The sequence below is a fragment of the Brevibacterium sp. 1718 genome (genome assembly GCF_051131255.1).
GTDB classification, from domain to species: domain Bacteria; phylum Actinomycetota; class Actinomycetes; order Actinomycetales; family Brevibacteriaceae; genus Brevibacterium; species Brevibacterium sediminis.
Genome location: NZ_CP186550.1, coordinates 3317330 through 3370983, shown reverse-complemented (window position 1 = coordinate 3370983; position 53654 = coordinate 3317330). Strand labels below are relative to the sequence as shown.

The following is a 53654-nucleotide window of genomic DNA, read 5'->3' as shown; positions in this document are numbered from 1 at the left end:
ACGACCGGGACAGTGAAGTGCGCGAGGCTCTGCACCCGTGTCCGGACTGCGGTGGGGAGGATGGTCTCGAGCTTCGCCAGTGCCAGTGCCGAAGTCTCTTCCATTCCGCCGATGATGCAGCTCAGCCCCGAGTGGAGGCCGACGGCGACCGCCACCGCTTCATCGGCGTCGAACATGAGCGGCGGGATGCCCACGCCGTTGGAGGAGAGACGATATCCGCCCTCGTTTCCGCGTGTGCCGTCGATCGAATAGCCGATATCGCGGAGCGTGCCGATATCGTTCCGGATGGTCCGCGGGCTCACTCCCAGGCGATCTGCCAATTCGGTTCCCGACCAGGTTCGGGGCACCATCAACAGTGACAATAACCCGAGCAGCCGTGCTGCAGTCTGTGACATCTCTGCGTCTTCTGTCGTTTAGGAAGACCTCCTGCCTGAACTCAGAATAGCATTATGCAAATCGTTCCGGGGCAGAGCGAAAACAAAGAAGTGGCTTCCCCGAATTCGGAGGAACTAACAAAATTGATGCACGATCAGCAGAATATTCAGAGCATTCCTTCCACAGAGACAACTGAAGCAGAATTCGACGTCGATGACTATCTCGAGTTGTATTCGTCGGCACGGAAGAAGGACAAAGGGTGGATCCTCGACGAGGTCATGATCCTCACCGGTTGGTCACGTGACCATGCGCGGCGCCGCCTGGCGGCCTTCCGCATCGGAGAAGATGATGCCTACGACGATCCGCCCGCCGACCAGCCGTCGTCGAGGTGCTGCAAATACTCACCCGAATCGCGAGCACTCCTCGTCCGGATCTGGGAGTGGTCGGGGTTCCAGAGTGGAAAGTACCTGGCCGCTGTGATGCCGCAGCTGCTCGATGCGGCCGAGCGACACGGCGCCCTGGTGCCCGACCGCGATGGTTACAGCCTCAAGGTCCGGTCCGAGCTGCTCGCCGTCAGTCCGGCGTCGATCGACCGGTATCTGCGCACCGCGCGAGCCGAGGACTTCCGAGATCGTCGAGTGTCGACGAAACGATTCACCAGTCCCAGCGAAGACTTCCTCGACTTCGCTTCGGGGCCGAACGAGCACGAACCCGGATACTTCCTCGTCGACACCATCGCCCACGCAGGACCGACCCGAGCCTCGAACTGTGTGTTCACGATCAGCGCCTCCTGCCTGCACACCGGTTGGGTCTTCACCCACAGCCTCGCCGACAACGCTCCGGACACCATGGTGGACGTGCTGCAGTGGTCGCTCGATGAGGTGCAGGGGATTCCCTTCTGGGTCAATGCCATCGAGCTGAGCAATGCCGATGACACCGTCCACGAGGCGACCGACCGGTGGGCGCGGGGACTGGATATCCATTTCAGTCCGGTGCTCAAAGATCTCCGCCGCGATCGGCTTCCGGAAGCCTCGCGGCATCAGCATCTCGTCCATGAGTACGGCAATATCCGCCGCTATGACACCGAAGAGGCCCGGTCTGCACTCAACGGACTTTGGCGCGCGGTCGATGACCGGCTCAACTACTTCACTCCCACGCGCAAACCGGCTGGCTGGGCCGATGACGGTGACGGCGACCAGCGGCGAATCTACGACGAACCGCGCACACCGTTCGAACGTCTGCGCGCAGCGGGAGTCATGTCACCGACGCAGGAGGACGAGCTCACCCAGTATGCGGATGGTCTCGACCCGGCCCGACTGACCGAGGAGATCGTGTTCTGGCAGAGGCGTCTGCAGGAGCTGGCCGCCTGAGAGAGTTCCGTTCCCACGCCGCCGGCAGAGCATCGTGTCCGCTGGCTGTCGGCAGATCCGCCCCGTGGGGGTGAAGACTTAGTCTCGTTCCTGCCGCGAATAGGCGATGAGCGCCCGGTACAGGTCGATCGGGGCGCAGTTGGCGCCCTTGGCCAGGGACTTCATGAGTTTGCGGTAGGTCTGATAGTCCATCTGCGCCGGATTGTCCGTGGGCACGAGAGCGAAATCGTGCAGAACGGTCAGCGCCCGGGAATCCATGATGGAGAACTTCTTGGGATTGACCACGGTGAGCAGGGTGCTGGCCATCGGAATTCCCACTCCGGGCAGCATCTGCAGCAAAGGCAGACGGAAGCGGTTGGGTGTGTCATCGTCGAGCGCGACGCCGGTGACGAAGTCGATGTCATCGGACGAGATCTCCTCGAGGCTCGGCAGAACTCCGATGGCCTTCCACTCGGCGACCTTGAGGAAATGCTTGCGTTTGAACGATTCGCGGACCTTCGTCTTCGGGCCGATATCACTGAAGATCTCCGACTCGAGGTCCGTGAGGGCATAGAGCGGTTCGAATTTGAGGACGAATGCGGTGTCGATGGTGCCACTGGGAGCGTCGCGTTTGAGGTCCGAGCCGAGTTCCGATGAGTTCATGGACCGATGGTAGGCGATCATTCTGACGTGGAGGTGAACACTTCTGCACCAGATGGACGGCAGATGGTGCGGGCACGGCAGATGCAGTGCCGATGTCGTAACCTCGGACTATGGACCCCGAACATCCGTCTCAGGCGACGTACACCCCGGCTCTGTTGGGTCTGGTGTGGACGGCGATGTTCGGGTTCTCCGCCTTCTTCTTCAGCTATTCGACGATGGTGACGATTGCGGCGACGGACGGACTGTCGACCGTCACCGGCGGGTCCGTGCTGACGACGATGATGATCGGTGTCATCGTCGCCCAGCCCTTCGCCCCGTGGGCCGGTCGCGTCTTCGGTTTCAAGGCCTCGCTCATGCTGGCTCTAGTCCTGCAGTTCCTCGGCCAGCTCCTCGGACTCTTCGTCACCCCGCCCCTGTTGGCACTCGTCCTCGCCGGACTCTGCGGAGGCGTCGGGTTCGGGCTCTTCGTCGTCCTCGCCAATGCCGCGGTCCCAGGAACGACCGCGCCGGGACGGACCGGCAAGGCGCTGGGCTTCTTCGGTGGGATCACTTCCCTGGCCGCGGCCGTCGGAGCTCCGCTGGGGCTGTGGTTGGTTGAGACGATCCCGATCTGGACCTTCCGCATCATCGTCTGCGCCTGTCTCCTCCTGGCCATTCCCACTGTGCTCAAATACGTACCCGGTCGGCCGCCTCGGCGTGGGAATGACGATTCGGGAGCATCGCCGAGCGGCAACGAGACGGTCGGGGTTCGGTCCGGACGCAACGAGAAGCGGAGCCTCCGAAAAGCAGGACGCTGGGCGGGGGAAGCGCTCGGGCTCGTCCTCATGCTCTCTCCGTTCCTCGTCGGCATGATCGTCTTCGGGATCATCGTCGGCTTCGGTCCGGGCGAGGACGTCGCCGTAGCGGCACTGTTCATCGCCGGGATGCAGATCTCGGCGGTCATCGGACGCTTCGTCGTCGGGGCCGTTTCGGACAGCTTCCCGCCGTTCGTCCTCAACATCTTGGGCCTCGTCCTGACGGCGATCGGGCTGGTCTGCGCTGTCGTCTCCTACGGTGGGACGCTGTTCGCCTCGATGCTCGTCATCGGACTGGGATTGGGCGCCATGCAGTCGGCAAGTCTCGTCATGGCCTTCGCCGCGGTCAGTTCGCCGAGCCGGGCCAGCGTCGCATGGAATATGAACTTCGACATCGGGCTGGCCGTCGCAGGTGTGGTCGGCGGGCTCGGTTTCACCTATCTCGGGTCGTCGTCGACCTTCTTGGTGTGTGCTCTGCTTCTGCTGTTCACCGGTGCCCTGTCGTGGATCGCGCGGACTCTGCAGAGGCGGAACAACGGGCACGGCTGAGCTGTCAGTGCGGGCACGGCTGAGCTGTCAGTGCGGGCGCTGCTGACCCGGAGACTGCGGGGTGCGACTGAGCCTGTGGTTGAAGGGCAGGGCTGGATCGTCAGTGCGGGGACTCCTCATCGAGCTGCGCGAGCAGTCCGACGGCCGCACGTGTGTACTCACCGATCCAGCGATCATGGATCCGTTTGATCGGGAGCGGTGCCAGAGCCAGCAGTCGGGTGCGTCCTTCCTTGCGGCCGGTGACCAGCTCAGCGCCCTCGAGCACTCGAATATGCTGCAGCACAGTCGTGCGATCGAGGTCGGGAAACGCCTCGCAGACCTCACCGGTCGTCCGCGGTCGAGTCCGCAGCAGGTCGAGGACGCGTCGGCGGTTGGGGTTGGCCAGGGCCTTGAAGACCGCATCGTCGGATTCATCCGAGCCTGTTCCCAACTCCCGTGACATGTGGTAAAAATATCACATGACAGATGAGCAGAGCACCCAGAACACACCCGTCGAGCAGAACGATCAGTCCCGTCCATTGGAGGAGCTGTCCTTCACGGTCACCGGCTACATCTCGAAGACTCCTCATGAGACCTATGAGGCGGTCGCTGATCCCGAGCAGCTCTCGCATTACTTCACGACCGGCGGCGCCCGCGGCCGTTTGGAGGCCGGGGCCGACGTGACATGGGACTTCGCTGACTTCCCGGGTCGATTCCCAGTCGAAGTCGTCGAGAACTTCCAGGACGAGAAGATCGTCATCCGCTGGGAGGGTTCCGACGATTCCGTGGAGAGTGACACGACAACGACCTTCGAGTTCACTCCCGTCGATGACGGTGCGCGGACGCTCGTGACGATCACGGAGAAGTCCTGGAAGCTCACCGAGGGCGGAGCTCAGGGCGCCTTCGGCAACTGCATGGGCTGGACCGGAATGCTCTCGGCTCTCAAGGTTTGGATCGAGCACGGAATCAACCTCCGCGAGGGCTACTACAAATAAGCCCGGGACGTCAGCGCCCGGACGGTCCCGCCGCAGAGTCCGATGTCGTCACAGTGCCCGACGTGCGCTGCCTTCGTGCTCCCCGTTGTGCCCGGATCTCCGGAATGAGCACTGCGAGGACCGCGGCAAGGAAGACGGCCTGCATTACTGTGCGCGGCACCAGCTGATCGTCCCACGGCAGATTCTCGCCGGTCAGCGCCAGATGCACATTCGCCGGGAACATGAGGATGAGCATCAGCCCCAGCCCGCCGGCCGCCCACGGGCGAGTCGGGCGCAGCAGCAGGCCGAAGGCTCCGAGCAGTTCGAGCACCCCGGTCACGGTGACGAGCGCAGCTGGTGCTGGAAGCCATGGCGGCACCATGTCGATGAGAGCCTCGCGCATGCCGACGAAATGTGAGATGCCGGTGACGATGAACATCACGGCCAGCCCGAACCGGATTGCCACCGGCCATGTACCAAGGCCATGTTCGGCCGCCGCCGAGTTGAAGCGTCCGACGGCGTAGACGGCGAGAGTGGTGATGAGGAGAAAGAGCAAGGGTGCCATGAGAGGCTCCTTCGATGAGCGAGGCCTTGCGGCCGCGACGAATCTTTACAGTGAAAAGATAGATCGCCGACAAGCATCTTGTCAATGAAAAGTTTGCTCCGGTACGATCGGACTGTGACTTATCATCATGGGGATCTGCGTCGAACCCTGTTGGCGGAGACCGCCTCGGCGATTGCCGAAGACGGCGTGGCCAAACTGAGCATGCGTGCGCTGGCGAAGCGGGCCGGCGTCTCCAACGCCGCTCCGACGTATCATTTCGGTGACAAATCCGGTCTGCTCACGGCGCTGGCGACAGAAGGATACGACCGCCTGGCGGAGGCGATGTCCGGAGTCGACGAAGGCGGCGGACTCATCGACCGCGGAGTCGCGTACGTCGAATTCGCGCTCGCCTGCCCATCCCACTTTACGGTGATGTTCCAACCCCGGCTGCTCCACGATGACGACGGCGAACTGACTGCGGCCCGTCAGCGGGCGTGGGCGGCGCTCTCGGTCGGAGTGGCGACGACCAGATCGGGGCCGGACTCCGACTTCGGGGTGGCGGCATGGTCGCTCGTCCACGGATACGCCACTCTGGTGCTCAGCGGAGCAGTGGAGCCCGAAGACGCACTCAGACAGGCGCGCATCGTGGCGGGCCACCTCGTCGAGGGCGCCGACAGGAGCCGCTGAGGGGCTGGGCCGCTGAGGGGCTGGGCCGGATCTGTTTATATGGCGGTGAGGCACCTGCGGTGCCCCGGAATCACTTGCCGGCGACCTTCTTCTGCCCCGGTTCGAGTCCGTGGGAGTTCTTGATGAAGAACGCACCGATGACGCCGAGGATGCCGACGCAGGCGGCGACGAAGAACGCGACGTTCGCGCCGTGGACCAGGCCCGCCATGCCGTAGGTCTCCGGGTTCCGCGCGGCCGAGACCATGATCGTCACGAGCGCCGCGGTGCCGACCGACGCCGCGATCTGGCGCAGCGTGTTGTTCAGGGCAGTGCCATGGGGGATGAGGTGCGAGGGCAGCTGGTTGAGCGCGGCCGTGGTCACCGGCATCATCACCATGGCGACACCGAACATGCGGACCGTGTTGACGACGGCGAGGTAGACGAACGAGGTGTCCGGTTCCAGCCGAGCGAAGAGGAACGTGGTTCCGGTGAGCAGGACGAAGCCGGCGATGGCGAGCCATTTGGCGCCTATGGCGTCGAACACGCGACCGGTCACCGGCGACATCAGTCCCATCACCGCGGCGCCGGGAAGCAGGACCAGGCCCGACTCCATGGCCGAGAAGTCATTCATGTTCTGCATGTACAGCGGCAGGACCATCATGCCGCCGACCATGACGATGAACACGCACATGCCCAGCAGGGTGTTGAGCGTGAACATTCGGTAGCGGAGGATGCGGAACTCGAGGATCGGCTGTTCGAGTTTGAACTGACGGGTGATGAAGAATGTCAGCGAGATCGCGCCGATGACCAGCGGGATGAGCACCTCGGCGCTGAGCCAGCCGGCGTCACCGGCGGTGCCGAAGCCGAACAGCAGTCCGCCGAAGCCGAGGGTGGAGAGGATGATCGAGAGGACGTCGAGTCGGGGGAAGGTGCGTTCGGTGACGTTCTTGAGCAGGAAATAGGCGACGATGAGATCGATGATCGCGATCGGCAGCATCATGTAGAACAGCGTCTGCCACGGAAGGTGGTCGACGATCCAACCGGAGAGGCTGGGGCCGATGGCCGGTGCGAAGGCGATGACGAGGCCGAAGGTGCCCATGGCTGATCCGCGCTTCTCGACGGGGAAGATCGCGAAGAGAATCGTCTGCATGAGCGGCATGATGATTCCGCCGGCCGAGGCTTGGATGACGCGGCCGATGAGCATCACCGGATAGACCGGAGCGATCGCGCAGACGATGGTGCCGATGATGAACAGACCCATGGCGGTGAAGAACAGGCCCCTCGTCGTGAACTTCTCGATGAGGAACGCGGTCACCGGAATCATGATGCCGTTGACGAGCATGAAACTCGTCGTCACCCACTGTGCGGCGCCGGAGGTGATGTCGAAGTAGTGCATGAATGCCGGCAGGGCGGTGTTGAGCAGCGTCTGGTTGAGGATGATGACGAACGCGCCTGAGACGAGAACCGCAAGCACGAGGTTCCGGTTGACCGGGGTGCCTTCTGACGGGTCCTTCTGAAAGTCGTCTCCGTTCGCCAATGGCATCCCCTCACCTGTTCGTCGTCTGTGTCTCTTCTTGTCTTCCAGCAACAGCCCGCCCGCGGAGGTGCGCTGAATCGGCCCCTCTTTGCGCCCGGAAATAAATTCCTTGGTTATATAACCGTTTCATGCAGTTTAACCCACCACCCTCGCCGAGGCGGCCCCGGGTCGGTGTGAGATTCGTCGAGTTCATCTCCCGGTTGGGTGACGGACACCCGTCACCGCGGAGCTTTTGTCGCCGGTGAGGAAGATTCCGACCGCGGCCCCACCAAGGGACCGCGGTCGGAATCAAGACGGTCGGCCGCCTCGGTGAGGGATCAGGTCAGGCGGGTGGACGGCGACTGGGTCTTGTTGGGGTCGGTCTCCGGCAGATCGCCGAGGATGTCGTCGATGCGAGTGAGGACGTCCGCGTCGAGGGCGACCCCGGCGGCCTCGGCGTTCGAGGCGATCTGCTCGGGGCGGGAGGCACCGACGAGGGCAGTGGCGACATTGTCGCTGGCGAGCACCCAGGCGATCGCGAGCTGCGCCATCGTGATTCCGAGCTCGTCGGCGATCGGTTCGAGCTTCGCCACGGCCGTGAGCTTGTCGTCGTGAAGATAGCGGCTCCTGATCGATTCAGCGCCGCCGCCGTCCTCATCGGTTGCCCGGGATCCGGCGGGGACCGGCTGGCCGGGCTTGTATTTGCCGGTCAGCGCGCCCTGCGCGATCGGGGACCAGACGATCTGCGAGATGCCGAGTTCCCTCGACGTCGGGACGACCCGTTCCTCGATGACGCGCCAGAGCATGTTGTACTGCGGTTGGTTCGACACGAGCTGGATGCCGAGGTCCTTGGCCAGGTGGTGGGCGGCGCGCAGCTGGTCGGCGTTCCATTCGCTCACGCCGATGTAGAGTGCTTTGCCGGAGCGGACGATGTCGGCGAAGGCCTGCATCGTCTCTTCCAGTGGGGTTTCGTAGTCGTAGCGGTGGGCTTGGTAGAGGTCGACGTAGTCGGTGCCGAGTCGGCGCAGCGAGCCGTTGATCGACTCCATCATGTGCTTGCGCGACAGGCCTGTGTCGTTGTGTCCCTTGGGTCCGGTGGGGAAGTAGACCTTAGTGAAGACTTCGAGCGATTCGCGCCTTTGGCCCTTGAGCGCGTCGCCGAGGACCTGTTCGGCGACGGTGTTCGCATAGACGTCGGCGGTGTCGAAGGTGGAGATGCCCGCGTCGAGGGCGGCGTGCACGCACTTCGTGGCGGTGTCGTTCTCCACCTGCGAGCCGTGCGTGAGCCAGTTGCCGTAGGTGATCTCGGAGATCTTGAGTCCGCTGTTTCCCAGATATCTGTGCTCCATGACCTCAGCCTACGACTGGGCGCGGGAGTGGGGAACCCCTCGCCGAGGCGGGACTCAGTCCACCGGTGAGTGCGCAGCGAGCGCGAGCGGCCGGCCCGTGCGGTCGCGGCCCAGTTCGAGGTGGATAGCCCATGTTCAAACATGGGCTGCTCAACTCAGACTGTGCCGTTACGAGGAGACGTCGAGTCGAATCGCCACAGGGGCCCGGTGCATCCGTCCGTCAGTGCGCCGGGCCGGCGTTCTCCGCGATGTGGCCCTGCAGAGTCGCCGCGAATGCCGCGGAATCGCCGGAGCGCAGATGTGCGACAAGGGCCTCGTGTTCGGCGATGAGTTCGTCCGACCGATCGAGCAGGTGTCGGCTGTTCATGAAAAGGGTGAATCGGTGCCGGTCGGAGAGCAGCGAATACATCTCGAGCATCACCCGGTTGTCCCCTGCCTCGACGAAGCCGCGGTGGAACTCCAGGGTGAGCTCGATGAATCGGGCGACGTCCCCCTCTGCGAAAGCGGCTCGATGCTGCGTGATGAGAGCGCCGAGTTTCTCCGCCAACCGTTTCCGCATGGGTTCGGATGCCCGCTCGACAGCGGTCGTCTCGAGCACATAACGGGCATCGGCGAGCTCGGAGACCGTGCGTTCGTCGATGCCTTGGACGATCGCCCCGCGCTTGGGATAGATGTGGATCCACCCCTCGTCCTGCAATCGGGCCAGAGCCACGCGCACCGGGGTGCGGCTGACGCCGATCTCGGTGGCCAGTGCCGCCTCGCCGAGCATCGTCCCGGGCACGTGAGAGCCGTTGAGGATCTGCCCGCGGATGACCGAATAGGCGCGTTCGGCCGCGCTCATCGATTCCGTCGCCGTTCTCGAGGATCGTGTATTCGTGCTCATTTCCCTGCCCCATCCTGTCTCGTGGCGGCAGCGGGCGGGTCGGCCGCCTCGGCGAGGCCGGCAGTGCGGCGTCCGGGCCAGCTCATCAGCGGGATCGCGCGGATCGAGAATCCGACGGCGATGAGCAGGACGAACGTGGCCATGAGGTTGATCCACAGGAATCCGCCGGCGCCGAGTACAGTCCCGGCCATCGCCGCCATGAGCGCCCCTCCGAGGTTCATCGCCGAATCCGAGGCGCCCTGCAGCGGCACCTTCGCATGTGCCGGCACCGAGGCGGTGAGTAGGGACGAGCCGCCGATGAGGAACATGGACCATCCGATTCCGAGCAGCGACAGCGCGGTCGACAGCAGCACCATCGACGACTCCGGGGCCACCGCATCGATGACGCCGAGGACGATCGTGAGAACGAAGATACCGGCCCCACCTGCGATGACGCCGCCCGAACCCCACCGGTCGGCCATCCAGCCGAATACAGGGGACAGGGCGTACATGCCGGCGATGTGGATGCTCACGACGATGCCGATGGCGCCGAGGCTGAACTCCTGGTGATCCATGTGCACCGGGGTCATGACCATGACGTTGGTCATCATCATCTGCCCCGCGATGATTGTGATCATCGCGAACAGCGGCACCGGGCGGGCCAGGGCGAAGCGCAGCGCTTCGCCGAGTTTCATCGGGGGAGGGGCGGTCGCCTCAGTGGTGGTGGACTTGTCGGTCGGGGCGGATTCCTTCGCCGAGGCGGCGCTGTCGTTGACCTCGGCCGTGCCCTCACCGTCGTGGCCGGGATCGTCGACCCTGGGTTCGCTGGGGTGGTCGGTTCCGGCGGCCACCGACTTCGTCAGCGTCGAGGCCGACAGCGTCGCCAGGGCGAACGCCACCATGGAGATGAGGTAGGGCCCGGCCAATCCGTTCATGCCCAGTGTTTCGCCGAGGTGGGCTCCGGGAGCGGTGAAGCTGGGGCCGAGGACGGAGCCGACGGTCGTCGCCCACACCACCAGGGACATCGCTCGGCCTGCGGCGGCCGGGTCGGCAAGGTCGACGGCGGCGTAACGAGCCTGCAGGCCGGAGGCGGTCGAGGATCCGCACATCATCATCCCGAGCATGAACAAGGGCAGGAACTGCAGGGCGACGCCGATGAGGACGACCACGGCGCCGAGCGTGCCGATGCCGAAGCCCAAGGTCAGCGCCTTACGACGACCGGAACGACCGGCGAGCACGGCGAGAGGATAGGCGATGAGGCCGGCGCCGAGAATGACGCTCATCTGCGCGAAACCGGCCATCGAGGTCTGCCCGGTGATCTCCTCGGCGAGCAGTCCGCCGACGGCATACCCGGAGGCGATGCCGGCTCCCGAGAGGAGCTGGGCGGTGATGAGTTTGGCCTGTTCGCGGATGTGGCTGGTCATGGTGGTCTCACGTCGTCGTGGTGGTCAGGACTCACTCACATTAACTTGCATCCATCTTGGATACAAGAGTGAGTCTGGCCGCAGGTGGGACAGACAGGGACGACCGAGGTGGTGGCCGGCCGATGCCCTTCGCCTGACCGCGCGAACCTCAGACTCTTGCGACGGTGAAGTGCCGGTCGCCCTCTGGTGATTCGAGTTCGTCGATGACGGCAGCGGCGAGGTCCCCGGCGCTGATGCGCGCCTGGCCGTCCGCCCCGATGAGCAGGGCTGTCGTTCCGCGCTGGTACTCGCCGAGGCGGTTGCCGGGTTCGAGCACCGCCGGCGGGCTGAGGTAGGTCCAGTGGTCTCCGCCCTGGTTGCGGCAGACGTCGAGCTGGGCGACGCTGGCGGCAGCGAGCTCCTTCCACTCGGCGGCGACGAACTCCGGATCGTCGACTACGAGGATGTCGGCCCGGTTCGGGGAGCGCAGCGGCCCGGCACCGCCGACGATGAGCAGCGGCACCCTTGCGTGAGCGGTCGCTTGCAGCACTTCCTCCGTGATGGAGAGGAACTGCTGTGTCTGACCGGGTGTCGCGCGCACAGTGAGAACGGCTGCGTCGGCACCGCGCAGGGCACGGTCGAGGTCCTGCGAACGACTGGCGTCAATCGCCAGCGGATGCACCTCGGGGCGAGGTGTGTGTTCGGGGTGGCGGGAGGCGGCGATGATGCCATGGCCGCGGTCGGCCGCCTCGGCGACGATGCGGGAGCCGACCATTCCGGTGGTTCCGATGACGGTGATCTTCATACTGCGGGTTCCTTCTCTGTGCGGTTTGATGTGCGTGCACGGTTGAGTGCGGTCGGGGAGAGCTGTCCGCAGGCTAGTGCTGCCAGAGCGAGGACGAATCCGGCGATCTGCGCGAGGTTGAGGCTCTCACCGGCGAAGACGATGCCGAGTCCGGCAGCCACGAGCGGGGAGAGCAGTCCGAGCAGGGCGGTCGCGGTGACCGGCAGGCGTCCGAGGCCGCGAAACCACAGGGTGTAGGCGAGCAGTCCGCCGACGCCGCCCAGCCACAGATAGCCGGCGATGCCCGGGGCGTCGACCTGTGCGGGGACGCCTTCGATGAGCAGGGTGGGCAGGAGGAGGACGAGTCCGCCGGCACTCAGCTGCCAGCTCGCGAACCCGACCGGTCCGATGCCCGGCGGCAGTCCCCATTTCTTGGCGAGGATGACGCCGGTTCCCATCGAGGCGGCACCGAGGATGCCCGCTGCGATGCCGACTGGATCGAAACCGGCGCCGGGGCCGAGCACGACGAGACCGACTCCGGCAACGCCGACGAACCCCCAGCCCAATCGCCACACCGACAGACGCTCACCGAGGACGATGACTGCGAGGACGGTGACGAGGATCGGCTGCGCGGCTCCCAGGGTCGCAGCGACCCCGCCGGGCAGGCGAGCGGCTGCGACGAACAGGAGCGGAAAGAAGATCCCGATGTTGAGCGTGCCGAGCACCACTGCTTTCCACCACCAGGACCCGGCGGGCAGGCGGCGGGCGATGAGGAGACCGATGAGGCCCGCGGGCAGGGCGCGCATGAGCGCGGCGAAGAGCGGGTGGCCCGTCGGCAGGAATTCCGTGGTCACAAGGTACGTCGTGCCCCACACTGCAGGGGCGAGGGCGGTGAGGACGGTGGTGCCGACCCGGGAGCTCGCCGGAGTCGGGGTGGATGGGGTGAGTGTGGTCGTCGTTGTCATGACTCCAGCGTCTGCCTGAATCGTGCCATGAGTCCAACACATAGTTTTCATCGAATCCATGAACTGTCATCATGTATGAATGGAGTTGCAGCAGCTGCGCTATGCCCTCGCCGTCGCCGAGGAGCGGAATTTCACCCGAGCGGCCCAGAAAACCCATGTCGTGCAATCGGCACTCAGCCATCAGATCAAGGCTCTCGAACGCGAGCTCGGTGTCCAACTCTTCGCTCGGACCAGCCGACGGGTCGAACTCACCGAAGCCGGGCACGCCTTCGTCGCCGGTGCCCGGGCGACTCTCGACGCCGCGGATCGGACTGTCACCGAGGCGGTCGCGGCGACAGGGCAGATGCGTGGAAATCTGACGGTCGGGGCGATCCCGACGGTGACCCGACTCGACCTCGTCGCCGTGCTCGGACGGTTTCATCGGACGTATCCGCAGGTGAGCGTCGGATTGAGTGTGGGCGGCAGCGTCGATTTCATCGAGCGGATCCGTGCCGGGTCCCTCGACGCGGCAGTCCTCGGATTGCCGGAGGCGGCGGTGCCGACCGGGGTGGCAAGTCAGGTGCTGGCTCGGGAGAGGCTCGTGGCCGTGCTCGGTCCCGGGCACCGGTTCGCGCGGCGCAAGCGCCTGCGGTTGGCCGATCTCGCCGACGAGGCATTCGTCGACTTCCCCGCCGACAGCCCCGGTCGAGCTCAGTCGGATCGGGCCTTCGACGAGGCGGGGCTGACCCGAACGGTTGCGTTCGAATCGATGCTCGTGGACATGATGCTCGACCTCGTCGCACACGACCTCGGCATCGCGTTGCTTGCCCCGGCAGTTGTGCCGGAGGGGCGAGGACTGATCACCGTGCCCGTGGTCGACGGGCCGAAGCGCGTCGAATACCTCGCCTGGAGCGAATTCAATCCGAGCCCGGCGGCGTCGGCCTTTGTTGAGTCGGCGTTGGCGAGCCTTGGGGCGGAACAAGGTTGAGGAAGCGACACACTCACAGGCAGGAGCCCGCATGATCAGGCAAGACCGCACCGACGACATTCTTACCGTCACCATCGACAATCCGGGGCAGGCGAATGCGCTCACCGAGGACATGCTCGGACAGCTCATCGACGCCTTCACCGAGGCGGGTGCTCACGAGAGCCTGCGCGCGGTCCTGCTTACCTCGGCCGGCGGACGCGGATTCTCAGCCGGAATGGACACCGCACAATTCGCGCACACGAGTGCGTCGCGGGCGTACGCGACGATCAGCCGCCTCGGCGAGGTGTGCGAAGCGATCAAGGACTGCGCCCTTCCTGTCGCCGCCGCCATCGACGGCTACTGCATCGGCGGGGCCGCCGAGATCGCCGCAGCCGCGGACTTCCGCATCGGCAGCCAGGACTCCTGGTATTCGATGCCCGAGGTGCGCATCGGCATCCCCTCGGTGCTCGAATCGGTCAACCTCCACCGCCTGATGGGCTGGACGAAGGCGACAGAGTTCGTGCTCACCGGCAACTGTTTCTCCGCCGCTGACATGCTCGCCTGCGGCTTCCTCAACGACTCCGTCGACGGGTCGGTCGAGGAGCGCGCACTCGAGCTGCTGCGCGACACCACACGCGCCGATCGGGCCGTCATCGCGCAGCAGAAGCGACTGCTGCGGACGTGGAAGAACACCTTCGAGGCGCAGGCGATTGCCGATAGCAAGAAGGAGTTCGCGCTCGCCTTCGCCGCGAAGAACGAGACTGCCGACCCCGGCTCGGGCGACTCAGACCCCGAGGGCAAAGTCTGAGGTCGGGCAGAATGGTGGAAACGCTCAACGACTGAGGAAATTGCATGACAGACAACGAGGTCAGCCCGCTTCCCGAGGCCTTCTACCTTCCGCGCGGCGAGGACGAATTCGACTCCACACGTGCGACGACGAGCCCGTGGGATGAGGTGATGCAGCACGGCGGCCCGCCCGCCGCGCTGCTCGCCCGTGCCGTCGAACGAGTCCGTGAGGACGACGCGATGAGCATCGGCCGGCTGACGATCGACATGCTCGGCCCCATCCCGCAGGGTCGCATACGCACCGAGGCGACCATCGTGCGTCCGGGCAAGCGCATCGAACTCGTCGAGGCGAAGCTCTGGGCCGAGGACCGCCTCGCCGTGACCGCGACAGCGTGGAGGATGCGGTCCACCCCGGAATCCAGCGCCGAGGTGGCCTCGACCTTCGACACGTCCGCTGTGCCGGGCCCGCAGGAACAGAAGTACTTCCCCGGTATCAGCCCCGACTGGGGGTATGGCCGTGCCATCGAGTGGCGCTTCGTCTCCGGCGGTCTCCAGGAACTCGGGGCGGCCGACGTCTGGGTGCGACCGCGCATCCCGCTCGTCGCTGGTGAGGAGACGAGCCCGATCCAACGCTTCGTCATCGCTGCGGACTCGGCGAACGGCGTCTCGGCGGCGGTTCCGTTCGGCGAGTGGACGTTCATTCCGCCGTCACTGTCGCTGACCTTCGCTCGCGAACAGCGGTCGGAGTGGCTGAACATGAATGCCCGCACCCACGTCGGCCCTGATGGGCGCGGTGTCACGGACGGTGGTCTGGCCGACGAGCACGGATATGTCGGATCGGTGACCCAGCCGTTGCTCATCGCCCGGCTCTGAGGTTTCCCGCCAGTCATGGAATTCCTCGGACTCGTCCTCATCGGTTGCCTCGTCGGCCTGACCACCGTGCTCTTCGGGTTCGGCGGCGGCTTCGTCACGGTCCCGATCATCACCCTCGCCGATGCGGATCTCGGACATGACACGGCACGGGTGGCGGCGGCCACCTCGGCGCTGGTGATGCTCGTCAACGCGATCGTCGCGACGGTGTCGACGAAGCGATCCACACTCGCCCACCTGAAAGGGCGATGGTGGCTGCTCGGGCTGCTCGCGCTGGGCGGGGGATTGGGTGCGTTCGCAGGACGATTCGCACCGGACGCGCTGCTGCAGTGGGGGTTCGTCGCGTACATTGCGGCCACTGCCATCGATCTGCTCGCCCGGCCCGGATTCTTCCGACGCAAGGCCGCGGTCGTCGATGACGTTGGCGAAGTCAGCGAGGGAGGCCGAGGAATCGCCGCTGTCTGGGGTGTGCCGATCGGTGGGCTGGCTTCGTTCCTCGGTGTCGGAGGGTCGGTGATGACGGTGCCGATGATGCGCCGGTCCGGGGCGACGATGACCGTGGCCACGACCCTGGCTAACCCGCTGACCTTGGTGATCATGAGCCCGGCCGTGCTCGTGACGATCCTGACCCCGGCGGCGATCGATGCCCCGGGCATCGTGGGATCACTCGACCTGGTGGCGGCCGCGGCGCTGCTCATCGGCGGACTGCCGATCATCGTGTTCCTGCGCCGTCGGGTGCCGAAGATCCCCGAGATCCTCCACGCCTGGGGCTACTTCGTGCTGCTCGTGGCGGCCGGAGTGGTCGTCGCCGCGGCGTGAGGAAGCAGGTGCAGTCAGGCGTCTGCTGACGCCCTGCGATACCGGCTGGGGCGGATCCCGTACTCGCGATAGAAGGCAGTGCTGAGTGAGTATCCGCTGGAGTAGCCGACTTCGAGCGCCACGGATTCGACTGTCGAGTCGCTCTGTTCAAGGAGGTCGGCGGCCAAGCACAGACGCCAGCTCGTCAGGTATGTCAGAGGGGGCTCTCCCAGCAGTCCGGTGAAACGTCTCGCCAGCGTCGCTCGGGAGACGTTGGACTGTTCGGCCAGAGTCGCGATGGTCCATGGGTGCTGCGGGGAATCATGGATGGCGCTGAGCGCGGCGCCCACGGTCGGGTCGGAGCTCGCGCGGTACCAGCCTGGGGCCTGAACTTCGGGCATTGCGAACCAGTCCCGCAGCGCCGCAGCCAGCACGACGTCGAGCAGTCGATCGAGGATGACCTGTTGTCCGGGCTCTTCGCGCATGATCTCCGTCTCAAGAAGACCCAGCGTCTTCGTGCGCTGTGACTCGTGCGGCACGACGAATACCCGAGGGAGTGTCGTCAGCAGGCGGTCGGCTACGCGACCGTTCACAGTGAATGATCCGGTCAGCATAGTGTCATCGGCATCCAACTGTGTGCCGCAGGTCCGGGTCCCCAGCGCAATGCTGTCGGCCACACCTCCGTCTGCGGCAAGGCAGACTCCCGACTCCGTCTGGACGTACATGGGATCAGGAGACATTCCGGGGTCACTGGTGACCTCGAAAGGGGCTGTCCGACGACAACGGCGATGTCATGGGGCTTGAGTCGGTGAGACTGTCCGCCATCGACGATCCAGGCATCACCCCGGATCATGGCGACGAGCGTAAGAGAGGACTTCTCCGCGAACACTGCAGACCATGGCGGATTCGCCAAAGTCCTACCCAGCAGCGCGCCGGACGACCGGATATGTGTGAGCACATTTGTCAGAGCATCCACGTTGCCATTTTAGACGGTGGAGCATCTATCTGATCGTGTCACCTATTCTCCGTCTCGTGCGCCTCGTATGTAATTGAGTCATGAACTCATTTCATGAACCGATCTCCGGTCGCGCCCACTGGGTCTACACACATCCGCAAGCAGATTCGCTCAACAGGCACCTGCTCCAAGTCGGTCGATCCGCGCTGGCCGAAAAGTACGAGCTCACAGTGTCGGATCTCTACGCCGATCGCTTCAACCCGACGCTCGGTGAGCATGATCTCGGAAGTCTGTCCGGCGCCTGTGGGAACCTGGCGGAACTGACCGGCGAAGCATATGCCCGGGGTGAGGTCGAGTCGGAGGTGAGACGCGAACAGGAGCGGCTGGCGGCGTCCGAACTTCTGGTTCTCCAGTTTCCGCTGTGGTGGTACGGGCCTCCCGCGATGCTCAAAGGATGGATCGACCGCGTGCTGCAGACCGGTTTCGCGCAAGGCGACGTCGATGACTCCACCGGGCTGCCGAGACGCTACGGCGACGGTCGGCTCATGGGCAGGAAAGCACTGATCATCGTCACAGCAGGAGACGACAGTCGAACACTGGGCCCACGCGGAATCAGCGGCGACCTCGAATCACTGCTCTTTCCGCTGACACACGGTGCACTGTGGTACGTCGGGATCGAAACCCTCGACCTCCACGTAGTCTATGACGCGGATGGGCTCGGTGCCGACGGCAGAGAACGGGAGGCCACGCGACTGACCGCTCGGATCGCGGGACTGCGCGAGGAACGTGCGCGTCCCTACCGTCGAATGCTGGGCGGAGACTATGACCGGTCCACTCGGGCGCTGGTCGACAGCGTCCATCCCGGACGCACGGACCTGACGATCCACCGGGCCGGTTGACCGAGGCTGTTCGACCGCTCGCCTCAGCCATGTTCCTGGCCAAAGACCGCTCGCATGAGCGCCGAGCGCTCGCCTCAATCCGCAATGCGTGTGCGCTAGAGGCTAACTCGAGCGGTCGACGAGGGTGGGTCAGAGAATGTGCTCAGTTGTCCCAGCGGCGCCTGCGCAGAATAGGTGGCAGGCCGAAGTAGATCGGCGGGCGGGCTGAGGCCGGACGCGCAGTTTCCGAAGAAACAGCCAGTGGTGACAGTTCTGTCGTGAAAGCGTTTCCCGCGACAGTCGCACCTTCCGTGCCGCTTCCGGAATCACTCTCATCGCTTCCGCTCGTGCCCAGCGCCCACGCGCTTTCCCAGCTGATGAGTTCGCCGGCGTGGCAGACGGGGTCGCCTCCGCTTGACGGCGGCTCGGCCCACGTCCACAGGTTGATCCCGTACTCCATGAGGACGAGCTTGTCGGAAGCCTCCCGAGACGAGTTCTCCTTGACCAAAGCCGCCCGCAGCGTCGCCGAGGCGTCTTCAAGATCCGTCCACCCGTCCTGCCGATGTGGCAGGAACACCCACGTCCCAGCGGGGACGTGATCCGGCGTGACCTCGTCGACGACTGCGATCTCAATCGAGTCCCCGAACTCATCGAGCATTTCCCCGAAGCACGCACGGGCCACTTCGGGGGAGGGCGCGACGATGAGGAGGTATGCCGCCTCGGCGCGCACCTCATCCAGTGAAAGACGCGTGAACGGATTCGCACGCATCGACCCGAGCACCTGCGTCCAGTGCCCCGGCACCGTCCCATCGGCAAGGAACCCGCTGGTGCGCGGACGCTCCTCATCGTGTCGCATCGAAAATCCTCCTCGCCGAGGCCGCCCACCCTTCCCTCCCATCATGCATCCACCCGCCGGTGGAGTCAGATGGGATGGTCAGCGGGAGGTCTGCTGGCACGTTTCCGCGTATCTAACGAATGGGATACGTTCCGGCCGACCGTGTACCATCGGCGCGCCGCCGGACCTACACTGATCGGAGTGGATCGAGCAGCGGCATTCATGTCGGCTCGGTCCACGACCACGTCTGAACCATCTCGCGCCACCAGCGAGCCTGCACGCCCGAAAGTCCATGCCCTTGCTCTCTTCCTCACGCCGCACACTCGCGGCACTCGCAGCAGTTCTGTCCTTCGGTCTCCTGGCCGGATGCGCCGAGGATGCCCAACCGGCCGTTGATACCTCCTCATCCAGCGCCGCCGACCCCACACCCACACGTGAGGCCCCGACGCCGAGCGCCGACCCTTCGACATCGACGACAAGCGATGACACCGGCGAAGCCAGCGAAGAGGACGAAGGCCGCGCGGGCAGCGCGGCGACGGGGACCGCCTCGGCGATGTTGGACGACCTCACGGTCAAGGGCCGGGCACCGAAGACCGGCTACGACGGTGACCTGTTCAAATGGCGTGCGGACACCGACCACAACGGCTGCGACACCCGCAACGACGTACTCCGCCGAGACCTCACGACCATCACCCTCAAGGCCGGAACTCAAGGATGCATCGTGCTGGCCGGGACGCTCGACGACCTCTATGCCGGCGACACCTACGACTTCGACCGGGGCGCGAACGCCGTCGACATCGACCATGTCGTCGCCCGATCGAACGCCTGGCAGACCGGGGCCTTCAAGTTCGACGAGGAGACGCTGAAGGAGTTCGGCAACGACCCGCTCAACCTGCTCGCCGTCAGCTCAAGCCTCAACCGGCAGAAAGGCGACGGCGACGCCGCGACCTGGCTGCCGCCGAACAAGAGCTTTCGCTGCGAATACGTCGCCCGACAGATCGCGGTGAAGCACAAATACGAGTTGTGGGTGGTTCCCGCCGAGAAGGCCGCCATGGAACGTGTGCTTGTGAAGTGCGACGACCAGCCCGCCTTCGCCGAGGATGTCGACTGGCCCGGTCCCGGCGACGGTGACAACGTCACCACGAAGGAAGAGACCCGCCCGGCGAAGCAGAAATCCTCGAGCTCAGGATCGTCGAGTTCATCGAGCCCGGGATCGTCGTCGAGCGGAACCACGAGTGGATCGTCCAGCAGCTCCGGCTCGTCGTCCTACTTCGAGAACTGCACGGCCGCCCGCGAAGCCGGTGCCGCACCCGTTCGCCGAGGCGACCCCGGATACGGGTCCCACCTCGACCGCGACGGCGACGGAGTCGGCTGCGAATAGCGGAGGCGTCACGCTCACATTCGTATGGAGCCGAAGCGCGGACAGGAAACGGTCGCGATGCCGGCCGTCCGCCTCGGCGAGGGATGGTGTGCACGGGTCACAGTTGCTCGGTAATCTGAAGTCGAACACCGTCGCAGCTATTACTGCCGACGGCTGCCACGATCATCGACGATGAGGAGATCCCCATGTCCGGGCTGGATACCGCCCTGACTCCGCTGCGCTTCCTCGAGCGCTCGCTCGAGGCACACCCGGACCGGGAGGCGATCGTCGACGGGCCCCGCCGCTTCACCTACCGGCAGATGGCTGAGACCGTCCAGAACCTCGCCGAAGGACTCGTCCGCCGTGGATTGAAGCCAGGGGATACGGTTGCGGTGCTCGCCCCTAACAGTGCCGAGGCGCTCATCGCCCACTACGCGGTCCCGTTGGCCGGCGGCGTGCTCGTCATGCTCAACACCCGACTGGCGCCGCCCGAGGTGGAGTACATCCTTGGCCACAGCGAAGTGAAGTTCTTCTTCGGCGATGCCGGACTCCTCCAGCCGGTCATCGATGCCGGAGCTGCGAACGCCGTCGACACCATCGTCGTCCACCCCGACGAGGACGGCACCCCAGGTGAGGTGGCCGCCGCGGATCTCAGCGTGGAAGCGTATGCCGACTGGACCGCCTCGGCGCCGGAATCATCGCGAGCCTACGAGATCGAAGACGAAACCGCGACGATCACCGTCAACTACACCTCGGGCACGACGGGCCGGCCGAAGGGCGTGATGTACACCCACCGCGGGGCGTACCTGAACTCGCTCGGCGAGGTCATCACGCAGGACTTCCCGGCTCTGACCAAGTACCTGTGGACGCTGCCGATGTTCCACTGCAACGGCTGGTGCACGACCTGGGCGCTGACCGCGGTGTCGGGCACGCACGTGTGCATCCGAGCCGTGCGTGGGCCAGAAGCCTGGCGGCTCATCGACGAGGAGAAGGTCACGCGGATGGCCGGTGCTCCCGTCTTGCTCAACACCATCGCCGGGGCCAAGGAGGCCCACGACCTGGGTGGATCGCTGTCGATCACCACGGCCGGCGCCCCGCCGTCGCCGACGACGATCGCCCTCCTCGAGGGCCTCGGCATCGAGGTCATCCATGTCTATGGGCTCACCGAATCCTACGGCCCGTACTCCTCGTGTGAACCGCAGCCCGAATGGACGGGCCTGCCCGTTGAGGAGCGCGCGAAGCTGAAGTCCCGACAGGGGATCGGCATGATCAGCGCCGAGCGAATGCGCGTGGTCGAACTGCGCGACGACGATTTGCTCACCGACGTGCCCCGCGACGGGGTGACGATGGGCGAGATCGTCATGCGCGGCAACAACGTTATGAAGGGCTACCTCAATGCGCCCGAAGCCACCGCCGATGCGTTCCGCGGCGGCTGGTTCCACACCGGCGACCTCGCCGTGATGCACCCCGACGGGTACGTCCAGATCCTCGACCGTGCCAAGGACATCGTCATCTCCGGCGGGGAGAACATCTCCACGATCGAGGTCGAGCAGGCTCTCGTTGCCCACGAATCTGTCGCCGAGGCGGCCGTGGTCGGAATGCCCGACGAGAAGTGGGGACAGCGACCGTTGGCCTACGTCGTCCTTGCGCCCGGCAACGAGGCGACCGAAGCCGATCTCATCGCATTCGTCAAGACCCGAATCGCCTCCTATAAGGCTCCGGCCGGAGTCGAATTCGTCGAGGAACTGCCGACGACGTCGACCGGCAAGATCCGCAAGAACGCACTGCGGGAGATGGCTGGGAGCTGAGGTTCAGGCCGATTCGAGAGGGAAGACCAACAAGCTGCTCGTTGCCGTCGCGACGGTCTTGCCTGCTGCGTCAACGACCTCACCCTCGGCGAAGGTGACCCGGCGTCCCGGTTTGGTGACTCTGCCGGTGGCGACCAGAGGGCCGCTGTCGGCGGTCACGGGCCGCAGGTAGCTGACGTTGATGTCGATCGACGTGTAGCCCATACCTGCGGGCAGCAGCGAATGCGCGGCACATCCGAGGACCGAGTCGAGCAGGGTGCAGACCAGACCGCCGTGGACCACTCCGATCGGGTTGTAGTGGGACTCGTCGGGATGGCAGGTGAAAGTGACCTTGCCCCGCTCCACCTCGGTGAATTCCATTCCGATGTGTGCTCCGATGGGAGCGCCGGGAATCTCGCCGTCGGCGATCTTCTGGAGGAAGTCGAATCCGTCGAGGTGGGGAAGCTGCTTGAGACCGATGGCCGGATCGCCCCAGGTCACGGTCGTTTCGCGAAGTTTCGGCTCAGCCTCGGTGCTCATCTCAGTTGCTCCCTTCGGGCATGGGGACGTTCTGGAGGCGCAGCTGGCCGCGTGAGAGCTGCTTGCCGCTGGCCGCATCCGTGATGATGATCTCCCAGAGCTGCTGAGTGCGTCCCTGGTGAAGAGCGTTGCCCTCGACATTGACGCGGGCTCCCGTGCTCGGGCGCAGGAAGTCGGTGGCGTTGTGGACGCCGACGGCGAACTCGCCGCGCTCAGCCACGGCGTATGAAGCGCCGATGCTGCCTGCGCTTTCGACGATGGTCGTGTACACGCCGCCGTGGATGACGCCCCATGGAGTGTGGTGATTCTCGTCGAGCTCGGCATATCCCCGCACCGAGGTGGCCGTCACCTCCTCGACGACGAAACCGGAAGCCGCGACGAATCGACTTGCCTTCTCCAGCGAGACATCGGGGGTCTGGGCGGCCTGCGCGTCATCAGTCATGTGTTCTCCTTCGATCTGACTTGTTATTATGAAGTTAGCCTAGGGCGTCGACGACGGTCAACCGAAGGAGGGGGACATGGAATGGCTCGAATACGACTCAGCTGCCTGCTCGATCCGACGCAGTCTTGATGTCATCGGACAGAAGTGGACGTTGCTCATCCTGCGGGATGCGTTCAACGGTGTGCGGCGATTCGATCAGCTGCGCGACCACCTCGGGGTCTCCGATCCGGTGCTCGCCGAACGTCTCCGCACACTCGTCGCGGCCGGTCTCCTCGAGCCCGCGACCTACAGTGAACCGGGTCGGCGAGCGCGAAAGGAATATCGACTCACTGACAAGGGCCGCGATCTCTATCCCGTGCTCATCGCGCTTCTCCAGTGGGGCGACAGGCATTGCTCAGGGCCGGACGGCCCTCCGGTAGACGTGACGCACCGCGACTGCTGCGAACCGGTCGAGGCGAAAGTCATGTGCGCGGCCGGACACGAGCTCACCTCGCCGAGCGAGGGCCAGACAGCGCCCGGCCCCGGTGCAGAAGTGAGAGCGTAAGTCCTCCCGGCCCCGGCGCTCTGGCGAAGCCGTAGGCTGCTCACGCGTCGGTTCAGCAGCTCACGCGCTGTTTGGGCAGGTCACGCGAAGAGCGCGAGACCGAACACGACGAAGATGATGAGATGAGCGGCACCTTGGACGGCGGTGACCTTCTTGCCGGCGAACCCGATGATGGAGACCAGGAGCGTGATCGCCAGCAGCGCGAGGTTGATCGGTGACTCGGCGAGTACGATCTGCTGATCGGTGAGCATACCGATGACCAATACCGTCGGTATCGTCAGTCCCACCGTGGAGACCTGTGCACCGTGGCAGAGGTTGCTCACTCGCTGGATCTCGCCATTCCAGGCCGCCCGCAGAGAGGTGAGGGTCTCGGGTAGGAACACGATCATCGCAATGACCACCCCGGATAGTGCCACCGGAGCGCCGAGGCGGCCCAGGCCGTCATCGAGCAACGTGGCCATGTCGTGGGAGAGCAGCACGATCGGCAGCACCGTGGCGACGAGGAGGACCAGCCGGAGGACGATCTCCACGCGGTGGGTCGAGAGGATCTCGACGATTCCGTGAGACGCGTCGTTGGTCTGGTCGGCCGCCTCGGGTCGGGTTGATTCGGGCCGGCCGGCCGCTTCGGTGGGGGAGGACTGCGTCGTTCCGGCAGTCGATGAGGCGCCCGCCGAAGCAGACCCGACGGGGGCCACCTCGGTGAATTCGTGGGCCTGCGGTCCCATCTGGCGGTAGAGGAAGAAGGCGTAGGAGCCGACGGTGACCACGATGATCGGGATCTCCTGCCAGATCTCGTATGCGCCATCGGGGGTGCCGATGAGGGCGGGCACGGCGAAGGCGAGGGCGGCGAAAACGACGATCATGACCAGGTAATTCGAGACACCCGTGCGATTGTGGGTGAGTGCGCCGTGGCGCAGTCCGCCGACGAGCAGGCAGAGGCCGATTACGGCGTTGAGGATGATCATCGATACCGCCATCACCGAATCGCGGGCGATCGTCGCGTGGTCGCCGGGGCCCAGCAGGACCGCAGCGATGAGGATGACCTCGATGAGGCAGATCGAGATCGTCAGCACGAGCGAGCCGTAGGGATCGCCGAGGCGGTTCGCTAAGTGCTCGGCTTCGGTGACGACTCCGAAGGCGCAGATGAGGATGACCGCGATGATGACCACGAGTGCGGTCACGAGCAGCGGCAGGGGGACCGGCGGGGCAAGCAGAGAGCCCATGAACTGCAGGGCGATGAACATGCCCCAGCCGAGGACGAGTCGCAGAATTGCGGTCGGCGTGATGATGGTGCGGAGGGCGGCGGTCATGAAAGGTCTTCCTGTCTCTGAGGCCGTCCTCATCGTGAGTCTCACGCAGCCGGGTCGTCCCGACTGGTTCCTTCCGCTTTCAGGTTATCCAGGCCCGCCTGGCCCGGCAAATCCGGTGACCTGCGGCACCGGATGGCTTGGGGTGCGGGTGCGGCTCGAGCGCGCCGTCGGCCAAATTGGGGTGCGCGTTGGTGGGCGCGAGCCTTTCGTCGGAGCGCACGTTCTGGTTCTGTATAGGGTCCTCGGAAATGGCCACTTTCCTTGCTGTGAAATTCAGAGCAGGGTGTATTGATTCGCTGGATCGGGCAGCCGCTACGGCACGGTTTGAGTTGAGTGGCCCACGTTTGAAACAGTGCTACTCGTCGTCAACTGTGCCCTTGCCAGCACGTTGCCGCTCACCGCTGCCGCACGTGGTCGACGAGCCCGCTCACCTGTGTCGCACGTGGTCGACGAGCCCGCTCAGTGCTGATGTGTCGGAGCCGTTCCGTATCGCGTCGCGATTGCTGAAAGGAATGCCCGACTGCAGACCCCGCCCGCCGCAGGTGATCGCTTCGCCGAGCAGGCTCAATCCGATGCTCAGTGTCATGGGGCGAACGGCTTCTTCGGCGCCGATGAGCTGAGCTCCGAAATGCAGGCCCAGCCCTGCCAGCAGGCTGCAGGCCCAGATGATCATCGTTTTCACCGTGTATTTCTGGTGGAGAGTCCCGTCTCGTTCGAAGAGGATCGTGGAAGCTCCGCGCAGCATTCCGAAGCTGACACCGACCACCACCGAGGCGGTCAGGAAGGTGAGGTTCGCCGGTGTCCAATGGCTGAATCCCCACAGTTCCTTGACGGCCAGTCCCAGCAGGATCAGCGGTGGAATCGCGAGATCCTTTGCGTCGACGGGCTCTCCGCGGAAGCGTCGAACGATGACGACGACGATGACGGCTACAACCCCGAGGATGATGAGGAGGGGTGACATGGGTGATCTCCTTTGATGTATTAGCATGTGCGTGCCAAAACGATAGCATGATGTGGCAGGGGTGTGCTATAAAAGATCTATGCCGAAATTCGTCGACCCTGTTCAGCGCCGTGAGTCTATTGCCGATGCGCTCTTCGCCATCGTCCTCAGGCAGGGGCTCTCCAAGGTCTCGCTGCGGACCATCGCCGATGAAACCGGCTTGGCCATCGGCTCCATCCGGCACTACTTCTCCGGCGCCGACGGGATCGTGCGCTTTGCGCTCGAAACCCTCGTCGAGCGTGTCGGAGATCGGCTGGAAACGCGACTGGCCGACATGCTTCCCAAACTCGATTCCGGGAACATCGATCACGATCAGGCCAAAGAGCTGACGGTCGACTTCCTCTCCGAGCTGCTGCCGCTCGACGAGACACGGCGGCGGGAGTCAGTGGTGTGGCTGGCCTTCGAAGAGGAGGCGCGCACGACGCCGGAGCTTGCCGACGTCTTCGAAACGTCCGTGCGCGGCACCCGTGATCTCATGGCCCGAGTCGTTGAGAGTATGAGTGCCCGCGGGGTCCTGCACACGGGCCTCGACGCTCAAGCCGAAGCCGAAACCCTAGCCGCTCTTATCGACGGGTTGACCCTGCGTTCGGCGCTTCACCCCGAGGTCCTGGACCCCGAGCGTGCTCGCGAGCTTCTGGCTGCGCATCTCGAGCGTCTGCGCGCCTGACCTTGGTCATGGGGCGCTGCACGCAGAGTTCGCATATTCAGACGGTGGGCGAACTTCGCTCTTGAACGATCAGAACCCGTAGGCTGCGTCCCGTTCCTCCCGGATCGTGGCAAATGTGCGGGTGAGTACGACCGTGTCCTCGACGAGGCGGTCGAGGCGTTGGAGGACGTCGTGGCTGACGATCTCGCCGCGGTGCAGGTCGCTCTCGCCGACGAACACATACGGCTGGACGACCTGCGCCTTCATGTACGTCAGGATCGGCAGCAAGTGCTGGGCCGGAATGAGATAGTGCTTCGATGAACCGGCCGTGGCGATGACGCCGACGACCTTGTCGAGGAAGGCACTCGTCGGCAGCAGATCGAAGACGTTCTTCAGCGCCGCCGGGATCGACGCCTGGAAGATCGGGGTGCCGATGATGATCGCATCCGCGTCCATGAGTTCCCGGGCCACCCGACCGGTATCACCGGTGTACTCGGTGAAGTTCCGACCGTCGGCGAAGACCATGTCCGCCGCGGCGAGATCGATGACGCTCACTTCGATGGTGGAGTCATAGGTGGTGACCGCCTCGGCGAGGTGATCGATCACGGTCCGGGTCTTCGTCCCGACGTTCGAGCCGGACAGCAGAATCATCTTCATCGGATGGCCTCCTCTGCGGTGTACTTCTTGACGGCGGGCAGGATCTCGGTGCCGATGATCTCGATCTGCTTCATCACGTCGGCATAGGCCATCCCGCCGAAGTCGACCTGTGCGAGATAGCGCTGATGACCGAAGACCTCATGCTGGTGGAGGATCTTCTCGATGATCTGCTGAGGGCTGCCGATGTTCGCGATGCTCGCCGGGTGGACGCTCTGCGCGAAATGCTGCTTGGGCATGCCCTGCCCGTTCGTGCGCTTCATCCCCTCGTTGATGTGCGGATACATCGCCTGCAGCGCCTCTTGCGAGGTCTCCGCGGCATGGAAGAATCCCGCCGTGGCGATCGGCAATGTGGCCGGATCGAATTCGGCATGCGCGGCCGCGCGACGGTAGGCATCGACGGTGCCCTTGAACACCGAGGTGGTCCCGCCGAGGTGGGCCATGACCATGGGGACCCCGGCCAGTCCCGCCTTCACCGCGCTCGCCGGTGCCCCGCCGACGGCGCGCCAGATGCGCAGCGCCTGCCCGGTGGGGCGGGGGAGGACCTCGGCGTCGTTGAGCGGAGCCCGGAACTGCCCGGACCAGGTCACCTGCTGTTCGCGGTTGATCTTGAGCAGCAGATCGAGCTTCTCCTCGTAGAGCTCTTCGTAGTCGCGCAGATCGTAGCCGAGGAGCTCGAACAGACCGACCCGGGAGGCGCGACCGGCGACGAGCTCGGCACGACCGCCGGAGATGAGATCGATCGTCGCGAAGTTCTCGAATACCCGGACCGGGTCCGAGGTCGACAGGATCGTCGAGGAGCTGCCGATGCGGATCGTATCCGTGGCTTGGGCGATGGCACCGAGGATGACGGCATGGGCCTGCGAGGCGAAGAACTCCTGATGGCTCTCGCCGAGGCTGAAGAAGTCGATTCCGGCTGCCTCGGCGGCTTGGGCGTAGCCGATGAACTCGTGGACGCGCTGGCCAGCGTCGACGCGTGATCCGTCATGCGGGTCCGGCAGATGGTCGCCGAGGCTGTAGATGCCGAACTGCAGTCCCTGGCCTTGGTCGAAACCGAACTCGTGCATATAGTTCGGCTGCTGTGACGGCAGGGATTCAGTCGTTTCGGAATGCTGCTGAGGGGTGGTGTGCAGCTGCGCGGACTCGCTCAAGGTGTCTCCTCGTGACGGTGACGAAAATGTCATTTGCCATGTCAACTGAGACGGCCACGGGATTATTCCCGCGGGTTCTCGCCGCGCTTCCGGCTGGTGTCGTAGAGCTTCTTCATCAGTGCGTGCAGCTGCCCCTTCTCGTCCTCGCTCAAGGAATCGTCGAACAAAGACGCCTGCTGTTCCTGCTGCGAGGGAAACGCCCGTTCGAGGAGTTCGCGGCCCTTGGGTGTCAGCGAGATGTGTTTGGTCTTCCAGTCCTGTTCGCGAGAGATCAGGCCCTCGGACTCGAGCCGGGCGAGCATGCGGGAGATCCCGCCGCTGCTGACGGTCAGTCCTTCGGCGAGAGCGGACTGCGTGATCGGCTCGAAATTGCGGATATGGGCAAGGGCTTCGAACTGGGCGACGGTGAGCCCGAACTGCCGCAGGTGCTCATTGGAGAGCTGGTTGCTGTTCTGGACGAAGCGGGCCATGCGCAGCCAGATCAGCGTGCTCAGGCTCAGATCATCCACCGCTTCTCCTTCTCCTGATCGCGTAGCTGCCGCTGACGTCGTGATCGCCGCGAGCGGCCATCCCGACCTGCCCTCACATTACCTGCGGCGTGCGAGGGGTCGGAAATGGTCCGCGGCGAGGGTGGTGACGGCGTTGGGCAAGCCAAGTGCCTGGCGTTTGCTGTAGCTCAGGCGTCAGCGGCCACGGCGCGAGATGCGCTCGAGCGCTTACGTCCCTTGCCTGCCTTGCCGGCGAAGAGAAGGCGGTCGACGCTCAGACGGCCAGGACCTGCAGCGGCAATCAGCAGAGCGCCTGCGGCCAGTGAGGCGACGAGCTCCCAGCCTCCCTGATCGACGAACGGGGTCGGGGTGAGGTGGACGATGATCAGGGCGCCGATGACATTGGCTGCCAGCAGGAATCCGACGATGGGAGTGAGCGCACCGAGGATGAGCAGTGCTCCGCCGATGAGTTCGACGAAGGTCGCGACCGGGGCCGCGATATCGGCCATCGGCACTCCCATCTGCGCAAACGAATCGCTCGTTCCGGCGATGGTCCACTCGTTGAACTTCTGCCACCCGTGGGCGATGAAGATCGCGCCGAGGCCGATCCGGGCAATGAGAGTGATGATGTCGCGGGCAAAGGTCGGCAGTCCGGTCGTTGCGTACACGGTGATCTCCATGATTGGTTGAAATTGCAATCACACGGTATGTGCCGAACATGGCAATACGCTGGCAATCCCTTATCGCCAACGAGGCAAAGCAGCGAGAGCAGCCCTCAACGATTCGTCCCTTGCGCTGCCGTCTCTTCCCCGCGACCCGGGGTCGTGCCGTCTCTGGTCATCCCCGACCGGAGTGGGACAATGGTGGCAGTAGCCGTGCCTCGTGGGTGAGCGCAGGGATCGCGAGCAGGCGCACGTACCAGATGTGCCGCTTACGGGTGCGATTGAAACTGATTTGGAAGAGGGCAGATAGGTGAGCGAAGAGAACAGCGAGCTCCTCGGAGCGGGACGCAAGGCTGCGGTCATCATTGCCTCCACCTCGGCGGCCAGGGGAGAGGCCGCGGACACGACAGGCCCCATCCTCGTCGATTGGCTGCGCGGCCGCGGTTATGAGACTCCCGAGGCTATCGTCGTCCGCGACGGCGAACCCGTCGGCGACGCACTCAAGCAACTCCTCGTCGACACTCCGGAAGCCGACCGTCCTCGCGTCATCGTCACGAGCGGCGGTACCGGGCTCGCTCCCGACGATCGCACTCCTGAATTCACTGCCGAACTTCTCGAACGCCAGTCCCCGGGCCTCATCTATGCGATGTGGCGCAAGGGTCTCGAGTCGACATCCTCGGCGGTGATGAGCCGCGGAGTCGCGGGAGTGCGCGGACGCAGCTTCGTCATCAACTTCCCCGGTTCGAAGGGCGGGGTCAAGGACGGAATCACCGTCATCGACGACCTCCTTGAGCACATTCAGACCTCCGTCGAGGACACCACCGACCACGGCCCCCGGGTCTGAGAGAGGAACGGAGAATGCAGATGCGTAAGGCCGTGCGAGCCCGGGTCTATAGGTTCGACGCCACCGGTGAGATCTCGGCCGGTCCGGATTCCCTGGCAGGCGAGGAGCCGCTGGAGATCCAGCTCAACGGTGAGCAGTACACCGTGACCATGCGCACCGCCGGACACGACGTCGAACTCATCGCCGGTTATCTGCTCTCCGAGGCGGTCGTGACCTCGATGGACGATATCGAAGAGGTGAACTTCTCTGCCGGACTCGCCCCCGATGGCAGCCGGAACTACAATGTCGCCCAAGTGCGTCTGGCTCGTGGGATCTGGAATCCAGAGACGGCTCCGGCCCGCAACGTCTACACCTCATCCTCGTGCGGGATCTGCGGAACCGCGGCCGCCGATGCGGTGACGAAGACCTCCGCGTTCCCGCTCATCCCCGCCGCGTTTCATGTCGAGGACCAGGGGGAGTACGAGTTCCCGCAGCTGCTCTCCGCCGCCCGGATCGGTGAGCTGCCCGATCGGCTGCGGCAGACGCAGGAGATCTTCGACAAGACCGGCGGAGTCCATGCTGCGGCGCTCTTCGCCGTCGGTGACGACCCGAACACAGAACCCGAACTGCTCGTCGGTCGCGAGGACGTCGGCCGGCACAATGCCGTCGACAAGGTCATCGGCTGGGCCATGGCCAACCGTGGCCTGCCGCTGCGATCGACCGTCCTGCAGGTGTCCGCGCGGGCGTCGTTCGAACTCGTCCAGAAATGCGCGATGGCAGGCATCCCGATGATGTCGGCCGTCAGCGCCCCCTCGGCGATGGCCGTCGACTACGGCAAGGACGTCGGCGTGAGCGTCATCGGCTTCAACCGCAAGGGCAAGTTCAACGCGTACTCGTATCCAGAACGCGTGGCCTGAATTCCCCGAGGCGGCCCCGCCTTTCCGGTGCTAGATTCGCTGGCATGGACATCAATGACGATCCCACCGGCTTCACCTCCCGCCTGACCATCGCGCAGGCACGCACCGAATGGGACGTGCAGACGGCCTTCCTCGATTCCTGCTCCTACGGTCCGCCGCCTCGGCGCGGATGGGATGCGCTGCAACGGTCCCTCGACGAGTGGCGGGTCGGAAGCGTGCCCTGGCCGCGGTGGGCGGAATCGGTCGACACCAGCCGTGAACTCTTCGGTCGCCTCGTCGGCGTTCCTGCAGCTCAGGTGACCACTGGGGCCGCCGTATCCCAACTGCTCGCCCCGATCGCCGCGGCGCTGCCCGACGGCGCGGAGGTCCTCATCCCCGACATCGAGTTCACCTCCGGGGTCTACCCGTTCGCCGTCCACGCCGACCGTGGGGTGCGGGTCCGCGCCGCGCCTCTGAACACCCTCGCCGAGGCGGTCGACGAGTCCACGACGCTCGTGTCCTTCTCCGCCGCACAGTCCGCGACCGGTGAGGTCGCCGATATCCCGGCGATCACCCGCGCCGCACGCGAAGTCGGAGCGCTCACCGTCCTCGATGGCACGCAGGCGGCCGGATGGCTGCCGCTCAACGCCTCCGAGGTCGACTTCCTCGCCGTCGCCGCTTACAAGTGGCTGTGCGACCCGCGCGGGACAGCGTTCCTCACGATGTCGTCGCAAGCGATAGCTGCCGACAACTCCCATTCGCGCCGTGCGGAGTTCTTCGACCGACTCAAGCCTCTGGCCGCCGGGTGGTTCGCAGCCGGGGGAGCGGCCAGCTACGGGATGCCGATGTATCTGGCCGACGGTGCTCGCGCCTTCGACATCTCACCGGCCTGGCACTCATGGGTCGGCACGGCTCCAACGCTCGAACTGCTGCTCGACGTCGGCATCGACCAGATCCACACTCATGACATCGCCTTGGCCAACCGTTTCAGAACCGGGCTCGGTCTTGCAGAGTCGAACTCGGCGATCGTGTCGATCGACCTCGGGATCGTTGACCGGTCCTGGCCCGGAGCCGTCGATCGACTCGACGCGGCCAGAGTCAGGTACTCGCGGGCCGGAGGAAATATGCGCTTCGGTTTCCACCTCTTCAACGACGAGTCCGACGTCGATTCGGCGCTCAACGCTGTGATGGACACGGCGACCGTCTGACAGGAGCGGGTGGCTACTCCGGGCTCCCGGTCGCTCTGCGGGTCGCCTCGGCGGCGTGATCGAGGAACCCGGCAATCGTCTCCAAGGTTGCGTCATCGAGCCCGGTCAACCCGGCGCCGAGTTCCTCACCCAAAGGCGCCAACTGCGAGAACAGCTCGGGCAGACGAGTCGGATCAACGCGGACGACGACGGTGCGCCGGTCGGTCTCCGAGCGCTCGCGGACCACCCAACCCTGCTGCACGAGCCGATCGATGATGCCCGTCGTCGTCGCCGGCGGCAGCGCGAGCATCCGCGCGAGCTCACCGGTCGTCACAGCCTCGTGACGGTGGACGAGGTTGAAGCACTGCAGATCGATCGGACGCATCCCCAGTCGCGCACTGAGGTGCTGGCCGAAGATCGCCAGCTGGAGTTCGAGCTCCCGATAGCGGTCGAGGACGCGCCACATCGGGGAGTCACCCGAGTTGATCTCGGGGACCTCGGGAACAGGATCGCTCATGTCCACATCCTCTCAGTCTTCGGCGGGGAAGAAGCGCGCCACCATCGCCAGACTCACATCCAGTCCAGACCCGCACGCATGAAACTCTTTCGGTTTCAAGATATTTCGTTTATCGTAATAGTATGTCAGATGGTCTCGACGTCCGTGCCGCAGTCACCCGATCGATGCTCGGGTGGGGCGTCGTCGCGGGTCCCTTCTACATTGTGTTCGGCCTCATCCTTGCCCTGACCAGGGGACGGATTCGACCTGACCCGTCACTCGCTCAGTCTGCTCAGCCTCGGTGAGGGCGGCTGGCTCCAGATCCTCAACTTCGCCCTCACCGGCATCATGGTCATCGTCGCCGGGTGGGGACTGCTGCGCGCGCCCACCGACCGGTCACGCGGCACCGGCATCGCCGTCATCATCGCCGGCGCCGCGCTCGTGCTCGCCGGGGTATTCCGCCCCGATCCCGTTGCCGATTTCCCTCCCGGCGCCGAGGCGACCGCCACCACCGGTGGGATCCTGCACCTGGTCATGGGCGCCGCCCAGTTCATCGGCCTGGCCGTTGCGGCACTCATCCTGGCCGGCACCTTCGCCCGTCGCGGCGAGCGCGGCCGCGCCGCACTGTCACGCATCCTCGGCGTCGTCGTGGTCGTCGCGTTCCTCGCCGGGGCCGCGCTGTCTGCCTCCCCGTTCGGCGTGGGTCTGCTGTGGCTGGCCGTCGTCGCCGGATTCGCCTGGCTGCTCGTCAGCTGCCTCTGGGTCCACCGGATCGTCCCGCACCCCGACCAGTCCCGGCGCTGATCCCCGAACCCTCAGCAATTCGGTAACACAGTCATAACGATCGATCGGACGTTTGCCAGGGGCGAGCAGGCGTCCGGCCCAGCCGGTCGCGGTAGTACGGCTTTTGTGAAAATTCTGAAACATTCAACAATTGCTTCATGTGGCAATCCGAGCCCGAACTCGCAGGCTAATCTTGCTGTCGGTGCCTGTCCGGTGTGACTGGAACGGGCGCGGCTGACAGACCCCGGCGCATTCCGACCGCACCTGGCGGAGATGCCGACAACGAGATGGAGTGACGATGACCTACACGCTGCAGGCCGTTGAGAACTCGGACGAGAAGGCCGGCCTGGTCCGGCGATTCCGCAACGGTGCCCTCATCGTCATCTTCGCCTCCGTACTGTGCGGGCTGCTGGCATGGAATGAACCGCACCCGGTGGCTGTCGCGCTCGCCGTCTTCGTCGGCGGTGCGGGCATCCTCGCCATTGACATCGCCCTGGCTTACCGATCTTCGGTGCGGCGCTCGAAAAGCTGAACCGCGGAGGAATCCGCGACAGACCTGCCCAAACCTGCACTCGTTCTGCCCCCGTAGCGCTGTGCCACCGCGGTTGCATAACCGCTCCTGAGACACCGCAACACCCGTCGTCAGCCTCCGGCTAGCATGCTGAGTTGAAGCATTCCGGCGACAGGAGGTGAGCCATGGCCGATCACGGCCGGAAACCGGGTCAGAAGCCCCCTGGCATCGGTCTGCTCACCGTCCTCCTCGGCGCCGTCGCCGCCGGGCCCATCATGCTCTACGGCCTCAGTGCCACGAGCGATTCCATCATCGCCGAGCTCGGCATCTCCGAAGCCCACTTCGGCCTGCTCGCCACCACCTGTTTCGGCGCTGCCGCGATCGGCAATGCCACCCTCGGCCGTCTCGCCGACCGGCATACCGACCTCTCCCTCATGGCGTTCATCTTCGTCCTCGCCACCCTCGCCCTCGTGCTCGTGGCCGTGCCCGACGGATTCTGGATGCTGCTGCTTGCCGCCGCCCTGTCCGGCATCGCCCAATCCTTTCCCAACGGCGTGACCAACCGGATCCTCCTCGAGCGCGTCCCGGACACGAAACGCATCGGCTGGGTCGGTATCAAACAGTCCGGAGTCCAGGTCAGCCAGCTCGTCGCCAGCCTCGCCTTCCCCGTCCTCGCGCTCGGCATCGGCTGGCGCGGCGCGGCACTCACCGTCGCGATCATCCCGCTCATCCTGCTCGCGATGACCTGGTATTCCCTGCGCACCACCCCGCTGCTGACCGCTCCGAAATCCCCAACCGACACCCCCGCCGAGGCGACCCGACCTGACCCCGAACCTGCCCCCACCCGTCCGGCCAAGCACCCCGGCATGGTGTGGGCATTGGCGCTGTTCGGACTGATCAACGGCATCGGCGTGCAGGCGACGAACGTGTACATACCGCTCTTCGCCGTGCGGGAGATGGGCTTCAGCCTCGTCCTCGGCGGCGCCTCGGCCGCGCTGGCCGGCGTCATCGGCGTCATCGCCCGCGTCACCTGGGCCAGGCGCATGGCCAAAGGCGCCTCGGGGCCGCGCCTGCTTTTGGTCCTCGCCCTCATCGCGCTGGCCGGGGCGGTGCTGTTCCTCATCGCCGACGTTGCCGGGTGGGCCCTGCTCGTCTGGGTTGCGGTGGCCTTCCACGGCATCTCTGCGCTCGGCGTCTCCGTGGTGCTCATGGCCGCACTCATGCGCGCGATCCCGGCGTCCTCGATGGTCTCGGCCAGCGGCATGGTCACTGCCGGAATGTTCTTCGGCTTCGCCCTGGGACCGCTGCTCATGGGCGTCATCGTCGGCTCACCCGGCGGGTTCGTGCTCGGCTGGATCGCCGTCGGCATCACCTATGTGCTGTGCGTGATCCTCGCGCTCATCCTGATTCGTGTGAGCTCACGCCGCTGACGCAGGCCCCCGTCCACTGACCGCGGCGGCTGTCCCTCGCCCGAATCCTCGACCGCCTCGGCAGTTGTCAGACTCAGGACCTAGAATAGAACACATGTCTGAATATGATCCTCCGGCGTGGATGATCCGCTACCGGAACTTCAAAACGCTGTGCTCCTATGTCTGCGGTGAGTTCATCCGCTTCTACCTCACCACCGGCTGCGATCAGATCAGGTATACGCATTCGCAGATCACCGAGGGGCTGCCGAACTATTCATGCCGGCTGGAATCCGACGACGGATCGGTTCTGCTGCTGCCGCTCGATGACTGGGTCGATCGTCTGGACGAGGTCATGCCGCTGGTGCGGACGTGGCTGGACGAGCATTCGGATCTCAAAGGGTGCAAGCCGGAGAAGTCGCACTACCAAGGCGACCGCTATTGGTTCACCCGCTGGCAGGAGGCCAACCCGTGGTGACGGGCGACTCTGTGATGACGGTGGCCCGCAGTCGGGCGCCTTGGACATCCGGCGGGTGGGTCGCAGTAGAATCCGGACCATGCGCAAACGTGTGATCGTGATCGTCATCGCGGCCTTGGCGGTACTGGGGCTGATCGCCACCATGCTGGGCGGCGTGCCTGCCTGAGTCGCTTTCCGGCCTGACATCGTCCGCCGTGCCGGCGACTCTGCAATGCTATGTTGAGCGGCATGGGAAGCAACGACGATCTCAACCCACAGAAGCCGGACCTGACGAGTCACAAGCCGATCGTGAAGACCTTTCACGACGACATCGGTGTGCTCAACCAGTTGCAGAAACTCGCGTCGGCAGGCGTGCCGAAGACGGCCCTGCACGTCTTCGCCCACGATGCGGAGAGCACCGACGAAGTGGTCGGCACCGGCGGAACCCTGAAAGGCCTCGGAGAGCGCGTGGCCGAGCGGTACAACGAACGAGGCGACGAACTCAGGAACCGCTTTCAGCGGTACGGCTTCGACTCCGATGAAATAGAGACGTTCGAAAGTGATCTCGACAACGGAGCGATTCTGCTTGTGATCGACGACCCCGATCTCCGTGCGGATTATAAAGGCAATCGCCGGACACCGTAAGGGGCTGGTCGCGGACGTCGACGTTTGGGATGGTGGAGTCTCGGTTCGGCAGAGGTCGCGGAGCGGAGACGATCGCTGCTCCGCAGAGCACCTCGACGAACCTCGAGGAAAGGAGAAGCCGTGACCGCGAAATTCAACACCACGAACCCGGCGACCGGAGAGGTCCTCAAGGAATTTCCCACGTCCAGCGACGAGGAGATCTCCGCCGTCATCGACGCCTCCGACGCGGCCTTCCAGACATGGCGGACGACCGATGTCCGGGAACGTTCTGCACCGCTCGCCCGAGCGGCGGATCTCATGGACGAGCGCAGGTGGGACCTCGCTGAGCTCCTCACACTCGAAATGGGCAAACTGCGCGCCGAGGCCGAAGCAGAGGTCGAACTGGCAGCGAGGATCCTGCGCTACTACGCCGAAGAGGGACCCTTGCTGCTCTCCGACGAGGTGCTCGCACCGTCCAGTGGAGGCAGCGCGGTGATGAAGTACGAGCCCATCGGTCCGATCCTCGGTGTCATGCCGTGGAACTTCCCCTACTACCAGGTGGTCCGCCTGGCTGCGCCGAACCTCGTGGCGGGCAACACCATCATCCTCAAGCACGCATCGAACTGTCCGCAGTCGGCTCTGGCCTTCGAACAGGTCATGAACGATGCGCAGTTGCCGTCCGACTGCTATCGCAATGTGTTCGCCGACAATGATCAGATCCAGACGATCATCGCGGACGAGAGAGTTCGCGGCGCCTCGCTGACCGGTTCCGAGGGCGCCGGAGCGGCAGTGGCAGGGGCCGCCGGCCACAATCTGAAGAAGTCCATCCTCGAACTCGGCGGAAGCGACCCGTTCATCGTCCTCGACTCCGCGAATCTGGACGCGACCGTCACCGCCGCCGTGAAAGGGCGGATGACGAACTCCGGCCAGAGCTGCATCGCCTCCAAGCGCCTCATCGTGGTCGAAGATCTCTACGACGAGTTCGTGGACCTGATGACGGCGAAGATGTCGCAGTTCGTCGCCGGCGACCCAGCAGACTCCGTCACCACGATGGCGCCTCTGTCCTCCGAACAGGCCGCACGAGACCTCATGGAGCAGGTCCAGGACGCCATCGACCACGGGGCCCATGTGCACACTGGCGGGCATCGTGTCGACAGGCCGGGTGCCTTCGTCGAACCCACGGTGCTGACCGGGGTGACCGAACAGATGCGCGCCTACTCGGAGGAGCTGTTCGGACCCGTCGCGGTCGTCTACTCGGTCGCAGACGAGGATGAAGCCGTCGCACTCGCCAATGACTCGTCCTTCGGACTCGGCGGCACTGTTGTCAGCGACGACATCGAGAAGGCCCAACGCGTCGCTGACCGCATCGACACCGGAATGGTGTGGATCAACCAGGCCACCTGGACCGAACCCGACCTGCCCTTCGGAGGTACGAAGCGCTCCGGCGTCGGCCGTGAACTCGGCGCAGAGGGCGTTCGCGAGTTCGTCAACAAGAAGCTCATCCGTACGCCCTGACCAGAACACCCCGCTGCCGACCGGTAACAGTTGGCACTGCGGCGCCAGGGGGGTCGTCCCTGGACCGATCGAGAGGGAGACAGATGGATCTCAACATCCGCGACCGCAAGGCACTGGTGACGGGGGCGAGTTCGGGCATCGGGCTGGAGACGGCCCGTCAGCTCCTCGCCGAAGGAGCCGTCGTCGTGATGACCGGGCCCGAGCCCGACGAACTCAAAGCCGCAGTCGACGAACTCGCCGAATTCAAGGAGCGGATCTACGCCCGCGACGCCGATATCGCCGATGACGAATCAGTCGACGAACTCGCCGCGTCCGTCGCCGCCGACGTCGGCGACCTCGACATCCTCGTCAATGTCGCCGGCATCCACGGGGCCGGCGGGCTGTTCCACGAGATCAGCCAGGAGGGCTGGGACCGAACCATCGACGTCGACCTCATGGGACCGGTCCGTGTCACTCGGGCGTGCCTTCCGGGACTTCGCCGAGGCGGCTGGGGCCGTATCGTGTTCGTGTCCTCTGAAGACGCGGTGCAGCCCTATGACGACGAGCTGCCGTACTGTGCGGCCAAGGCCGGCATGCTCTCCTTGGCCAAGGGGCTCTCGCGCACCTACGCCTCCGAAGGACTGCTGGTCAACACCGTCTCTCCGGCGTTCATCGCGACCCCGATGACCGACGAGATGATGAATGAGCGAGCCCAGCAGAAGGGAACGAGCTTCGATGAGGCCATCGCCTCGTTCCTGCGCGAGGAGCGTCCGTTCATGGAACTCGGTCGTCGCGGCCGACCGGAGGAGGTGGCCAAGGTCATCGCATTCCTCTGCTCGGACGCCGCGAGCTTCGTCAACGGTTCGAACTATCGCGTGGACGCCGGATCGGTGGCCACGATCTAGTGCGCCAGAGCGTCCCGAACACCGAATACAGGCACAGCAGAGACGACAGGAAGAGGAGCATCCGACATGGCTGAGTTCCGATATGTGATCATCGGCGGCGGCATGGCCGCTGACTCCGCGGCCCAGGGGATACGGGAGATCGACGAGGAGGGTTCGATCGCCATCATCAGCGATGACGTCGACGAACCCTATACGCGTCCCGCGCTGAGCAAGCGACTGTGGACCGACGAGAGTTTCGACGAGAGCGACAACTACTTCGATACCGCCGAGGCGACCGGAGCCCGGATCAGCCTCCGCACGGAGGCGACCGCAGTCGACGTCGAAGCGAAATCCGTGAGGACGACCCTCGGCGACTTCACCTATGACAAGCTGCTCTTCGTCACCGGCGGGAGACCGAAGGGCATCGATCTGGACGAAGGTGAGCGGGTCATCTGCTTTCGCGAGTTCAACGATTACCGCCGTCTGCGGGATCTGTCGGGCCAGAACCTGAGCATCGCAATCATCGGCGGCGGTTTCATCGGCACCGAACTCGCCGCCGCCCTGGTGCAGAATAAGACTCGAACGACTCTGATCTTCGACGACGACACCCTCGGCGGGTCCATCTTCCCGCCGGACCTCGCCAAGCAGTTCCACGAACTCTATCGCAGCCGCGGAGTGACTCTCGTGCCGGGCACGAAGGCCTCAGGTGGGCACGTCGACGGCGATCGAGTGGTGCTCGACTGCGACGGCGAGTCCCATGAGTTCGACGCGGTGGTCGTCGGCCTCGGCATCGAACCTGCGACCCAGCTCGCAGAGGAGGCGGGGCTGGACACGGACGACGGGATCATCGTCGACCAATCGCTGCGGACCTCAAAGCCGGACGTCTTCGCAGCCGGAGACGTTGCTCGCTATCCCGACAGGATCCTCGGACGACAGCGTGTCGAACACGTCGACAACGCCACCCAGATGGGCAAGGCCGTCGGGCGGATCATGGCCGGCGCGGACGAGTCCTACACCCATACGCCGTACTTCTACACGGACGTCTTCGACTTCGGGTACCAGGCGGTCGGCGAGCTCGATCCGACACTGCGCACCGTCGAAGACTGGAAGAAGCCCTATACGGATGGAGTGGTGTACTACCTCGGCGGGGACGGACGCGTCCGCGGAGTCCTCATGGTGAATATGGAGGACCGTCTCGACGCCGCGCGGGAGATACTCGCCGAAGACTGGGACCACACACCGGGTGACCTCGTGCGCAGGATCTCGTGAACTGAGTCTCCGGGAAGAACCTCACAGAGGCCGGCGACGCTGAGCCGTGTTCGCGCCGGCCCACGATCCTTCGGCTCACCGCCATGTGCGCTGTGGGCGCAGAATACTCTCCTTCAGGCGTTCGCACCATGCCTTGTCGGCCCGGCGGAGTGTGCTTAGACTGCCTGGCAATCGAGTGGCTTCGTCCAGGAGGCGTGTGATGAGTGAGAACGTCGAGCTCGGAACGATCAAAACGGATGTGCCGGCCCGGTTGGATCGGCTGCCTTGGGCCCGGTTCCACTGGATGGTCGTCGTCGGGCTGGGCAGTGTGTGGATCCTCGACGGTCTCGAGGTCACGATGGTCGGCAACGTCGCGGCCCGGATGACCGAAGAGGGCAGCGGCATCGACATGACCGCGGGGCAGATCGGCACTGCCGGAGCCATCTACGTCCTCGGCGCCTGTGTCGGCGCAATCGTCTTCGGTCAGCTCACCGACCGCTTCGGCCGCCGCAGACTCTTCCTCATCACGCTCGTGCTCTACCTCGTCGCCACGGTTGCCACCGCGTTCTCCTTCTCTCCCTGGTACTTCTTCCTCGTCCGTTTCCTCACCGGTGCGGGCATCGGCGGAGAGTATGCGGCTGTGAACTCTGCCATCGACGAACTCATTCCGGCACGCGTGCGCGGTCGCATCGACCTCATCATCAATGGCTCCTACTGGCTCGGTGCCGCCGGCGGGGCGGCGACGACCCTGCTCTTCCTCAACACCGACATCCTGCCGAAGATGATCGGCTGGCGTCTGGCCTTCGCAGTCGGCATGCTGCTGGCGATCTTCGTCTTCGTCGTGCGCAAGAACGTGCCCGAAAGCCCGCGCTGGCTGTTCATCCACGGCCAGAACGACGAAGCCGAACGCATCGTTCGCGAGATCGAAGACGGCATCGAGTCGGAGACCTCTCAGACCCTGCCGCCGCCGAAGAAGACCATCACCGTCCGCCAGCGGAAGACGATCTCGTTCGTCGAGATCATGAAGGTCGCGTTCACGATCTACCCCAGACGCGCGATCCTCTGTCTCGTCCTCTTCGTCGGGCAGGCGTTCCTCTACAACGGCATCACCTTCAACCTGGGCACGATCTTCAACGGTTTCTACGGAGTCGCCGCAGCCTCGGTGCCGATCTTCATCATCCTGTGGTCGCTGAGCAACTTCGCCGGCCCCGTCATCCTCGGCAGACTCTTCGACACGATCGGTAGGAAACCGATGATCTCGTTCAGCTACCTCGGATCGGCGGTCGTGGCAGTCGTTCTCGCATTCGTCTTCAACGGCGAGGTCGGCGGCGAATGGCTCTTCCTCGTCATCCTCGCAGTCTGCTTCTTCCTCGCCTCGTCCGGTGCCAGTGCGGCCTATCTCACCGTCAGTGAGATCTTTCCGATGGAGACCCGAGCACTGGCGATCGCGTTCTTCTACGCCATCGGCACCGCCGCAGGAGGCATCGCCGGTCCGTTGCTCTTCGGCGGCATGATCGAGTCCGGAGATCGTTCCCAAGTGGCCTGGGCGTTCTGCATCGGGGCGGCGGTCATGGCGCTCGGCGGCGTGGCCGAACTGATCTTCGGAGTCAAGGCAGAAGGTGCCGACCTCGAAGACATCGCCCGACCCCTGACGGCCGAGGACGCTGAGAGTGCCGAAGGCACCGCGGAGAGCGGTGCCGAGCCGACCGAGCGAGGTGAGCGGGCAGAGTCCGCCGACGCAGCCGAATCGTCGGCGGGCCACGAGGCGGGAAGCCGAAGGGAGCGTCTGCGTCCGGGCCCGGGATCGGCCGGCGTCTATGCGCCGTGGCCTTCGGTGTCCTCTCGCGACGTTCCGCCCGAGGTCTCGGCCAAAGAAGTCAACGGCATCATCGATTTCGTCCGCGACATGGAACCTGTCGGCGAGGTGGAGCTCTACCGTGCGATCGGGGCTCGCCGGTGGGGCCCCGGGCGCTTCCGCGCGGCAGTGCGTGAAGCGATTCGGCAGGGAGCCGTCCATCGCAATCGCCGCGGCGCGCTGGAGTACCGAGGCGACCGGTCATAGACCTGTTTCGTCGGTCAGCGGGGCTCGCGGAGGCGGGGGAAGCATATCGATGAGCTCATTGACGGCCTCGGCCAGAATGTCGTGCTGATAGGGCGTGAGGAAGTAGGCCTCGTGGAGGTAGGCGTCGAGCTCGTATTCGGTGAGGTCACCACCGAGGCTGGCATAGTGCAACCACACTCCCGCAACCGACATGTTCCAGAATTCGGCGGCCTCTTTGAGTTTCCTCCGTCTCCTGATCGCTCGCTCGTCTGAGAATGCGATGCCGGGTCGGGGATCGCTGCGCTTCGGGTTCTGATCGTCCATTCGTCTGCTGATTCGGCTCGTGACTTTCGCAGCAGGAAGTCTCCTGCCCCGTGTGCCAGCGATCCGGGACCCAGCGACCCTCGCTCATGCTCTGGTCACTCGTCTCGGATCTTCCCGAAAGTGTACGTTCTGCTTCTCGATCGAGGCTAGGGGCGATCGGCGATCCGCCTGCCGCGTCTGAATCGCCGCGAGCATTCGCTGCCGCCTGCTCTACGCAGGTATTTCCGTGAGGTCCCGTCGCCTCTGTCGCATTCGCCGACCTTCCAATAGCGTGAGCGGGTCAGAAACGGAATGAGGTGACGATGAGCGAATTCGGCATCGAGGAGGAATTCCTCCTCGTCGATCAACGTTCACTGCTGCCTGCTCAATCGAAGAGCAGCCTGCAGGAGATCGAGCGCGCGATGAGTCCGAGCAGCGGCGCAGCCTGTGCTGAATGGCTGCCGGGCCAGATCGAGTTCGCGACTCCCGTCCTGACCACGGCCGACGAGGCGTTCGAATCGCTGCACACTTTTCGCCGCGATCTCTCGGCAGTCGCTCGGGAGCGCGGACTGCTCGCTGTCGGCCTCGGTACAGCGCCTCAGATTCCGGAGGCCGCGGTGGCAGTCAGCGATGGCAGCCGTTACCGTGAATTCGCGCAGCTCGCTCCCGGGATCGCCGCCGATCAGTATGTCAACGGCATGCATGTCCATGTGGATATCCCCGACAGGGAAGCAGGCCTGAGAGCTGTCAACGGCCTGCGCAGATGGATCCCCGTGCTCACTGCATTGAGTGCGAATTCTCCCCTCTGGCGTGGAGCCGACAGCGGGTTCGCCAGCTGGCGTTCCATTCATTATCGGCGGTGGGTCGTCTTCGGCATTCCGCCTCATTTCCACGACCTCGACGACTACGATGCGCAGATCGATGCCGCGCTGCAGTTCGATGTGGTGATCGACGAAGCGACTCTGGGGTGGCTGGTCAGGCTCTCACCCAGACACAGGACCGTCGAAGTCCGGACCTTTGACGTGCAGCTGGACACCGCGAACACTGTGACCCTCGCGCTGCTCACCCGTGCGCTCGCAGACGTCGCGATGGACGATTCGGGAGCGGACGCAGTCTCTGCGAATCTGCTGAACATCGCCCATTGGCAGGCTGCGCGCTTCGGTCTCACGGGACCGTTGCTCGACCCGGAGACGCAGACAACCACATCGGCCCCAGAGGCCGTTCGAAAAGCCTTCGAGCACGCACGACCGGCCCTGTTGCGCACAGGGGGCGTCGACCGAGTTCACCAGGGACTCTGTCGACTTCTCACGCGGGGCACCGGGTCCGAAGAACAGCGCCGCGAGGTGGCGAGAAAGGGGGCAGGAGGCCTGCTGGAATTCGCATCACGCAGATTGACAGACATTTCTCACGACGAGCCCAGGCACGATGTTGCGACACTCTGAACCGTTTCTGACCCCCCTTGACGGATCAGGGGTGGCTGAACAGACGATTGTGAAGAGGGCAGATTGCTCTTGGCTTCCACGAAAGCCCGCAGACGCGTTCAGGACTCTGCGACAGTCTCGGATGAGAGACGGAGACGAATTCCGGTCGAACTCGTTACGAGGCGACATACCGCGAAACAGCGATCAGCACAGAGGAGCGCCAACCCATCGCATGGCAATCCCAGCCCTGGGCTCCTGGCTTCCATTCTTCAATTTGGGTCCGTGCACATCAGCGCGGAAACGGAGGCAATCATGAACAACAAGATGAAGATCACCGGTCTGATACTGGCGGGCTACATGCTCGGCAGAACTAAGAAACTCGGCATGGCACTCACGGTCGCATCGGCTGTCGCCGGAACGACTGCCGCGAAGAATCGCGATCAGCTTCTGGGCGGACTCAAGGATTTCGCTGATTCTTCTCCCGAGCTCAAGAGTCTCCAGGAGAAGATCACCGGTCGTCTGGCCGAGTCCGGCAAGAGTGCGGTCAGAGCCGTGGCAGCGAAGGGGGTCGATCAGCTCAGCGTCAAGCTCCAGGATCAGACCGAGAAGATGAAGTCGACTCTCGACGACGCCGCCGACTCGATTGATCCCAATGTCGATGACGGAGAGGGCGCGGACGACGAAGAGGACGCACCCGAGGCGGAGGACGAGAACGCTCCCGAGAACTCGGAGGAGTCTGAAGCCGACGAAGCGGAGCCGACCGACGATGAGCAGGAGGCCGACGAAGAGCCGCAGGCAGAGGAGGAAGCTCCGAAGAAGCCAGCAGCCAAGCGGTCCTCGACAGCGAAGAGCTCTGCGAAGGGCACGCGTTCGTCGAAGTCCTCGACCGCTTCGCGCGGTTCGCGCACGAAGTCGGGCTCCAAGCGCTCGACGACTGCGAAGAAGGCATCGACCCGCGCCGCGGCCAAGCCCGAGGAGGCCGAAGATGAGTGATGAATCGATCTTCAGCGGCCTCAAGCAGCAGGCCGGAGACTTTGCCAAGACCGTCGGACGCAAGGCGGTGAACTCAGTCGGCGACAGGGTCGAGAAGTTCGCAGACCGTCTCGACGGCGCGGGCAGCGGTGCAGCACCTGCGGCCCAGGCAGGTGCAGAGGAGATCGCCGAGGGCAAGTCTCCGGCGAAAGCGGCGTTGTCCGCGGCGACGACCGGTGTCAAGGAGAAGGTCAAGGGTCTGTTCGGCGGCGGCTCGAGCGGTTCGGGCGGCTCCGGTGATTTCAAGTTCTCCAACATCGTGGAGACCGCAGAGGTCGGTGTCCCGCTGAACGTGGCCTACAACGCGTTCACAATGTTCGAGGACTGGCCCGATTTCATGAAGAAGGTCGAGAACGTCGAACGCACCGATGATGTCACCCTCAGCATCAAGGGGCAGGCGGTCTGGTCGCATCGAACCTGGGAAGCCACGATCACCGAGCAGGTTCCCGACTCCCACATCGTGTGGGAATCGACCGGCGAGAAGGGCTACATCAGCGGCAGCATCTCCTTCCACGAAGTCGCACCCAGACTCACCCGGATCATTGCGGTGGGGGAGTACCACAAACAGGGCTTCATGGAAGGCGTCGGTGCCCTGTGGTTCACCGTTCCCCGCCGTTTCCGTCTTGAACTGAAGTTCTTCGTCCACCACGTGATGCGTCAGATCATGCTCGACCCCGACAGCGTCGAGGGTTGGCGCGGAGAGATCCGCGACGGTGAGCTCGTCACCTCCCACGAGGACGGCCTCGAGCAGGAGCAGGAGCAAGCTGAAGACGACGAAGGCAGCGATGACGAGCCCGCCGAGGGCGAAGCCGAAGAGGAGTATGAGGAGGATCCGACAGAGGAATACGAGGACGAGGAACCCGCCGAGGCAGACGACGCGGAGTCCGCGGAGGACTTCGAGGAGGAGCCGGAAGCCGCTGACGAGTCCGAGGAGCCTGTGGAATACGAGGAATCCGAAGAACCCACCGAAGACGATGAGGGACGCGGCTGAGCGTCCTCCGATTGGGAAGTAGGCAAGGACAATGAGCACCAGCACTGTTGAACGTTCACGCGGAAGCTATGTCGACCGTCCGTCATCGAGTTCGCTTGCGGACGTCATCGAGATCATCCTCGACAAGGGCCTGGTCATCGATGCGTACGTACGCGTCTCGCTGGTGGGGATCGAGATCCTCACCATCGACGCGCGCATCGTCATCGCCAGCGTGGACACCTATCTGCGCTTCGCCGAGGCGACGAACCGGCTCGATCTGACCCAGCAGGGCGGACGCGACCTGCCGGAGATGATGGGCGGAATGATGGAGAACGGCTCCAAGGGCAAGACCCAGGGAGCTGTGGAAGGCATCAAGGAAGCCCTCACCCCGGACGACTCCGATGACGACTCGGGCGAGAGCTCGAGTCAGGAGAAGACGCGTCGCCGGACCAAGCGCCCGGCGCGCAGCTCCTCGGAGTCCGAATGAGCGAAGAAGGTGCCCCCTCAGCAGACCGGTATCTGTATGGGATCGTGCTCGCCGATGCCGAGTTGCCGACCGGACCCGATGGAGTGCAGGGCAATGCGCTCACGCTCGTCGAGTCCGGGGCGGTGGCGGCAGTGGTGACCGATCTCGTGGATCCCGAGATACTGGGCACTCCCGAAGCTCTGCAGAACCACAGCGTCGTCCTCGACGAACTCGCCGATAAGCAGCCGGTGCTGCCCTTGGCCTTCGGCACGGTGGTCCCCGGAGACACCGACATCGCCGGTGATGTGCTGGCTCCGCAGGCGGACGTCTTCGCCGAGGCGCTCGACCAGTTGGCAGGATGCACGCAGTTCACCCTCAGGATCAGCTTCGACCGCGACGCGATCCTGCGGGAGGTCGTGCGCAGCAACCCCGAGGTGGCCGAGCTGAGGGAGAGGATCAGCGGCACGAGCGAAGACGAGACCCGGAACGAGCGCATCCGGCTCGGAGAGATCGTCGTCAAGACGATGGAGAGCTGGCGAGCGACCGAAGCTCCTCCGATCCTCGAGCGGATCCGCACCGTGGCCGCCGAGACGGCGATTCGCGAAGTCGGCCAGGCCGAGGACGTCGCCGAGATGGCGGTGCTGGTACGCAAGGACGCGCTCGAAGAGTTCGACTCCGTCATCGAAGGCTTCGCGGAGGCGAACCAGGAGCGGATGAGATTTCGGCTGGTCGGTCCGCAGGCACCCTACGACTTCGTCCCCGAGATGTAGGAGACGTCATGGGACTCCTGTCAGCAGTCTTCGGTGCTCCATTGGCACCGCTCAAGGGGACCGTATGGGTCGCCGAGCAGGTCAGAGGAGAAGCCGAGAAGCGCTATTACGATCCCGGTGCCATCCGGCGCCAGTTGGAAGAGGTCGCCGGGGCACGCGAACGCGGATCGATCAGTGATGACGAAGCCGATGCCCTCGAGCGTGAGCTCGTCGGACGACTGCTCGAAGGTCGTCGGCGCAGAACCGAGGAGGACCGATGAGCGAAGAACCCAGTGCAGATGGGAAATCTGCAGGAGGCGCGAGTGAGAAGCGTGCGCGGAAACCGAGCGAGAACGTGACGGAGGCGTCGTCCCGCCGCTCGTCCGCCTCGGCATCAGCTGCACGTGAGAAGTCGGCATCGTCATCACACGAGAAGTCGGCGTCATCGGCACGGGAGAAGCCGAAGGCGTCCCCGCGCTCGCAGAGCCGCTCTCAAACCGGGACCGTTAAGAGGATCTCTGCGGTCAGAGCGGTGAAGAAGGCGATCGAGCAGTTCAGCACCCTCACGGGCAGGCCTCCCGAGTCCGTGGTCGGCACGAGGTGGAAGGACGACCACTGGTCCGTGCGTCTGGAGGTCGTGGAATCGCGACGCATTCCCGACAGCGCGGATCTGCTGGCCGAATACGAGGTCGAGCTCGATGAGGACGGCGAGCTCATGGCCTATGACAGGAAGGATCGCTACGTTCGTGGTCGGCCGAGCGAGTGACCGAAAGGGCGATATGAGCATCACGAATCAGCCGAATGATGCGATGCAGCCGCAGCGCAGCCAGGAGGGCACGCTGCTGCACGTCGTGGAGACGCTGCTGGACAAAGGTCTGGTCCTGAACGCGGACATCATGGTCTCCGTGGCTGGTGTCGAGCTGCTGGGAATCCGGATCAGGGCGGCCCTGGCCTCCTTCGAGACCGCGGCCCGTTACGGTCTGGACTTCCCCGCGGGCACGGACCGGGAGACCGTCGCGTGGAAGGAAGCAGTCGAGCAGAAGGACACCTGCCCCGAATGCGGGAAGCGCTCCGAGCTCGCACAGCTGATGAACGACTACTGCCCATGGTGCGGGTGGCAGAGTGCGCGTTCGAAGCGGATCGAGGCCGGGGAGCCGGCCCAATTGAACTCCGCGGACGACGATGACACCTCCGCAGAGGAAGACGCCGCCTCTTCCGCTGACGATGCGAGAGCTCCCGCCGCCGGTTCTTCCGCCGACGACCGCTGAGGCGACCATGACCGGATACGCGAGCATGCAGCCCACCCGCGACCCGCGGGCGACCCTGCCCGATCTCATCGAAGTGCTCCTCAACAAGGGGGTCCACCTCAACCTCGACCTCATCATCTCGGTCGCGGACATCCCGCTCATCGGAGTCAACCTGCGCGCCACGATCGCCGGCATCGAGACGATGCTCGAGTACGGGATGATGCGCCAGTGGGACAGCGACACTCGGGAATGGGTGCAGAGAGCGGTTCGCACGCACCTGCCGATCGCCGACGACGAGGAGATCCTGGCGAAGATGGCCGGCGGTCACTATCAGGACAACTTCTATCGGACCTGGCGCCCCGGAAGCGCCTATCTCACCTCGCAGCGTCTGATCATCCACCGGCGAGACCCCGCAGAGACTCTGTGGCAGGCACGCCTGAACTCGATCGCCTCCGTCTCCGCGCTGCGCCAGGCCTCCATCGGAGGCGAAGAGCGCACACGCATCCTCGTCCGGCTGAGCGATGGCAGCGAGACGATCCTCTCGGCCCTCGAACCCGACCGACTCATTTCCCTGGTGCAGGCCGAACTCGACCGCGTCGACGAGCCGGCACCCTCGAGACCGGAGGCGAAGCTGACAGTGGATCGGCCTCTGCGCGAGGGGAGGATGTGGTTCCTCGAGGAACTGTCGTCGGGGAGCACGTGGCGCGGGGGACAGGCATCGCTTTCGAGCACGGAACTGACCTGGAGGTCGCCGATGGACGGGCGCGCACGAGTGAGGATCTCTCCCGAGCAGCTGCAGGACATCCGTCGGGAAGAGCGCAGCAACCCGACCGACGAACGGCGGGTCCTCATCCTCGATACCGCGGACTCGACCATAACCCTGGCCGCAGACGACGTCGGCGCATGGTCCGCCGGACTCGACGACTGGCGGACCGTGCCCGGTGACAGGTGTCCCGCGCCGCTCGAAGCCACCGTGTCACCAGGCCGCAACCCCGACGACCGTGTCGGAGAAGGAGCAGCATCATGGCGCTGAACGTCAACGAGGAAAGCCTCAAACACGGGGTGCTCACCCTCGTCGTCACCCTCGTCGAGGTGATCCAAGAGGCCCTCGAGACCCAAGCCGTGCGCCGTATGGAAGGCGGGGACCTCACCGAGGACGAGCAGAACCGCCTCGGCGAGGCTCTCCTCGAACTCGATGAGGCGATGGACCAGATCAAGGACCAGCACGGGATCACCGGATCCGTCGAGGATCTGCACCGCGGCCTCGACGACGTCGTCGACGAGGTCGTCGACAAGCTCATCAATCCGGCCAGATGGGCCGAGGAGAACGGAAAGGGCGTCGAATGAGCGACGGTACCGAGAAGCTCTACGTCTACGCCATCGTCCCCGGCGACGGCCTCGCCCCCGCCGTCACGGGAATCGACGGATCCGCGCTGCACATGGTCGGCCGCGACGCGGGGCCCAAGGCCGTGACTCACCGGCACACCGGGGGCCCCTTCGATGGTCCCGACGACGATGTGCGCCGTTGGGTGCTCGAACACAGTGAGGTCATCGACGATGTCTGGAAGACCGCAGCCGCCGCCCTCCCGGTCTCATTCAACGTCATCGTCCGTTCGGACACCGACACCGAGGCGACCGCAACCGAACAGCTCGAAGGCTGGCTCGACGACTCCGCCGACACGCTCAACCAGCGGCTGACGGAGCTGCGCGACACGTCCGAGCTGCGCGTCGAACTCTCCCTGGACAGAGCTCTGCTCGAGGAGGTCCACGATGAGGTCTCCGGCATGAAGGAGGAGATGGACAGCCGGCCCGCCGGAGTGCGCAGACTGCTCGAGAAACGTCTGCAGAAGACCGAGAAGGAGATCGTCGACCGGGTCGCCGACAGCATCTATCCGGAGATCAGAGCCCGAGTCGCCTCTCACTGCCTCGACATCGAGGAGCACCGCTCGACGGCCCGCGAACCGGGGCTGACGCCTGTGCTCATGGCCTCGTGTCTGGTGAGAAACACAGATGTCACGGCGTTGGGAGCCGAGCTCACCGCGCTGCAGAATCAGCAGCCGGCTCTGTCCATCCGCTTCCTCGGTCCCTGGCCGCCGTATTCTTTCGCCGACGTCTCCGTCGGCGACGACAGGCCGCGCAGCGGAGCGGACACTGAACCATCAGCCGCGGACGCACCAACGAAACCACACGGGGAGAGACCATGAGAGTCGCAGTCATCGGAGCCACCGGGAACGTCGGTACGGCGATCCTCGACGTTCTCAGCCGGACTTCTGAAGTCACCTCGGTGCTGGGGATCTCCAGACGGATGCCCGACACCGAGGCCGAGCCCTATACAGGATGCGAATGGAGAGCGATCGACGTCGCCGCCGCGAGCAGCGAGGACACGGCCCACCGCGATCTCACGGAAGCGCTGACCGGTGCCGAAGCCGTCATCCACCTGGCCTGGCTGATCCAGCCCAACAGTGACCGGGATCTGCTTCGGCGCGTCAACGTCGACGGTACGGCCCGGGTGGCCGCGGCAGCGGCAGCGGCGGGTGTGCCGCATCTCGTCGTGGCCTCTTCGGTCGGCGCCTACTCTCCCGACGACAGTCTGGACAAGCGCGACGAGGAGTGGCCGACCGAGGGTATCCGCTCCTCCCACTACAGCGTGGACAAGGCCGCCCAGGAGCGCGTCCTCGACGACTTCTGCGCCGACCACCCCGAAGTCACCGTGACTCGGCTGCGCCCCGCGCTCATCTTCGGCGCCCCGGCCGCCTCGGAGATCCAGCGCTACTTCCTCGGAACCTGGATGCCCGTACAGCTGCTGCGAGCAGGCCGGCTGCCGTTCCTGCCGCTGCCTGAGGGACTGCGTGGCGTCCAGGCCGTCCACTCCACGGATGTGGCACGCGCCTATGTGGCCAGTGTCCTCCACCGCCGCGCAGGCGCCTTCAACATCTGCGCCGACGATGTGCTCTATCCGAAGGATCTGGCCGTACTGCTCGATCACGGCAGACACGTCCCGCTTCCGAACGGCGCCGTGCGGGCGGCTCTGAGCGTGGGCCACAGCAGCTCATTGGTCGCAGCCGATGCAGGATGGCTGGACATGGGCCTCAACGTGCCGCTGATGGACAACGGCCGCGCACGTCGAGAACTCGGCTGGGAGCCGGAATACAGCGCCATGGACTCCGCGCGCGAACTGCTCAAGGGCATGGCCGACGGCGAGGGTGCCGCCTCCGTCCCGCTGCGTCCGCGCGATCCCGAGCAGCCGCAGCTGCGGGCGATCGACGACACGAGCACAGGGCACGAAGCATCGGATGCGGGCGGGGAGCACAGTGAGGTCGACATGGACCTCCTGGGCCGCTATCTCAGCGACCATCTCACCGGGGCCACCGCCGGGGCGGAGCGGATCGAACGGATGGCGGCCGACTTCGTCGATACGCCCGTCTTCGCAGCCCTGTCCGAGTTGGTCGCGGAGATCCGCGGCGAACATCTCTACGTCCAGCACCTCATCGGCCAGTTGGGCCTCCGACGCCGTCGTCTCGCCGAGGCGGTGTCGTGGGCCGGTGAACGGGTCGGACGGCTCAAGAGCAACGGCTCGCTGCTCAAGCGCTCGCCCATGACCCTCGTGCTCGAAGCGGAGCTGATGCGCAGCGCGGTCGTCGGCAAACTGGGGATGTGGCAGACGCTCGAAGACAATGCCGAAGCACTCGGCTTGGATGCCCAACAGTTCCGTGCGTTTGCCCAGAAGGCAGAACACCAGCGCGGAGTGCTTGACTCAGTCCACGGCTACGCACGGAGCAGAGCATTCCGCCGGGATCTGGCTGTCTACGACCAGGCCTCGGGGGTCAGCCCTGTGCGAGGCGACTGAGACACCGTATCCTGCCTGACCCGGTCTTCGACGCCTCCGAGCGTATCAACGCGCTGTGAGCCGTATTCCCGGGCTTCCGCTGCCGGCGACGCCACCCTTCTTCAGCAATGGCATGCAGTGTCTCAGGACTCGACCCGGGCCCAGGCCCGGTGCTCGCTCAGGCCCTCCTGCAGCTGCGAGAGCGCTGTTTCGAGGTCATCCTTGCAGTAGACTCCGGGGTCGTCGGCCTTGATGCCGTACTTCTCCATCATGGTGCAGGAGTCTCCGCTGGCGGCGATGAACTTGAGATGACGCCACGCTTCCGTTATCAGGAGCTCGATCTCGGTGGTCAGCTCGGCGCCATCGGCGAAGAAGAAGGCGTCGAGTTCGCTCGAGGCTACGGTCAGGTATGTCCGCTCGACGGCGACGCTCCGCTCGCCGGAGGTGATGCGTCCGCCCACCGGAGCGATCGTGATGGGGACCATTCCCGCCTCGGCGATGCGGTCGTAGGCCCGGATGACCTGCTCCGCGTCGGTCTCACCGCCGGTGACGATGCCGATCTTGCGCCCGTCTACCGGCCAGCGCTTCCCCAGCTGGGACAGTGCCGGACTCGGTTCGATATCACTGCGCGGCGGTGTCTGAGCCACAGGGATCTCGAGACCCAGCCCCTCGGCGACCATGCGGGCAAGCTCCGAGTCGATGCAGGCGAGCACAGCGACCTCGCGCTCCCGGATCGTCTCCTCGTAGCATTTGCCGAGCTCGAAGGTGAAGGCATCGGCGAGGTGCTGCTGTTCGACGGGGGTGAGGCTGAGCCAGAACATGCGCGGCTGGGAATAGTGGTCGTCGAAGGACTCCGGCGAACGCCGTTCCTTCTTCGACGCCGGAATCTCGTGGGCGATTTCGACGAACGTATGCTCGTCGGTCTGCTCGGCAGGGAACGGGTTGCCGCCGTCGAGCGAATTCGGCTTGTACGGTGCGGCGCCGCGATGGTCGGCAGTCTGGTGCATTCCGTCGCGGAACATGTCGTTGACCGGGCAGTGCGGACGATTGATCGGGAGCTGAGAGAAGTTCGGCCCGCCCAGTCGGGTGAGCTGGGTGTCGAGATAGGAGAACAGCCGCCCTTGGAGCAGAGGATCGTCGGTGATGTCGATGCCCGGCACCAAGTGCCCGGGATGGAACGCCACCTGCTCGGTCTCGTCGAAGAAGTTGCTGGGGTTGCGGTCGAGTGTGAGCATACCCAGCGGCTGCACAGGCGCGAGTTCCTCGGGCACGATCTTCGTGGGGTCGAGCAGGTCGATCCCCTCGAAAGTCTCACTCGGATCGTCCGGGAAGACCTGGACACCGAGTTCCCATTGCGGGGCCGCTC

Annotated in this window: 61 protein-coding genes and 1 pseudogene (2 of these 62 running past the window's edge); 38 read left to right on the top strand and 24 right to left on the bottom strand. The window is 64.9% G+C overall.

Translation table 11 applies throughout. From position 1 onward, the window contains the following. On the bottom strand, positions 1-395 hold the start of the coding sequence (locus ACOZ9V_RS15210; RefSeq protein WP_434591398.1) for a helix-turn-helix transcriptional regulator. 739 nt of this gene lie to the left of the window's left edge; 395 of the gene's 1134 nt are visible here — the first part of the coding sequence; it begins with the start codon at positions 393-395; the stop codon falls past the left edge of the window. 126 nt (positions 396-521) lie between these two features. On the opposite strand from ACOZ9V_RS15210, the gene ACOZ9V_RS15205 reads away from it, so the two are divergent. Further along, the gene (locus tag ACOZ9V_RS15205) at positions 522-1745 is read left to right on the top strand and encodes an integrase (RefSeq protein ID WP_181270695.1); all 1224 of its coding nucleotides are present in this window, start codon (positions 522-524) and stop codon (positions 1743-1745) included. Between the two features lie 78 nt (positions 1746-1823). Here the strand turns inward: ACOZ9V_RS15205 and ACOZ9V_RS15200 are convergent, their stop codons facing one another. Further along, the gene (locus ACOZ9V_RS15200) at positions 1824-2387 is read right to left on the bottom strand and encodes a hypothetical protein (protein WP_434591395.1); all 564 of its coding nucleotides are present in this window, start codon (positions 2385-2387) and stop codon (positions 1824-1826) included. 110 nt (positions 2388-2497) lie between these two features. Between ACOZ9V_RS15200 and ACOZ9V_RS15195 the strand changes: the two genes are divergently transcribed. Beyond that, positions 2498-3730 carry an MFS transporter gene (locus ACOZ9V_RS15195; protein ID WP_434591392.1) on the top strand — a complete coding sequence of 411 codons (1233 nt, stop codon included), beginning with the start codon at positions 2498-2500 and terminating at the stop codon, positions 3728-3730. A gap of 100 nt (positions 3731-3830) precedes the next feature. Here ACOZ9V_RS15195 and ACOZ9V_RS15190 read toward each other — a convergent pair whose 3' ends face one another. Beyond that, positions 3831-4172 carry an ArsR/SmtB family transcription factor gene (locus ACOZ9V_RS15190; protein WP_181270692.1) on the bottom strand — a complete coding sequence of 114 codons (342 nt, stop codon included), beginning with the start codon at positions 4170-4172 and terminating at the stop codon, positions 3831-3833. Positions 4173-4188: 16 nt separating this feature from the next. Here ACOZ9V_RS15190 and ACOZ9V_RS15185 point away from each other — a divergent pair, with 16 nt between their 5' ends. Beyond that, positions 4189-4704: an SRPBCC domain-containing protein gene (locus ACOZ9V_RS15185; RefSeq protein WP_139468211.1), complete on the top strand. Its 516-nt coding sequence runs from the start codon at positions 4189-4191 to the stop codon at positions 4702-4704. Between the two features lie 10 nt (positions 4705-4714). Here ACOZ9V_RS15185 and ACOZ9V_RS15180 read toward each other — a convergent pair whose 3' ends face one another. Continuing rightward, entirely contained in the window at positions 4715-5248 is a 534-nt protein-coding gene (locus ACOZ9V_RS15180; protein ID WP_139468212.1) for a DoxX family protein, read from the bottom strand. 114 nt (positions 5249-5362) lie between these two features. Here ACOZ9V_RS15180 and ACOZ9V_RS15175 point away from each other — a divergent pair, with 114 nt between their 5' ends. Further along, the gene (locus ACOZ9V_RS15175; RefSeq protein ID WP_139468213.1) at positions 5363-5914 is read left to right on the top strand and encodes a TetR/AcrR family transcriptional regulator; all 552 of its coding nucleotides are present in this window, start codon (positions 5363-5365) and stop codon (positions 5912-5914) included. Between the two features lie 70 nt (positions 5915-5984). Here ACOZ9V_RS15175 and ACOZ9V_RS15170 read toward each other — a convergent pair whose 3' ends face one another. The 6 genes from ACOZ9V_RS15170 to ACOZ9V_RS15145 form a co-directional block, all read right to left on the bottom strand. Next, positions 5985-7436, bottom strand: coding sequence for an MDR family MFS transporter (locus ACOZ9V_RS15170; protein WP_434591386.1), 1452 nt, complete (start codon positions 7434-7436; stop codon positions 5985-5987). 311 nt (positions 7437-7747) lie between these two features. Further along, positions 7748-8758 carry an aldo/keto reductase family protein gene (locus ACOZ9V_RS15165; protein WP_434591383.1) on the bottom strand — a complete coding sequence of 337 codons (1011 nt, stop codon included), beginning with the start codon at positions 8756-8758 and terminating at the stop codon, positions 7748-7750. Positions 8759-8978: 220 nt separating this feature from the next. Then, positions 8979-9641 carry a GntR family transcriptional regulator gene (locus ACOZ9V_RS15160; RefSeq protein ID WP_139468216.1) on the bottom strand — a complete coding sequence of 221 codons (663 nt, stop codon included), beginning with the start codon at positions 9639-9641 and terminating at the stop codon, positions 8979-8981. Next, the gene (locus ACOZ9V_RS15155) at positions 9638-11044 is read right to left on the bottom strand and encodes an MFS transporter (protein WP_139468217.1); all 1407 of its coding nucleotides are present in this window, start codon (positions 11042-11044) and stop codon (positions 9638-9640) included. The genes ACOZ9V_RS15160 and ACOZ9V_RS15155 overlap by 4 nt, the downstream gene beginning before the upstream one ends. Before the next feature lie 148 nt (positions 11045-11192). After that, positions 11193-11828: an NAD(P)-dependent oxidoreductase gene (locus tag ACOZ9V_RS15150; RefSeq protein WP_434591379.1), complete on the bottom strand. Its 636-nt coding sequence runs from the start codon at positions 11826-11828 to the stop codon at positions 11193-11195. Beyond that, entirely contained in the window at positions 11825-12772 is a 948-nt protein-coding gene (locus ACOZ9V_RS15145; protein ID WP_218973628.1) for an EamA family transporter, read from the bottom strand. The genes ACOZ9V_RS15150 and ACOZ9V_RS15145 overlap by 4 nt, the downstream gene beginning before the upstream one ends. 79 nt (positions 12773-12851) lie before the next feature. Here ACOZ9V_RS15145 and ACOZ9V_RS15140 point away from each other — a divergent pair, with 79 nt between their 5' ends. Genes ACOZ9V_RS15140 through ACOZ9V_RS15125 form a run of 4 tightly spaced genes read left to right on the top strand, consistent with a single transcriptional unit; the run spans position 12852 to position 16193 of the window. Further along, the gene (locus tag ACOZ9V_RS15140; protein WP_139468220.1) at positions 12852-13739 is read left to right on the top strand and encodes a LysR family transcriptional regulator; all 888 of its coding nucleotides are present in this window, start codon (positions 12852-12854) and stop codon (positions 13737-13739) included. Between the two features lie 31 nt (positions 13740-13770). Then, complete coding sequence (locus tag ACOZ9V_RS15135; RefSeq protein WP_139468221.1) at positions 13771-14526, top strand: enoyl-CoA hydratase/isomerase family protein; 756 nt, start codon at positions 13771-13773, stop codon at positions 14524-14526. A gap of 44 nt (positions 14527-14570) precedes the next feature. Next, positions 14571-15377 carry a thioesterase family protein gene (locus tag ACOZ9V_RS15130; protein ID WP_434591374.1) on the top strand — a complete coding sequence of 269 codons (807 nt, stop codon included), beginning with the start codon at positions 14571-14573 and terminating at the stop codon, positions 15375-15377. Between the two features lie 15 nt (positions 15378-15392). Further along, on the top strand, positions 15393-16193 hold the full coding sequence (locus ACOZ9V_RS15125; RefSeq protein ID WP_434591371.1) for a sulfite exporter TauE/SafE family protein: 801 nt from the start codon (positions 15393-15395) through the stop codon (positions 16191-16193). Between the two features lie 14 nt (positions 16194-16207). Here ACOZ9V_RS15125 and ACOZ9V_RS15120 read toward each other — a convergent pair whose 3' ends face one another. Further along, the gene (locus ACOZ9V_RS15120) at positions 16208-16573 is read right to left on the bottom strand and encodes a helix-turn-helix domain-containing protein (RefSeq protein WP_434595418.1); all 366 of its coding nucleotides are present in this window, start codon (positions 16571-16573) and stop codon (positions 16208-16210) included. A gap of 60 nt (positions 16574-16633) precedes the next feature. Then, positions 16634-17130 (bottom strand): annotated as a pseudogene (locus ACOZ9V_RS15115) (cupin domain-containing protein); the annotation flags it as partial. 98 nt (positions 17131-17228) lie between these two features. On the opposite strand from ACOZ9V_RS15115, the gene ACOZ9V_RS15110 reads away from it, so the two are divergent. Further along, a complete protein-coding gene (locus ACOZ9V_RS15110; RefSeq protein ID WP_434591368.1) occupies positions 17229-18026 on the top strand; it encodes an NAD(P)H-dependent oxidoreductase in 798 nt (265 codons plus the stop codon). A 142-nt stretch (positions 18027-18168) separates the two neighbouring features. Here ACOZ9V_RS15110 and ACOZ9V_RS15105 read toward each other — a convergent pair whose 3' ends face one another. After that, the gene (locus ACOZ9V_RS15105) at positions 18169-18861 is read right to left on the bottom strand and encodes a hypothetical protein (RefSeq protein ID WP_181270683.1); all 693 of its coding nucleotides are present in this window, start codon (positions 18859-18861) and stop codon (positions 18169-18171) included. A gap of 277 nt (positions 18862-19138) precedes the next feature. Here ACOZ9V_RS15105 and ACOZ9V_RS15100 point away from each other — a divergent pair, with 277 nt between their 5' ends. Together ACOZ9V_RS15100 and ACOZ9V_RS15095 are read left to right on the top strand one after the other, a co-directional pair. Then, entirely contained in the window at positions 19139-20221 is a 1083-nt protein-coding gene (locus ACOZ9V_RS15100) for a GmrSD restriction endonuclease domain-containing protein (protein ID WP_434591365.1), read from the top strand. Between the two features lie 185 nt (positions 20222-20406). Next, the gene (locus ACOZ9V_RS15095) at positions 20407-22008 is read left to right on the top strand and encodes an AMP-binding protein (RefSeq protein ID WP_434591362.1); all 1602 of its coding nucleotides are present in this window, start codon (positions 20407-20409) and stop codon (positions 22006-22008) included. A 3-nt stretch (positions 22009-22011) separates the two neighbouring features. Here the strand turns inward: ACOZ9V_RS15095 and ACOZ9V_RS15090 are convergent, their stop codons facing one another. After that, a complete protein-coding gene (locus ACOZ9V_RS15090) occupies positions 22012-22527 on the bottom strand; it encodes a PaaI family thioesterase (RefSeq protein WP_181270680.1) in 516 nt (171 codons plus the stop codon). Between the two features lies 1 nt (position 22528). Beyond that, complete coding sequence (locus ACOZ9V_RS15085) at positions 22529-22969, bottom strand: PaaI family thioesterase (protein ID WP_376905869.1); 441 nt, start codon at positions 22967-22969, stop codon at positions 22529-22531. A 76-nt stretch (positions 22970-23045) separates the two neighbouring features. Here ACOZ9V_RS15085 and ACOZ9V_RS15080 point away from each other — a divergent pair, with 76 nt between their 5' ends. Further along, positions 23046-23513: a winged helix-turn-helix transcriptional regulator gene (locus tag ACOZ9V_RS15080; RefSeq protein WP_259357483.1), complete on the top strand. Its 468-nt coding sequence runs from the start codon at positions 23046-23048 to the stop codon at positions 23511-23513. Between the two features lie 80 nt (positions 23514-23593). On the opposite strand, the gene ACOZ9V_RS15075 is transcribed toward ACOZ9V_RS15080, so the two are convergent. Together ACOZ9V_RS15075 and ACOZ9V_RS15070 are read right to left on the bottom strand one after the other, a co-directional pair. Next, the gene (locus tag ACOZ9V_RS15075; protein ID WP_434591358.1) at positions 23594-24823 is read right to left on the bottom strand and encodes a calcium:proton antiporter; all 1230 of its coding nucleotides are present in this window, start codon (positions 24821-24823) and stop codon (positions 23594-23596) included. A 427-nt stretch (positions 24824-25250) separates the two neighbouring features. Beyond that, entirely contained in the window at positions 25251-25784 is a 534-nt protein-coding gene (locus ACOZ9V_RS15070; protein ID WP_434591356.1) for a hypothetical protein, read from the bottom strand. Between the two features lie 79 nt (positions 25785-25863). On the opposite strand from ACOZ9V_RS15070, the gene ACOZ9V_RS15065 reads away from it, so the two are divergent. Beyond that, positions 25864-26490, top strand: a complete 627-nt coding sequence (locus ACOZ9V_RS15065; RefSeq protein WP_434591355.1) for a TetR/AcrR family transcriptional regulator — start codon at positions 25864-25866, stop codon at positions 26488-26490. A 69-nt stretch (positions 26491-26559) separates the two neighbouring features. Here the strand turns inward: ACOZ9V_RS15065 and ACOZ9V_RS15060 are convergent, their stop codons facing one another. The 4 genes from ACOZ9V_RS15060 to ACOZ9V_RS15045 all read right to left on the bottom strand — a co-directional run bounded on the left by ACOZ9V_RS15060 (position 26560) and on the right by ACOZ9V_RS15045 (position 29430). Further along, a complete protein-coding gene (locus ACOZ9V_RS15060; RefSeq protein WP_434591353.1) occupies positions 26560-27126 on the bottom strand; it encodes an NADPH-dependent FMN reductase in 567 nt (188 codons plus the stop codon). Beyond that, a complete protein-coding gene (locus ACOZ9V_RS15055) occupies positions 27123-28274 on the bottom strand; it encodes an LLM class flavin-dependent oxidoreductase (RefSeq protein WP_434591351.1) in 1152 nt (383 codons plus the stop codon). The genes ACOZ9V_RS15060 and ACOZ9V_RS15055 overlap by 4 nt, the downstream gene beginning before the upstream one ends. Positions 28275-28336: 62 nt before the next feature. Further along, positions 28337-28783 (bottom strand): MarR family winged helix-turn-helix transcriptional regulator, encoded by a 447-nt coding sequence (locus tag ACOZ9V_RS15050; RefSeq protein ID WP_434591349.1) that lies wholly within the window; start codon positions 28781-28783, stop codon positions 28337-28339. Between the two features lie 167 nt (positions 28784-28950). Continuing rightward, positions 28951-29430: a DoxX family protein gene (locus tag ACOZ9V_RS15045; protein WP_229663991.1), complete on the bottom strand. Its 480-nt coding sequence runs from the start codon at positions 29428-29430 to the stop codon at positions 28951-28953. A 304-nt stretch (positions 29431-29734) separates the two neighbouring features. Between ACOZ9V_RS15045 and ACOZ9V_RS15040 the strand changes: the two genes are divergently transcribed. The 3 genes from ACOZ9V_RS15040 to ACOZ9V_RS15030 are packed head-to-tail and all read left to right on the top strand — an operon-like array spanning position 29735 to position 32351. Continuing rightward, complete coding sequence (locus ACOZ9V_RS15040) at positions 29735-30268, top strand: MogA/MoaB family molybdenum cofactor biosynthesis protein (RefSeq protein WP_181270673.1); 534 nt, start codon at positions 29735-29737, stop codon at positions 30266-30268. A gap of 14 nt (positions 30269-30282) precedes the next feature. Beyond that, complete coding sequence (gene fdhD / locus ACOZ9V_RS15035) at positions 30283-31164, top strand: formate dehydrogenase accessory sulfurtransferase FdhD (protein ID WP_434591345.1); 882 nt, start codon at positions 30283-30285, stop codon at positions 31162-31164. A 44-nt stretch (positions 31165-31208) separates the two neighbouring features. Beyond that, entirely contained in the window at positions 31209-32351 is a 1143-nt protein-coding gene (locus ACOZ9V_RS15030) for an aminotransferase class V-fold PLP-dependent enzyme (RefSeq protein ID WP_434591342.1), read from the top strand. A gap of 13 nt (positions 32352-32364) precedes the next feature. Here ACOZ9V_RS15030 and ACOZ9V_RS15025 read toward each other — a convergent pair whose 3' ends face one another. Continuing rightward, positions 32365-32847 (bottom strand): MarR family winged helix-turn-helix transcriptional regulator, encoded by a 483-nt coding sequence (locus ACOZ9V_RS15025; RefSeq protein ID WP_434591339.1) that lies wholly within the window; start codon positions 32845-32847, stop codon positions 32365-32367. Between the two features lie 122 nt (positions 32848-32969). On the opposite strand from ACOZ9V_RS15025, the gene ACOZ9V_RS15020 reads away from it, so the two are divergent. The 10 genes from ACOZ9V_RS15020 to ACOZ9V_RS14975 all read left to right on the top strand — a co-directional run bounded on the left by ACOZ9V_RS15020 (position 32970) and on the right by ACOZ9V_RS14975 (position 42295). After that, complete coding sequence (locus ACOZ9V_RS15020; protein ID WP_434591336.1) at positions 32970-33131, top strand: hypothetical protein; 162 nt, start codon at positions 32970-32972, stop codon at positions 33129-33131. Next, the gene (locus ACOZ9V_RS15015) at positions 33094-33630 is read left to right on the top strand and encodes a DUF998 domain-containing protein (protein ID WP_434595415.1); all 537 of its coding nucleotides are present in this window, start codon (positions 33094-33096) and stop codon (positions 33628-33630) included. The genes ACOZ9V_RS15020 and ACOZ9V_RS15015 overlap by 38 nt, the downstream gene beginning before the upstream one ends. Positions 33631-33907: 277 nt before the next feature. After that, positions 33908-34141, top strand: a complete 234-nt coding sequence (locus ACOZ9V_RS15010) for a hypothetical protein (protein ID WP_139468239.1) — start codon at positions 33908-33910, stop codon at positions 34139-34141. A 164-nt stretch (positions 34142-34305) separates the two neighbouring features. Then, positions 34306-35550, top strand: a complete 1245-nt coding sequence (locus ACOZ9V_RS15005) for an MFS transporter (protein ID WP_434591333.1) — start codon at positions 34306-34308, stop codon at positions 35548-35550. Positions 35551-35644: 94 nt separating this feature from the next. Beyond that, positions 35645-36004, top strand: a complete 360-nt coding sequence (locus ACOZ9V_RS15000; protein ID WP_434591330.1) for a hypothetical protein — start codon at positions 35645-35647, stop codon at positions 36002-36004. A 228-nt stretch (positions 36005-36232) separates the two neighbouring features. Next, entirely contained in the window at positions 36233-36628 is a 396-nt protein-coding gene (locus ACOZ9V_RS14995; protein ID WP_434591327.1) for a general stress protein, read from the top strand. 120 nt (positions 36629-36748) lie between these two features. Beyond that, on the top strand, positions 36749-38122 hold the full coding sequence (locus ACOZ9V_RS14990; RefSeq protein WP_434591325.1) for an NAD-dependent succinate-semialdehyde dehydrogenase: 1374 nt from the start codon (positions 36749-36751) through the stop codon (positions 38120-38122). Between the two features lie 83 nt (positions 38123-38205). Beyond that, positions 38206-39006, top strand: a complete 801-nt coding sequence (locus tag ACOZ9V_RS14985; protein ID WP_434591322.1) for an SDR family NAD(P)-dependent oxidoreductase — start codon at positions 38206-38208, stop codon at positions 39004-39006. A gap of 66 nt (positions 39007-39072) precedes the next feature. Further along, positions 39073-40254 carry an NAD(P)/FAD-dependent oxidoreductase gene (locus ACOZ9V_RS14980; protein WP_434591319.1) on the top strand — a complete coding sequence of 394 codons (1182 nt, stop codon included), beginning with the start codon at positions 39073-39075 and terminating at the stop codon, positions 40252-40254. 199 nt (positions 40255-40453) lie between these two features. Then, complete coding sequence (locus ACOZ9V_RS14975) at positions 40454-42295, top strand: MFS transporter (RefSeq protein ID WP_434591317.1); 1842 nt, start codon at positions 40454-40456, stop codon at positions 42293-42295. Here ACOZ9V_RS14975 and ACOZ9V_RS14970 read toward each other — a convergent pair. After that, positions 42290-42598 (bottom strand): hypothetical protein, encoded by a 309-nt coding sequence (locus tag ACOZ9V_RS14970; protein WP_434591314.1) that lies wholly within the window; start codon positions 42596-42598, stop codon positions 42290-42292. The genes ACOZ9V_RS14975 and ACOZ9V_RS14970 overlap by 6 nt on opposite strands. A 302-nt stretch (positions 42599-42900) precedes the next feature. Here ACOZ9V_RS14970 and ACOZ9V_RS14965 point away from each other — a divergent pair, with 302 nt between their 5' ends. The 12 genes from ACOZ9V_RS14965 to ACOZ9V_RS14910 all read left to right on the top strand — a co-directional run bounded on the left by ACOZ9V_RS14965 (position 42901) and on the right by ACOZ9V_RS14910 (position 52309). After that, the gene (locus tag ACOZ9V_RS14965) at positions 42901-44019 is read left to right on the top strand and encodes a carboxylate-amine ligase (RefSeq protein WP_434591311.1); all 1119 of its coding nucleotides are present in this window, start codon (positions 42901-42903) and stop codon (positions 44017-44019) included. Positions 44020-44310: 291 nt separating this feature from the next. After that, a complete protein-coding gene (locus ACOZ9V_RS14960; RefSeq protein ID WP_434591308.1) occupies positions 44311-44991 on the top strand; it encodes a hypothetical protein in 681 nt (226 codons plus the stop codon). Next, positions 44984-46021: an SRPBCC family protein gene (locus ACOZ9V_RS14955; protein WP_434591306.1), complete on the top strand. Its 1038-nt coding sequence runs from the start codon at positions 44984-44986 to the stop codon at positions 46019-46021. The genes ACOZ9V_RS14960 and ACOZ9V_RS14955 overlap by 8 nt, the downstream gene beginning before the upstream one ends. A 31-nt stretch (positions 46022-46052) precedes the next feature. Beyond that, complete coding sequence (gene gvpJ, locus ACOZ9V_RS14950; RefSeq protein WP_434591303.1) at positions 46053-46487, top strand: gas vesicle protein GvpJ; 435 nt, start codon at positions 46053-46055, stop codon at positions 46485-46487. Further along, positions 46484-47236 (top strand): GvpL/GvpF family gas vesicle protein, encoded by a 753-nt coding sequence (locus ACOZ9V_RS14945; protein ID WP_434591300.1) that lies wholly within the window; start codon positions 46484-46486, stop codon positions 47234-47236. Before gvpJ ends, ACOZ9V_RS14945 begins: the two co-directional genes overlap by 4 nt. 8 nt (positions 47237-47244) lie before the next feature. After that, entirely contained in the window at positions 47245-47496 is a 252-nt protein-coding gene (locus tag ACOZ9V_RS14940; protein ID WP_434591297.1) for a gas vesicle protein GvpG, read from the top strand. Then, entirely contained in the window at positions 47493-47981 is a 489-nt protein-coding gene (locus ACOZ9V_RS14935; protein ID WP_434591294.1) for a gas vesicle protein, read from the top strand. Before ACOZ9V_RS14940 ends, ACOZ9V_RS14935 begins: the two co-directional genes overlap by 4 nt. Positions 47982-47994: 13 nt before the next feature. Beyond that, positions 47995-48483, top strand: a complete 489-nt coding sequence (locus tag ACOZ9V_RS14930) for a gas vesicle protein (protein WP_434591292.1) — start codon at positions 47995-47997, stop codon at positions 48481-48483. Positions 48484-48490: 7 nt separating this feature from the next. After that, positions 48491-49495 (top strand): gas vesicle protein, encoded by a 1005-nt coding sequence (locus tag ACOZ9V_RS14925; RefSeq protein WP_434591289.1) that lies wholly within the window; start codon positions 48491-48493, stop codon positions 49493-49495. Beyond that, positions 49486-49809, top strand: a complete 324-nt coding sequence (locus ACOZ9V_RS14920) for a gas vesicle protein K (RefSeq protein WP_434591287.1) — start codon at positions 49486-49488, stop codon at positions 49807-49809. Before ACOZ9V_RS14925 ends, ACOZ9V_RS14920 begins: the two co-directional genes overlap by 10 nt. Beyond that, positions 49806-50666 carry a GvpL/GvpF family gas vesicle protein gene (locus tag ACOZ9V_RS14915; protein ID WP_434591285.1) on the top strand — a complete coding sequence of 287 codons (861 nt, stop codon included), beginning with the start codon at positions 49806-49808 and terminating at the stop codon, positions 50664-50666. Before ACOZ9V_RS14920 ends, ACOZ9V_RS14915 begins: the two co-directional genes overlap by 4 nt. Continuing rightward, complete coding sequence (locus tag ACOZ9V_RS14910; protein WP_434591283.1) at positions 50663-52309, top strand: NAD-dependent epimerase/dehydratase family protein; 1647 nt, start codon at positions 50663-50665, stop codon at positions 52307-52309. Before ACOZ9V_RS14915 ends, ACOZ9V_RS14910 begins: the two co-directional genes overlap by 4 nt. A 122-nt stretch (positions 52310-52431) precedes the next feature. Here ACOZ9V_RS14910 and ACOZ9V_RS14905 read toward each other — a convergent pair whose 3' ends face one another. Beyond that, positions 52432-53654, bottom strand: partial view of a catalase gene (locus tag ACOZ9V_RS14905; RefSeq protein WP_434591280.1) — the 3' portion only. 931 nt of this gene lie beyond the right edge of the window; 1223 of the gene's 2154 nt are visible here — the last part of the coding sequence; its start codon lies off the right edge, out of view; it ends in the stop codon at positions 52432-52434.

Coding starts and splice junctions, on each gene's coding strand:
- ACOZ9V_RS14955 (WP_434591306.1), top strand. CDS start 44,984: ATGAGTGATGAATCGATCTTCAGCGGCCTCAAGCAGCAGGCCGGAGAC.
- ACOZ9V_RS15060 (WP_434591353.1), bottom strand. CDS start 27,126: ATGAAGATGATTCTGCTGTCCGGCTCGAACGTCGGGACGAAGACCCGG.
- ACOZ9V_RS15165 (WP_434591383.1), bottom strand. CDS start 8,758: ATGGAGCACAGATATCTGGGAAACAGCGGACTCAAGATCTCCGAGATC.
- ACOZ9V_RS14925 (WP_434591289.1), top strand. CDS start 48,491: ATGACCGGATACGCGAGCATGCAGCCCACCCGCGACCCGCGGGCGACC.
- ACOZ9V_RS14915 (WP_434591285.1), top strand. CDS start 49,806: ATGAGCGACGGTACCGAGAAGCTCTACGTCTACGCCATCGTCCCCGGC.
- ACOZ9V_RS14970 (WP_434591314.1), bottom strand. CDS start 42,598: ATGGACGATCAGAACCCGAAGCGCAGCGATCCCCGACCCGGCATCGCA.
- ACOZ9V_RS15025 (WP_434591339.1), bottom strand. CDS start 32,847: ATGAGCGATCCTGTTCCCGAGGTCCCCGAGATCAACTCGGGTGACTCC.
- ACOZ9V_RS14930 (WP_434591292.1), top strand. CDS start 47,995: ATGAGCATCACGAATCAGCCGAATGATGCGATGCAGCCGCAGCGCAGC.
- ACOZ9V_RS15110 (WP_434591368.1), top strand. CDS start 17,229: ATGAACTCATTTCATGAACCGATCTCCGGTCGCGCCCACTGGGTCTAC.
- ACOZ9V_RS15090 (WP_181270680.1), bottom strand. CDS start 22,527: ATGAGCACCGAGGCTGAGCCGAAACTTCGCGAAACGACCGTGACCTGG.
- ACOZ9V_RS15125 (WP_434591371.1), top strand. CDS start 15,393: ATGGAATTCCTCGGACTCGTCCTCATCGGTTGCCTCGTCGGCCTGACC.
- ACOZ9V_RS15170 (WP_434591386.1), bottom strand. CDS start 7,436: ATGCCATTGGCGAACGGAGACGACTTTCAGAAGGACCCGTCAGAAGGC.
- ACOZ9V_RS15020 (WP_434591336.1), top strand. CDS start 32,970: ATGTCAGATGGTCTCGACGTCCGTGCCGCAGTCACCCGATCGATGCTC.
- ACOZ9V_RS15080 (WP_259357483.1), top strand. CDS start 23,046: ATGGAATGGCTCGAATACGACTCAGCTGCCTGCTCGATCCGACGCAGT.
- ACOZ9V_RS14960 (WP_434591308.1), top strand. CDS start 44,311: ATGAACAACAAGATGAAGATCACCGGTCTGATACTGGCGGGCTACATG.
- ACOZ9V_RS15150 (WP_434591379.1), bottom strand. CDS start 11,828: ATGAAGATCACCGTCATCGGAACCACCGGAATGGTCGGCTCCCGCATC.
- ACOZ9V_RS14910 (WP_434591283.1), top strand. CDS start 50,663: ATGAGAGTCGCAGTCATCGGAGCCACCGGGAACGTCGGTACGGCGATC.
- ACOZ9V_RS15190 (WP_181270692.1), bottom strand. CDS start 4,172: ATGTCACGGGAGTTGGGAACAGGCTCGGATGAATCCGACGATGCGGTC.
- ACOZ9V_RS14935 (WP_434591294.1), top strand. CDS start 47,493: ATGAGCGAAGAACCCAGTGCAGATGGGAAATCTGCAGGAGGCGCGAGT.
- ACOZ9V_RS14945 (WP_434591300.1), top strand. CDS start 46,484: ATGAGCGAAGAAGGTGCCCCCTCAGCAGACCGGTATCTGTATGGGATC.
- ACOZ9V_RS14940 (WP_434591297.1), top strand. CDS start 47,245: ATGGGACTCCTGTCAGCAGTCTTCGGTGCTCCATTGGCACCGCTCAAG.
- ACOZ9V_RS15200 (WP_434591395.1), bottom strand. CDS start 2,387: ATGAACTCATCGGAACTCGGCTCGGACCTCAAACGCGACGCTCCCAGT.
- ACOZ9V_RS15155 (WP_139468217.1), bottom strand. CDS start 11,044: ATGACCAGCCACATCCGCGAACAGGCCAAACTCATCACCGCCCAGCTC.
- ACOZ9V_RS14975 (WP_434591317.1), top strand. CDS start 40,454: ATGAGTGAGAACGTCGAGCTCGGAACGATCAAAACGGATGTGCCGGCC.
- ACOZ9V_RS14920 (WP_434591287.1), top strand. CDS start 49,486: ATGGCGCTGAACGTCAACGAGGAAAGCCTCAAACACGGGGTGCTCACC.
- ACOZ9V_RS15120 (WP_434595418.1), bottom strand. CDS start 16,573: ATGCCCGAAGTTCAGGCCCCAGGCTGGTACCGCGCGAGCTCCGACCCG.
- ACOZ9V_RS15105 (WP_181270683.1), bottom strand. CDS start 18,861: ATGCGACACGATGAGGAGCGTCCGCGCACCAGCGGGTTCCTTGCCGAT.
- ACOZ9V_RS15070 (WP_434591356.1), bottom strand. CDS start 25,784: ATGTCACCCCTCCTCATCATCCTCGGGGTTGTAGCCGTCATCGTCGTC.
- ACOZ9V_RS15130 (WP_434591374.1), top strand. CDS start 14,571: ATGACAGACAACGAGGTCAGCCCGCTTCCCGAGGCCTTCTACCTTCCG.
- ACOZ9V_RS15075 (WP_434591358.1), bottom strand. CDS start 24,823: ATGACCGCCGCCCTCCGCACCATCATCACGCCGACCGCAATTCTGCGA.
- ACOZ9V_RS15140 (WP_139468220.1), top strand. CDS start 12,852: ATGGAGTTGCAGCAGCTGCGCTATGCCCTCGCCGTCGCCGAGGAGCGG.
- ACOZ9V_RS15030 (WP_434591342.1), top strand. CDS start 31,209: ATGGACATCAATGACGATCCCACCGGCTTCACCTCCCGCCTGACCATC.
- fdhD (WP_434591345.1), top strand. CDS start 30,283: ATGCAGATGCGTAAGGCCGTGCGAGCCCGGGTCTATAGGTTCGACGCC.
- ACOZ9V_RS15205 (WP_181270695.1), top strand. CDS start 522: ATGCACGATCAGCAGAATATTCAGAGCATTCCTTCCACAGAGACAACT.
- gvpJ (WP_434591303.1), top strand. CDS start 46,053: ATGAGCACCAGCACTGTTGAACGTTCACGCGGAAGCTATGTCGACCGT.
- ACOZ9V_RS15095 (WP_434591362.1), top strand. CDS start 20,407: ATGTCCGGGCTGGATACCGCCCTGACTCCGCTGCGCTTCCTCGAGCGC.
- ACOZ9V_RS15195 (WP_434591392.1), top strand. CDS start 2,498: ATGGACCCCGAACATCCGTCTCAGGCGACGTACACCCCGGCTCTGTTG.
- ACOZ9V_RS14985 (WP_434591322.1), top strand. CDS start 38,206: ATGGATCTCAACATCCGCGACCGCAAGGCACTGGTGACGGGGGCGAGT.
- ACOZ9V_RS14965 (WP_434591311.1), top strand. CDS start 42,901: ATGAGCGAATTCGGCATCGAGGAGGAATTCCTCCTCGTCGATCAACGT.
- ACOZ9V_RS15135 (WP_139468221.1), top strand. CDS start 13,771: ATGATCAGGCAAGACCGCACCGACGACATTCTTACCGTCACCATCGAC.
- ACOZ9V_RS15085 (WP_376905869.1), bottom strand. CDS start 22,969: ATGACTGATGACGCGCAGGCCGCCCAGACCCCCGATGTCTCGCTGGAG.
- ACOZ9V_RS14980 (WP_434591319.1), top strand. CDS start 39,073: ATGGCTGAGTTCCGATATGTGATCATCGGCGGCGGCATGGCCGCTGAC.
- ACOZ9V_RS15065 (WP_434591355.1), top strand. CDS start 25,864: ATGCCGAAATTCGTCGACCCTGTTCAGCGCCGTGAGTCTATTGCCGAT.
- ACOZ9V_RS14995 (WP_434591327.1), top strand. CDS start 36,233: ATGGGAAGCAACGACGATCTCAACCCACAGAAGCCGGACCTGACGAGT.
- ACOZ9V_RS15000 (WP_434591330.1), top strand. CDS start 35,645: ATGTCTGAATATGATCCTCCGGCGTGGATGATCCGCTACCGGAACTTC.
- ACOZ9V_RS15145 (WP_218973628.1), bottom strand. CDS start 12,772: ATGACAACGACGACCACACTCACCCCATCCACCCCGACTCCGGCGAGC.
- ACOZ9V_RS15010 (WP_139468239.1), top strand. CDS start 33,908: ATGACCTACACGCTGCAGGCCGTTGAGAACTCGGACGAGAAGGCCGGC.
- ACOZ9V_RS15185 (WP_139468211.1), top strand. CDS start 4,189: ATGACAGATGAGCAGAGCACCCAGAACACACCCGTCGAGCAGAACGAT.
- ACOZ9V_RS15160 (WP_139468216.1), bottom strand. CDS start 9,641: ATGAGCACGAATACACGATCCTCGAGAACGGCGACGGAATCGATGAGC.
- ACOZ9V_RS15180 (WP_139468212.1), bottom strand. CDS start 5,248: ATGGCACCCTTGCTCTTTCTCCTCATCACCACTCTCGCCGTCTACGCC.
- ACOZ9V_RS15005 (WP_434591333.1), top strand. CDS start 34,306: ATGGCCGATCACGGCCGGAAACCGGGTCAGAAGCCCCCTGGCATCGGT.